Raw genomic sequence first — 49537 nt, 5'->3', positions numbered from 1 at the left:
AGCTTCGAGAACGGCGGCGAGGTCGGCACGATCTGCCGCGACTACTGCTTCAACGGCAACCTGGTGATGCGCGCGACGGGCGACCGGATGCTGCTGTCGCCGCCGCTCGTGATCTCGAAAGCGGAGATCGACGAGATCGTCGAGAAGGCGAAGCAAGCGATCGATGCGACCGCGCAGCAACTGGGTCTTTCCTAACGGCATTGCCAATCGGGCGGGCGGCGCTCGCGCGACGCTCTCCCACCTTCATCATCAGGGGAACAACATGAGTGTGAGCCATCTTCGTCATGCGATCGCGCGCGCTGCGTTCGTCGCGCTCGCCGGCGCCTCGGCACTGTCCGTTCCGGCTGCGCAGGCCATCGGCGCCGAGCTGAACGTCTACAACTGGTCCGACTACATCGCGAAGGACACGATCCCGAACTTCGAGAAGCAAACGGGCGTCCACGTCAAATACGACAACTACGACAGCGACGACACACTGCAGGCAAAGCTGCTCGCGGGCAGCTCCGGCTACGACATCGTCGTGCCGACGTCGAACTACATGGCCAAGCAGATTCAGGCGGGCGTCTATCAGAAGCTCGACAAGTCGAAGCTCCCGAATCTGTCGAATCTCGATCCGACGCTGATGAAGATGATCGCCGATGCGGATCCAGGCAACCAGTACGGCGTGCCGTGGGCGTTCGGCACCGACGGCATCGGCTACAACGTGCAGGCGGTGAAGAAGGCGCTCGGCGACAACGCGCCCGTCGACAGCTGGGCGCTCGTGCTCGATCCGGCGAACCTGTCGAAGCTGAAGGGCTGCGGCGTGTCGTTCCTCGATCAGGCGGTCGACGTGTTCGCCGCGACGCTGCAATACATGGGCAAGAATCCGAACAGCACGAACCCGGCCGATTACCAGGCTGCTTTCGATGTGCTGAAGAAAGTCCGCCCGTACATCACGCAATTCAATTCGTCCGGCTACATCAACGATCTCGCGAACAACGACGTGTGCGTCGCGCTCGGCTGGTCGGGCGACGTCGGCATCGCGCACCGCCGCTCGGCCGAAGCGAAGCGCTCGTACGACATCAAGTTCTCGAATCCGAAGGAAGGCGGCCTGCTGTGGTTCGACGTGATGGTGATCCCGAAGGACGCGCCGCACGCGGAAGCCGCGCTGAAGTGGATCAACTACATCGAGGATCCGAAGGTCAACGCGGCGATCACGAACGAAGTGTTCTATCCGACCGCGAACCGCGCGGCGCGCCAGTTCGTCGTGCCGGCCGTCGCGCAGGACCCGACCGTCTATCCGCCCGACGACGTGCTGAAGAAGATGACGCTGATGCGGCCGATGCCCGCCGACATCCTGCGTCTCGAAAACCGCCTGTGGGCGCAGTTGAAGACGGGACACTGATCACGAACGATAGCCGCGCGCAGCAGTCGCTCGATCGCTGCCCGCCCGAAGCACGCAGTCCGACGTCAGCGCGTTCGACCTGAAGCGCGCGACGCCTTGATTCCCGGTCGCAGTTCCTTCGCGATTCGCATCGTGCGCATCGCGTGGGAGCGCTCATGCCTGCGATCCCAACGAAGGATGGCTACCTCATGAAATCGACGCCTTCAATCGACACCGCGCAACTGGCGCGCCCCTCGGCCGGCAAGCCGGCCAGAATGGACGAGTTCGTCCGCATCGAGAACGTCGTGAAGAAATTCGGCGACAGCACCGCCGTCGACAACGTCAATCTGTCGATCGCGAAAAACGAACTGTTCGCGCTGCTCGGCAGCTCCGGCTGCGGCAAGTCCACGCTGCTGCGAATGCTTGCCGGACTCGAGACGGCCACGTCCGGCCGCATCTTCGTCGACGGCGAGGATCTCGCGACGCTGCCGCCGTACCGCCGGCCCGTCAACATGATGTTCCAGTCGTATGCGCTGTTCCCGCACATGACGGTGGAAGCGAACGTCGCGTTCGGCCTGAAACAGGAAGGCACGCCGAAGCACGAGATCCGCGAGCGCGTCGCCGATGCACTGAACCTCGTGCAAATGAGCCGCTACGCGCAGCGCAAGCCGCATCAGTTGTCGGGCGGCCAGCAGCAGCGCGTCGCGCTCGCGCGCTCGCTCGTCAAGCGGCCGAAGCTCCTGCTGCTCGACGAGCCGATGTCCGCGCTCGACAAGAAGATCCGCCAGAAGACGCAGCTCGAGCTCGTCAGCATCATCGAGAAGGTCGACGTGACCTGCGTGATGGTCACGCACGACCAGGAGGAAGCGATGACGATGGCGAGCCGCCTCGCGGTGATGAGCGAAGGACGGATCGTGCAGATCGGCACGCCGAGCGCGGTCTACGAATTTCCGAACAGCCGCTTCTCGGCCGAGTTCATCGGCTCGACGAATCTTTTCGAAGGCGTCGTCGTCGAGGACGAGCCCGATCACATCTTCGTCGAAAGCGAGGACCTGGAAGCGCGCATGTACGTGAGCCACGGCGTCACGGGGCCGCTCGGCATGCCGGTCGGCATCTCGGTTCGGCCGGAGCGCGTGCGCGTGTCGCGCGAGCGCCCGAGCGCACCGCACAACTGGGCGCGCGGCGTCGTCACCGACGTCGCGTACATGGGCAGCTATTCGCTGTACCACGTGCGCCTGCCGAGCGGCAAGACCGTCGTGTCGAATCTCTCGAGCTCGCACCTGATGCAGGAAGGTGCGCCCGCCTACAACGACGACGTGTTCGTCTCCTGGTCGCCCGCAAGCGGCGTGGTGCTGACGCAATGAGAACCTCTCCCACTTCCTCGCTCGCGGCGGCTTCGTCCGCCGTCCGAAGCGCGTCGCCCGTGCGCGCGCGCCTCGCCCGCATCGCGGCGGGCTTCACGCCGTCCGGCCGCAGCGTCGCGATCGGCGTGCCGTTCCTGTGGCTCATGCTGTTCTTCGCACTGCCGTTCGTGCTCGTGCTGAAGATCAGCTTCGCCGACCAGGTGATGGGCATCCCGCCGTACACGGCGCTGATGAGCATCAAGGACGGCGCGGTGCAGTTCGCGCTGCAGTTCGGCCATTACGCGTTCCTGCTTCAGGACAGCCTCTATGTCGCGACATACGTCAGCTCGCTGAAGATGGCCGCGGTATCGACGCTGCTGTGCCTGCTGATCGGCTATCCGATGGCGTACTACATCGCGCGTTCCGCGCCTGCGACGCGCAACCTGCTGATGATGGGCGTGATGCTGCCGTTCTGGACGTCGTTCCTGATCCGCGTCTACGCATGGATCGGCATCCTGAAAGACGACGGGCTCCTCAACCACGCGCTGATCGCACTCGGCCTGATCCATTCCCCGCTGCGCCTCTATCACACCGACGCGGGCGTCTACATCGGAATGGTCTATTCGTATCTGCCGTTCATGGTGATGCCGCTCTACGCGCACCTCGTGAAGATGGACCTGACGCTGCTCGAAGCCGCGTACGACCTCGGCGCGAAGCCGTGGGTCGCGTTCACGCGGATCACGCTGCCGCTGTCGAAGAACGGAATCATCGCGGGCAGCCTGCTCGTGTTCATTCCGGCCGTCGGCGAGTATGTGATTCCGGAGCTGCTCGGCGGCGCCGACACGCTGATGATCGGCCGCGTGATGTGGGATGAGTTCTTCAACAACATGGACTGGCCGATGGCCTCCGCGGTGACGGTCGCGATGGTGTTGCTGCTCCTCGTGCCGATGGCCGTGTTCCAGTACTACCAAGTGAAGGAGCTGGGGGACGCGAAATGATCAAGCCCAACAAGCCGCTTTCCGCCGGCGTGCTGACGCTCGGCTTCCTGTTTCTGTACATCCCGATCATCAGCCTCGTCGTCTATTCGTTCAACGAATCGAAGCTCGTCACCGTCTGGTCCGGCTTCTCGCTGAAGTGGTACGCGGCGCTCCTGCAGGACGACGAGTTGCTGACGAGCGCATGGCTGTCGCTGAAGATCGGTCTGCTGACCGCATGCGCGTCAGTGTTCATCGGCACGTGGGCGGGCTTCGTGCTCGCGCGCTTCGGCCGGTTCCGCGGCTTCACGCTATACACCGGAATGATCAACGCGCCGCTCGTGATTCCCGAGGTGATCCAGGGGATCTCGCTGCTGCTGCTGTTCGTCGCGCTCGAGCAGATGGTCGGCTGGCCGAAGGGCCGCGGGATGGTGACGATCTGGATCGGCCACGTGATGCTGTGCGTGTCGTACGTCGCGATCATCGTGCAGTCGCGCGTGAAGGAACTGAACAAGTCGCTCGAAGAAGCGGCGCTCGACCTCGGCGCGACGCCGCTCAAGGTGTTCTTCGTGATCACGCTGCCGCTGATCTCTCAGGCGCTGCTGTCCGGGTGGCTGCTGTCGTTCACGCTGTCGATCGACGATCTCGTGCTGTCCGCGTTCCTGTCCGGCCCCGGCTCGACGACGCTGCCGCTCGTCGTGTTCTCGCGCGTGCGCCTCGGCCTCAATCCCGAAATGAACGCGCTAGCGACGCTTTTCATCACCGCCGTCACGATCGGCGTGATCGTCGTCAACCAGATGATGCTGAGCCGCGAACGTCGGCGCGAACGCGACATGCGCCAGGCGTTCGCGCAACCCGCGCCGTCCGACGCGTTCGCATCCGACGCATCCGACGCATTCGGCAGCGTCTCGCGCACATCGCAGGCCGCGGCGACGAGAAAGTCGCTCGGCACGGCCTGACGACGCCCCGATCGCCCGAACGAGCCCCCAAGTCCTTCGCAATACGACCAACCAGGAGAATTTGCATGAGAAAGAAGTTAATCTGTCTGCTCGTGGCCGGGTCGCTGCCCGGCTTCGCCGGCGCCGCGTCGACAAGCGCGCAGATCAAGGCAATGCAGGCGCAGTTGAACGCGCTGCAGGCGCAGGTGAAGGAGCTGCAGTCCGCGCTCGCGTCGCAGCACGGCGCGGCGGGCAGCGGCGCCGCCGCGGCCAAAGGCGCGGCGACCGCGATGGCGGCCGCGCCCATCGACGAATCGTCTCCGGACTACGGCAAGGCGCCCGCCGTGCTGACGAACGACGACGTCACGCAGATGAAGCAGGAAATCGCGAACCAGCAATTGAAGGTCGATTCGCTGACCGACGCGGCGAACACCGGGCCGATCGCGGGCCTGTCGGTGACTGGCTATATCGATCCAACCTACGTGTTCAACCGCGCGGCGGGCACGTCGTCGTTCCTGTTCGCGAACCACGAGAGCAACTACAACTACTTCAACAGCACGTTCGGCGATCTTTATCTCGACATCAAGAAGACGTTCGGCGTCGGCCCGATGGCGCCGTCGGCCGAGATCACGCTGATGCCGAACCGCGGCAACGGCATCACGCTCTTGCAGAACTCGCGCGGCAACATCGGCAACAACATCCTCAACACAGCGGTCGTCAACGTGCCGCTCAGCGCGACGACGACGCTCGTCGCCGGCCTCGTGCCGAGCTTCGGCGGCTACGAAGTGCAGCAGTCGAACCAGATGCTCACGCTCACGCACAACCTGCTGTACGACTTCTCCGATCCGGGCAGCTACATCGGCATCGGCGCGAACTATACGAAGGGCAACTGGGCGTGGAAGTTCCTGCTCGGCAACGAACAATACCGGACGTACGGCTCGGTCACGCAGACTGGCACGAACGCGCTCGGCGATCCGATCACGACGAGCAACAAGGTGCCGACGTTCACCGCGCGCGTCGACTACACGTGGTCGAGCGCGCTCGATCTCGGCGGTTCGTTCAACATCGGGCGGCAGACGCTCGGCAGCGCGACAGCTCAATCGGGCGCGGTCGTCTACGGTCCGGGCGGCCAGTCGTCGAGCCCGTACGGCGCGTTCTTCTTCGCGGAAGCGGACGCCGCCTACACGCTCGCGGACATCCAGTACAACGCGGAAATCGACTACGGCCAGCAGCAGCACGCGGCGTTCAACGGCGGCCGCGCGCAGTGGTACGGCCTGTCGCTCCTCGCGCATCGCAAGTTCAACATGCCGGTGCTCGGCCGGATGGGCGCGACGCTGCGCTACGACTTCCTCGCGAACAGCAAGAACGGCGGCGGCGGCGGCGGGATCGCGCTCAACGGCAACGGGATGGATACCGCGAACGGCTTCGGCGTCGATTCGGACTGCCTCGCGACGTCGAAGGCGAACGGCGGTCTCGGGTTCGAGTGCAAGGGCGCGAACCGTCAGGACGTCGCGCTCGATCTGCTGTTCTATCCGACGCAGCAGATTACCGTGAAGGTCGAATACCGGCACGACTGGGCGAACAACAAGGTGTTCCTGCGAAACGACGGCTCGTACAGCAAGTCCAACGATCTGCTTGCGACGCAGTTCATCTACTCGTTCTGACGTCGACCGCGCATGACGTGCAGCTGCTTGCCGCACGTCATGCGCGCCGCTACCCGTTTTCCCGCATTGCGCATCGCGGCCGCATGGCATCGCGATGCAATGATGCCGCTCACCCCTTCACGATTTGCTTATGATCAACGCCTTCGCCCGCCGCGCCGACGAACTCGCACGCCGCTCGTATTACGAAGCCACCGCCACCCGCCCGGCCGACGACGACCCGGTGCTCGACGACGCGCTCGACGTCGACGTCTGCGTGATCGGCGCCGGGTTCGCCGGTCTGTCGGCCGCGCTCGACTGCCGCGCGCGCGGCTTGTCGGTCGCCGTGCTCGACGCGTATCGGCCGGGCTGGGGCGCATCGGGCAGGAACGGCGGACAGATGATCGCGGGCTTCGCCAAGGACGGCGAAATCGAGCGCCAGCTCCGCATCGAAGGCGCCCGCGAAGCATGGGCGCTGTCGCTCGACGCCGTCGCGCTCGTCGAAGAGCGCATCGCGCGCTACGGAATCGACTGCGACTTCACACGCGGCTACCTGACGGTCGCGACGCATCCGCGCCGCGTGCCAGAATTGCGGCGGTGGATGGACGATGCGGCATCGCACTGGGGGCATCCGTCGCTCGAATGGCTCGATGCCGATGAGATTCGCGCGCGCATCGCGTCGCCGCGTTATCTCGCGGGCGTTCACGATCCGCTGTCCGGTCATCTGCATCCGCTCAAGTACTGCATCGGCCTCGCCGATGCGGCGCGACGCGAAGGCGCGCGGCTGTTCGCGCACACCCCGGCGCTCGAAGTCGTACGCGGCGCGCGGCCCGTCGTGCGCACGCCAACGGGCGAAGTGCGCTACCGTCACGTCGTCGCGTGCTGCAACGCGGGCCCGGGCGGCGTGCTGCCCGCCGCGACGGCCGCGCGCATCGCGCCGATCGCGTCGTACATCATCGCGACCGAAGCGCTCGGCGCTGATCGCGCGAACGCACTGATTCCGCAGCGCGAAGCGGTCTGCGACAACAACTTCTTTCTCGATTACTTCCGGCTGTCCGCCGATCACCGGATGCTGTTCGGAGGCCGCGCAGACTCGGCGGGCGCATCGCCCGACGCGCTCGTCGATGCGATTCGCCGCCGGATGGTCGGGGCGTTCCCGCAGCTCGCCGATGTGTGCATCGAATTCGCATGGGGCGGCTTCGTCGACGTGACGCGCAATCGCGCGCCGGATTTCGGCGTGATCGATCCGAACTACTTCTACCTTCAGGGTTTCAGCGGCCACGGCGTCGCGCTGACCGGCATCGCGGGCCGCATCGTCGCGAACGCGATCGCGGGCGACACGCATGCATTCGATCTGTTTGCGCGCCTGCGGCATCGGCGCTTTCCCGGCGGCCCCGCATGGCGCCGGCCCGCACTCGAGATCGGGATGCTGTATCAACGCTTGCGCGAGCTGCTGTTCTGAACGCGCATTTCGCCTGTTTTCTCTCGATCCATTCGTCACTCGGTTGCCACAACCCCGCGGTCAACCAACTGCTCCGCATGGGAAAAAAACAGGGATGCGATCGACAGACAAACCATGCCCGCGGTACGCTGATTTGCCATCGCGTCAAGCGAGACATCGAGGATCGCGACCGCTGTACATCACGATATCCATCGTCAGATTTCGATCGCACTCGTTCGCGCACATCCCGCGTTCGACGACGATACACTTGCGACCGAAATCAGCTCGCACTTGGCGCCCCGCGAATTGGCCCCTCCGACGACCGTGACCAGGAGGCGAAACGTTCTCCATCACAAAGCGCCGCCTTTTGTCCGGACGCTTGTTGCGCCCAAGCATTCGATTTTTGCATGCTCGTTCTCTTTCACAGGTCGCCATCGAGAACGCCGCTCGAAGACGCCTTCTGTTTCGTCAAACGTGCCCGCCAAGCCCGATGGATCCGTGTTTCTCCAGCTGAACGCAAAGCATCGTTTGGGCATGTTCGATCCCTTCTCGAACGGTCCTTGCAAAATCCCCATGAAGACGAAGCGAATTCATGATGCTTTCGGCAATACCGCCTGGCGTCGCGCATTGATTTACATAATTCTCGATTTCATTTTTCTTTAAATTCACATGTCTAACCCGCCTCGCCCAATCGATAACCCCGCCCCACTCACCCAGCCCGTATTCTTCAGCACATTTCAATATTTCCCGGTCACTAACAGCCGCCCCTATAAAATCGCAATACATTAATATAAACGGAAGACAAGCACCGAGCACGGTAATCGGCTCAAAATGATTATCGGATTGCAGATTCAAAATGTGCGTCACCATGGATTCGAACAAATCCCTTGCGTTTTCATTCATGTCGCCGCAAGTTACACCGAGTGCCTGCCCGCTGGAAATCGTATCCGGTGCGCTTATAATCGCCCGAGCGATCGACCCCGATCCATGCACAACGCCTGACAATCTGGAAAGCGAAACACCGGCCAAAAACGAGATGATTATCTGTCCATCGCTCAATTTGTAATTGGATATCATCCCATAATCTATCGGTCGTACGGTATACAAAATCACATCGCAATTCTGCATGACCGCATCCACGTCTACAAGACGGTCTTCGACTCCCGATGTTGCACTCGTCGTATACGATTTTTGAGAACCGCGATGTCCGAGCCAAACATTTCCTCGGTCGAACCCAACATCGATCAAGCGCGACGCAAGAGCAACCCCCAGGTGCCCCGCCCCCACAATTCCGATTCTTTGACTCGTCATCCCATCACCTCCGATAGCCTTCGAAAGTTCGATTTGTTCTGCCATTGGACAAGCAGGTGAGCCTGAAAACGGCCGGCGTCGCCGTGCCGCAAAAGGGCCCATGAAGCCTCGCGCCCGATGATCAACACGAACCGCGATCACTCGACATTCGGCTCGAGCAAGCCGTTCACTGAGCCATGCGCCCCACGGCATCGCGACGTGACAGCGTCAGCATGAGTTGCTATCCTAGAGCATGACCGACCACCGGTCAATGGAATGCCGCTGCATGTGTCGGTACATCCTCAGGCAACCAGGAATGCAAATTTGGGCGCGTATTCAAACCCTTGTTCGATTACGCGCACACGCTCCACTGCAAGCGGTCTTCGATTTTCCGTTGCATCGAGCCAACGATATTAGGATTTGTCCAGATTCAAGGTGGAGCCCACCACCCGCATATTGAATTCAATCGAGGTTCACATGATCAACCATCAACGCTATGTTTTATTCGCACTCTTGCTATCCGGATTCGTAACGATTTTCGATTTATTTGTTGTCAATATCGCGATCGTCAACATTGAAAAGACACTGCACGCAAGCTATGTAGAGCTGACGATGATTATCGTAGCCTATGAATTATCGTTCGGCCTCTTGCTCATCACCGGAGGAAGGCTGGGCGATCTATGGGGGCGCCGTCGAGCCTATCAGATCGGCATGCTGTGCTTCACGGCGTCATCGGTTCTTTGCGGACTCGCGCCTCACGCGGTGGTACTGATCTTCGCGCGCTTTTTACAAGGGCTGTCTGCCGCCATACTCTTTCCGCAAATCTACGCAAGCATCCGGGCAGATTTTGATGAAACCGGCGCCCGGCGGGCTTTCGGATACTTGGGAATGACGCTCGGGCTCGCTGCGATCGCGGGGCAAGTTCTAGGCGGCCTGATCATCTCGATCAATCTGCTGGAGTTGCAGTGGCGAGCTATCTTTTTTATCAACCTCCCCATCGGGTTGGTGGCGCTGGCTTTTTCTCGTCATTTACGGAACACGTCTATCGAGCAAAAAAAAAGCCTGGATTGGGCCGGCGTCGCTCTTTCGAGTCTGGGAATCTCCGTTTCACTGCTGCCTCTGCTAATGAGCGCGGTCTGGGGATGGAGCTTCAAAAGCTATGTCCTGATGTTGATCGGTCTGGGCACCTTGTATCTATTCATGCGTCACGAGATCCGGTACGCACGCAATGGCCACGTCCCTCTCATCAATATGAAGCTTCTCCAGGAAAGACGATTCATCAAGGGCTCGTCGTTGGTCATGTGCATCTATGCGACTGCCGGTTCATTCACGTTGGTGTTTTCGATTTTTCTTCAGTCCGGTTTGAAGCTAAGTCCGTTTGAAGCGGGAATGACCTATGTTTCGACCAGCATCGGATTTGCAATTTCATCGCTATTGATGCCCCGGCTAATCAGCCGATCCGGCCCCCAAGTCGTTTCCATTGGCGCAGTCTCTTACGCGGCAAGCTTCATCGCGCTAATACTCGCCGTGCGATATTTCCCTATCCTCGAACGGCCGTGGCTCCTGATGCCGGTGCTGTGGACGCTGGGCTTTACTCAAGGCATGGTCATGACCCCTCTTTTGAATATCGTTTTGGCAAACGTCCAAGAAAATTTCGCGGGGATGGCCGCTGGAGTCGTTTCGACCTTGCAGCAGGTGGGCGCGGCATTTGGCGTAACGGCGGTCAGTACGATCCTGCAGATGACCTTAAAAAAAATGTCTCACCTGCAGGAATTCTCTCAACTGCAAAGCGCGTTCGTCTACAGCATGTTTTTCAACGTGGGGGCTGCTGTCGTCGCCAGCTATATCCTGCGGAAGATGTTGAATCAAGCGCAGCGCGTTTGAACGGAACCATTAGTTGCTGACCAAGCATGTCTTTGAACAATTACAAAGAATCCGCCTCAATAAAGTTCTTCAACTGAACACATCGCCTGACATTCTCCATCGATTGACGGAGAACACTTCCACACAGGTAACGGGTCGGATTCTTTACGTTTGCTCGATGTCGCCCTCGCACGCACATGCTGGTGACGCGTTTTCCTCAAAGAGTAGTACCCCGGAGTTTCGTCGGCGCTCGAAACATGAGCACGATGCAGATACATGGCGACGATCGGGAGGAGCCGGATTTCGTCTTCCCATATTGAATTGACCGACGGTCGGTTAACTCGAGAAAACGTCGGCGACATCGGGGACGTGGCCTAGACTTCTGACTTTTGTACGCAAGTTCTGAATCGCACGATGATGAGATACAAGACAAGCCAGCGGGAACAGGGAGCGCCCAAAACGCCCCGCACCAAGCCAGCCGAAGTACGTCTGGAAGAATTGATGGCGGCAGCCGAGAAGCTATTGTTGGTGCAAGGCGTTGAGGCCACCACGATCAATGAAATTGTTGAGTTGGCCGAAGTAGCCAAGGGCACCTTCTACCATTACTTCGCCTCGAAGAACGAACTCCTGGAGGCCATGGGGCAGCGCTACACCGCGCAATACCTCAGCCGCTTGAAAGAGGCCGTTGACGCTTGCGCGGCGGACGACTGGTTAGGTCAGCTACGTGCATGGATTCGGACGAGCATCGAAGCCTATGTAGAAACGTATCGCACGCACGACATCGTTTACATCAAGCATCACCATCACGAGCGAAACAATCGCGAGAAGAACGCCATTCTCGATCAGCTCCAGGGCATTCTCAGCGGCGGCGAACAAGCCGGCGTGTGGCAGTTGACGCAACCGCGCATTACGGCACTGTTGATCTATTCGGGCGTTCACGGCGCCACGGACGATGTTATCGCAGTGCAGGAAACAGATTATTCCGCATTCGCTCGAGCCGTCACCGCCGTTTGTCTGCGCGTGGTCGGCATTGCGGACGAGGTCGAAGCACCCAAGCCGCGCCGTCGGTCGCGATGATTGCGTTCGTGCGAACGGCATAGCAGCCATGACGCGCGTCGATGATGGTGCACGGACGGCACCTGATCGCGTGCCCCGGCGTATGGGCAGATTCAGTGCTGCGCGGCCTTGGGCTCAAACAGAGTCCCCGCTGGGAAGTCTGGCGGATGAACGATGCGTACCGGGAACTCAAAGCAGATCATCCCAGGATGCCCATCTGGTTCGAGTTCGGCAACATCGATGCGAGCGACCGGGGAACGTTCTACGGATTTCCTTCGTTGGATTTCTCGCCGGCCATGCACAACCTGGCGAAGATGAGCGCGAATTACACTACGACGTCTTCGACGAACCCTCGGCCATCCGATCCACCGTGAGCAATCGGCTGATGCGCGAGCTCACCGAACATCTCGGGCGGCTCATCGATCCCGATGTCATCGATGCCGGTCATTATCAACATGCAGGCACATGCCTCTACTCGATGAGTCCGGACGGCAAGCTCGTCATCGGCCGGATTCCGATGGAGCTGGGCGGCATGTCGCACCACGCCCGCGCCGCCATATGCGTCATGGAATCCGGCCGGGCCTTCAAGTACGCCCCGCTGTTCGGTCGCGTACTGGTCGAGCTGGCCGTCGACGGTCATTCCCGCTATCAAAGCGACCTGGAAATCTTCTCGCCCGCGCGCGATGGGCTGTTCGATTCGTTGAATCGCCAGAGCGATGCCCGTCTCGGAGCGCCTGCATGGAAGATCGGCTTCCTTGCGGGGCGGCGGCTCGGAGCCCGTGGTCGGAGCGCAAGACGTAATCCGTCGGCGCACCGCATTGAATCGGAATACGAAGAGAAACATGTCGTCGCGGCACGAAGCGGCACCGCCCTTTCTCACGGTACGCGCCGGCATCCGAACGCTCGGCTCGCCCCGCGCCGCCGGCATGGTCGAGTTCTCGGCGTGCAACTCGCCCGGCCGCCGCCGGCCCAACACAGCGTCGCCGCGTCCATCGATCTGCCCGTTGGTCGCCGGCCTGCGACGTATTTTGATATGGACTTTTTTGTGTACCATCATCGCGACGAGGTACCGCCCGACACTCACGTATCGTCCAACACGTCATGCTCCAGTTCATCAATCAACCGCACGCCGCGTCGTACTACGCGGCAACCGTCAACGACACCACCCGCCACCCGTCGCTGGAAGGCACGATCGACGCCGATGTCTGCGTGATCGGCGCAGGCCTCACCGGCGTATCGGCGGCGCTCAATCTCGCCGAGCGCGGCCATTCGGTCGCGATCATCGAGGCGTCGAAGGTCGGATGGGCGGCGAGCGGACGCAACGGCGGCCAGATGATCGGCGGCTTCGCGTGCGGCATCGACACGTTCGAGCCGTACCTGAACGCCGGCGAAGTCCGGCAGATCTGGGACATGGGGCTCGAAACGCTCGCGATCGTCAAGAAGCGCATCGTGAAGCACGCGATCGACTGCGCGCTGATGCCCGGCTATCTGACCGCCGCGAACAAGCCGCGCGACGTCGACGCGCTGCGCCGCTGGCGCGACGACGCGGCGCGCCGCTTCGGCTACGATCGCTTTCGCTACGTCGAGCGCGACGCGCTCGCACAATACGTGCAATCGACCCGCTATCTCGGCGGCCTCTTCGATCCGGACAGCGGCCATCTGCATCCGCTCAACTACACGCTCGGGCTCGCGCGCGCGGCCGTCGAGAGCGGCGCGCGCCTCTACGAAGACAGCGCCGCGACGCGCATTTCGAACGAAGCCGGCGGCCACGTCGTGTCGACCGCGCGCGGCGCGGTCCGCGCGAAATTCGTCGTGCTCGCGTGCAACACGTTTCTCGGCGCGCTCGCGCCCGCGCTATCGCGCAAGATCATGCCGGTCGGCACCTACGTGATCGCGACCGAGCCGCTCGGCGAAACGCGCGCGCAAGCGCTGATGCCCGCGCGGGCGGCGATCTGCGACAGCCGCTTCGCGCTCGACTACTTCCGTCCCGCGCCCGACACGCGCGTTCTGTGGGGCGGCAAGGTCAGCTATTCGACGCGCGAGCCGCGCAATCTCGCCGAAGCGATGCGCCGCGACATGCTGAAGACGTTCCCGCAGCTCGCCGACGTGAAGGTCGACTATGCGTGGGGCGGCTTCGTCGACATCACGATGAATCGCGCGCCGCATTTCGGCCGCGTGTCGCCGACCGTCTATTTCGCGCAGGGGTTCTCGGGGCACGGCGTCAACACGACGGGGCTCGCGGGCAAGCTGATCGCCGACGCGATCGACGGGCAGGCCGCGCGCTTCGACGTATTCGGCAAGATCCGGCACCGCGACTTCCCCGGCGGTACGGCGCTCAGGACACCTGCGCTCGTGCTTGCGATGGCGTGGTATCGGTTGCGGGATCTGCTGTGACGATGCTCGGCGTGCGCGCGTGCGGACGCACCGGCACGTCGCACGCTGCGATCCGGCGACATGCGCTCGCGACGTGCGGACGTCCGGCGTGAGGCGCCATGCACGCGGATGCCCGGTCGACATGAAGAGCGCATCGAACCGAGGGCGCAGCCCGAGCACGCCGCCCGCGCTTTCGATCTTGACCGCCGCTCACGCCTTCACCGGAGCACGCGACGCGAGCCGCCGCTCGAGCAGGAACGCGCAGCGAGTCAGGCCGAAGCACATCACGAAGTAGCTGAAGCCGAGCAGCAGATAGACCTGCGCGGACTGCGTGATCGCCTGCGTGCTGATCTGCCCGGCGACCCACGATACTTCGGGCAGGCTGATGATGTAGCCGAGCGACGTCTCCTTGATCGTCGACACGAGCTGACTGACGAGCGACGGCAGCATGTTGCGCAGCGCCTGCGGCAAGATCACGAGCGTCATCGCCTGCAGATACGACAAGCCCAGCGCCCGCGCGCTTTCCATCTGCCCGCGCGGCAGCCCCTGGATACCCGCGCGCACGATCTCGGCGAGATACGCGCCGTCGAAGATCACGAGCGCAGTGAGCATCGTGCCGAACTGGTCCGTACGGTGCCCCGTCACCGATGGCAGCAGGAAGTACGCCCAGAACACGACCATCAGGAGCGGCGTGCCGCGCACGACGTAGACGAGCACGGTCGCCGGCCAGCGAAGCGCGCGGAACGGACTGACGCGGCACAGCCCGAGCGCGATGCCGGCGGGCAGCGCGAACACGAGGCCCGACGACGCGAGCAGCAGCGTGAGCGCGAGCCCGCCGAGCGGTCCGTTCGGATATTGGCCGACGAGGTAGTAGAGGCCGTAGGTTTGCGGGATGTCGAGCATCGGCTACACGCTCCGCACCGGAAAGCGGCGCTGATACCACACGGAAAACACGGTGATCGCGATCGACACCGTCAGATACGCGGCCGTCGCGAACGCAAACGATTCGAAGCCCCGGAACGTCGCGCTCTCGACCTGCTGCGCCTGATACATCAGCTCGGCGACGCCGATCACCATCGCGATGCTCGAGTTCTTCCACAGATTGAGCGTCTGGTTGACGAGCGGCGGCACCGTCACGCGCAACGATTGCGGCAGGATCACGAGCCGCATCGACGCGACGAAGCCGAAGCCGAGCGCGCGGCTCGCCTCGAGCTGTCCTTTCGGAATCGAGCGGATGCCGCTGCGGATGTCCTCGGCCATGTACGCGACCGTATACAGCACGAGCGCGATCAGCGCGCTCGCCGCTTCGTAGTTGCGCTCGTAGAGCCACGTCTTCACCGCTTGCGGCAGCAGTTGCGGCGCGCCGAAATACCAGAACAGCATGTGCGCGAGCAGCGGCACGTTGCGGATGCTCTCGACGTAAACCTGGCCGAGCGCGCGCAGCGGCGCCGCAGGCGCGAGCCGCAACAGCGCGATGCCGATCGCGAGCGGCAGCGAGAACACGAACGCGAGCGCCGACAGCTCGAGCGACATCGCGAAGCCGCTGACGAGCCATGCGTGATACTGCCCGGACAGCAGCATCGACAAATTGAATTGGGTCATCGGACGCCGCTACCCGGCGCGCGGCCGGGTAGCGCCTCGAAGAAACGGATCGGCGCTCAATCGATCCGGTCGGTGGAGATCTTGAACGAGCGCGGCGGGAAATTCATCTTCGTGCCCGGCCCGAACCACTTGTCGAATTGCTTCTGCGCTTCGCCGCTCGCTTCCATCCCAAGCAGCACCTTGTTCACCTGCGCACGGAACGCGGGCTCGTTCTTGCGGATGCCGAGCGCGATGTGCTCGGTCGAAATGTTCTGCGGAACGAGTGTGTAGTCCTTGCCCGCCGGGCCGAGCTTCGCGAGATTGCCGACGAGCGTCGTCTCGTCGTTGACGTAAGCGGCTCCCTTGCCCTGCTGCAGCGCGAGCAGCGCCTGTGGGCTCGTGTCGAACGACACGACGTCCGCCCCCTTGATCGTCGCGGCGATGTTGGTTTCCATCGTCGAGCCCTTGACGGTCAGGATCTTCTTGCTCGATAGCTGCGCGAGCGTCGCGATGCCGCTGTCCTTGCGGACCATCGCCTTCTGCCCTGTGATGAATGTCGACATCGAGAAGTCGATTTGCGACTCGCGCTCCTTGTTGTGCGTGAGCGACGCGGCGAGCAGATCGACGCGGCCCTGCTGCAGCTCGGGAATCCGCGCGGCGACCGCGAGCTGCTTGAGCACCGGCTTCACGCCGAGGCTCTTCGCGACCGCGTTGCACATGTCGACGTCGTAGCCGACGATCTCGCGGCTCATCGGATCCTTCATGTAGCTGAACGGTTCGTCGGTGCCGAGCACGCCGCAGACGAGCTCGCCTTTCGCCTTGATGTCGGCGAGCTGGTCGGCCCGCGCGTGAAATGCAGCCGATGCAAGCGTGAACAGAACCGCTGCACGGACGAACCGGACAAGCACTTGCTGATGGGTGTTTGCTGGCATGCCGCTATCTCCTCCTTGTCGTTCCATCGCGTGAATCCGCACGTGAGTGTAGCGTGAAGACGCACGATTGCGGAGTGCAAAATAATTCGTCACGCCGGATCGCGCGCGACGCTGCGACGCAATGCAAGCGTCGATCGGAACACATGTTGAATGCGGATCGCCGCATCGCTCGCGATGCAACGGCGCCAGATCGCGCTTGCCATGACGTGGCACGAAGGCCGGCTCCAGCGGGCCAAGCGATGCGCATGCCGCGATTGCGTGAATGCGCCCCCTTCCCATGACGCGAGAATCGCTCGAATGTCGCGCGCGTGCGCGATTGCCGATGTCGACATTCGCCATTTCAATCGAGCTGCAACGTGGCGCGCCGCACGGCGACGCATTGCGCGCGGCGATGGCGCAACCTCATATCGCGCACGGGTAGCGCTTTATCCATCGGCGCGAATGCTGAATCCGCGTCGAGCCGATGCGCGATACACGTGCATGTATCGCAAGCCGCGTTGCTTGCGCGCGCAACGAATGAGCGATACGGTGCACAACGCGACGGCATGCCAGCCGCCGTGTGACTGCGGCAGCACGATGCCGCGGCGCGCAGCCGACCGCCCGCGCCGTCACCCGGCGATCAGAACGTTTCCCAGTCCGCGTTCGCGTCGGACACAGCTGCCGCACGCGCGACTGAAGCGGTTGCCACAGGCGCCACGGGCGCCGCAGCCGCGCGAACAGCCGGCTTCATGGTGTCGGCGGCGCGCGTCGCGTGCACGGCGCGCGGCGCCGATGTCGGCGACGCCTTCCGACGATGCTGCATCGCCGGCTCCATCGTCACACCCTCGACCCGGAAGAACGCGACCGCCTGCTTCAGCTCGCGCCCCTGGTCTTCGAGCGATTGCGACGCGGCCGCCGCTTCTTCGACCAATGCGGCATTCTGCTGCGTGACCTGATCCATCTGCGTGATCGCGAGATTGACTTGGTCGATGCCGCGGCTCTGTTCTGCCGACGCGGCCGCGATCTCGCCCATGATGTCGGTCACGCGCGCGACCGCTTGCGTGACCTCGGCCATCGTCTTGCCCGCTTCGTCGGCAAGCGCGGAGCCGTCGCGAATCTTCTGCACCGACGCGCTGATCAGTTCCTTGATCTCCTTCGCCGCGCTCGACGAGCGCTGCGCGAGGCCGCGCACCTCGCCCGCGACAACCGCGAACCCGCGCCCCTGCTCGCCCGCGCGCGCCGCCTCGACGGCCGCATTGAGCGCGAGGATGTTGGTCTGGAACGCGATTCCTTCGATGATGCCGATGATCTCCGCGATCTTCGACGAACGCTCACTGATGTCGGTCATCGTGTCGACGACCTGGCCAACGACCGTACTGCCGCGCAGCGCGACGTCCGACGCATTGGACGCGAGCCCGCTCGCCTGCTGCGCGTTCTCCGCGTTCTGCCGGACAGTCGACGTGAGCTCCTCCATGCTCGATGCGGTTTCCTGCAGCGATGCCGCCTGCTCCTCGGTGCGCGACGACAGGTCGAGGTTGCCGGACGCGATCTGCCCGGACGCGGTCGCAACCGCGTCGCTGCCCATGCGCACGCGCTCAACGATGCGCTTCAGGCTGTCGTTCATGTCGGCGAGCGCTTTCAGCAGTTGCCCCGTTTCGTCCTTCGACGTCGCATCGATGTGCGTCGTCAGGTCGCCGTCGGCGACGGTACGCGCGAACTTCACTGCGTCGCCCATCGGCTTCGTGATCGAACGCGAAATCAGCACGCCGAGCCACAACACGACCGCGAGCACGACGGCCGCCGCGGACGCCTCGAGCGTCACCGCGCGATCGATGATGTCCTTCGCCTCGTTCGAGCCGGCCTGCCCGAGATCGACGTTGAACGCGCGATGTGCCGCGAGCGCCGCATTCGTCTGCTGTGCGATCTCGGTCATCCGCGTGCCCATCAGGTCGCCCGCCTCCTGCTTCTTGCCGTCGCGCGACAGCGCGAGCACGTTGTCGCGCACCGCGTCGAGCTGGCTCATCAGCGCGCGATCGGTCGCGAGCATCGCCTTGTCCTTGTCGTTGGACAGCAGCGGCTCGTATTTCGCGAACTGGTTGTCGATCTCGCGCTGCTGCTGCGCGATCTTCTGTTCGAGATCCTTCGCCTGATCGGCGTTCGTCGAAAATACGTGCTGATTCACGAGCAGCAACATCGAATCGAATGCGAGTTGCGTATCGTCAAGGATGACGAAGCTCGGCACGGTGTTGACTGTCGAATAGCTGGCTGCGGTGTAGACGCGGCGGCTCTCGTAGATGCCGAATCCGGTGATGCCGCACAGGGCGACGAGCGCGGCGAGGATCAGCACGATCAGCCGAGCGCCGATCTTCAGGTCGGAAAAGAGTTTCATTTTGCAGACGCCAGTAACTATGGGGGGATAACGGTTCGAACGACTGCATGGCGGAGGCGCGCTCGATGACGAAGGCTCAATCGTATGAAAAAAATTGGTGCTTCTGTCATTCATTTGTATGGTTCGAACGCGAACTTCGTATTGCTATCCGATCCGTTAGCCCGGTATACGGCACGCACGCGCACAAGCTGAAGTGCTGTGCGATCGATTCGACGTCGATATGTGATCGACGACAACCTGCATGCCGCACACGCCGCTTTACGTCTGCATTTTCCGGGCGCTCAGATCGTGCCTGGCAGCGGGCTCGATGCGAGCATCGCGGCCGCGGCGAGCACGCCCAACAGCACGAGCGATTCCATTTGCAGCACGACGCCGAAGCGCCGCAATGGTCCGACGAATGCCCTCGTCTTCGGCGACGACTCCTTGAGCGCCGCCAGCGGCGCCGGCATCCCGAAGAAGCGATTGTGTCCGCCGAGCGCCGCGGCGGTCGCCACGAGCGCGAGCTTCAGCAGCAGCACCTGCCCGTACGTCGAGCCGAACAGGTTCGCCGACGTGCCGACGCCTCGCCAGCCGTTGTACGCACCCGAGCTGAACAGCACGACGAGCGCGAACGTCGCCGCATCGGACAGCGACTGCACGAACGCGGCGCCGTTTTTCCGCTCGCTGCCAGGCGCATCGGCGAGCTGCGGCACGACGACGTACGTCGCGATCGCCACGAGCCCGCCCCACGTGCCGATCGCGAGCAGATGCAGCCAGTCGACCCACACCGGCACGCTGAACAGCCCCGCGTCGACCGGATGGCCGCCGTTGCTGCGTGCGAGCGCGACGCCCGGAAGCGCAAGCCACAGCGCGAACGGAAAGCGAGCGTCGCCGCCGGACCGCAGCAGCGACAGCCCGACGACGGCGAACATCAGCACCGCGCCGATGAGCCATGCGTGACCGTAGCCGGTTCCCGCCAGCATCGAGCGGACGGCGGGCCACGCGTCCCACAGGGCCGATTCGCTCATCAGCGCGCAATGCCCCCAGAACGCGAGCACGCTCGACAGCAGCATGCCGAGCGCCGCGATTCACAGCGTGCGGATCGATCGCCGGCTCACTTGCGCCTGCCATGGCGACGCGGCGCGCGCAAGCCATTGATCGCCGAGCAGCGCGCCGACCGCGACCGCGAAGCCGACGTTCCGCAACGCGACGGCGGGCGCCGCGGCGAGGGCGGGCGATCGCAGCGAACCGGGTCCACTGCGCGTAAGCGAATCTCTTCATGATTTCCGATCCTGAATAATCGTGACGACGCAATGTGCGGTGCGAGCCGTCATTGCTTCTGCAGCTTCACGACGGTGAGCACGCCGTTCACTTCCTCGGCGACGAAGTCGATCTTGTCGCCTGTCGCCACCTGCGACGGCATCGCCGGATCCTTGACCCTGAAGACCATCGTCATCGCGTCCATTCCGAGGTTCTCGAGCGGGCCATGCTTGATCGTCGACTTGCCCACGGCCGCGTCGACCTTCCTGATTTCGCCGTGCGACATGCCCGCTTTCGCGCCGACCGCCTGCTGCAGATCGGTTTCCGCGAGCCAGTAGTCCTTCAGCGCGTCGATGTAGCCGTTCACGGTGCCGACCTGGCCGCGCGCGTCGGCGAGCAGCTCGAACACGCTGACGAGCATCCCGTTGTAGCGGAGCAGCATCTCATCGGAGATCGTCTTGCGCAGCGGCACGACCTCGTCGCGATAGTGCTTCGCGACGTCGTAGCGCGTCACGTAGGCCGCGTACGATTCGCGCACTTCGGAGCGCGCATCGATCGCGGTCTGCGCGAGCCGGTTAGCCGACTGCAGATAGCTCGCCTTCGCGCCGCCCCAGTCGAACAGCGGAATCTCGACGCTGATCTCGTAGCCGTGCTCGTGGCCCTTGTCGGTCTCGTAGTTGTCGAGATAGCCGACGTCGAGCGCGTTGACGAAGCGCATCGCCCGCGTGAGGCCGAGCGACGTCGCGACACCCTGCGTCCTCAGCTTCGCCGCCTGGATGTCGAGGCGGTTCTCCATCGCGAAGCGCTCGAGGCCGTCGAGTTGCGGCCGCTCGGCGGGCAGAGCGGGCAGGCGGTCGGGCAGTTCGTATGCGCTCGACGCTCCCCACAAGCCCATCATGCGCGTGAGCTTCTCGCGGGCCGCCACCGCGCGCTGCCGCGCGTTCGCGAACTGCGCGATCGCGTCCGCGTAGAACGCCTGCTCGTGCGCGTAGTCGAGCCGGCTGAAGCTGCTGGCCTGCCGCATCCGCCGCGCGAGCTCCGCGCCGGCGTCCGCCGAGTCCTTGACCTGCTCCGCATAGGTCGCCGCCTGCGCGGCCGCGACCGCTTCGACGTACGCGCGGCGCGCATCCGCCGCGACCTTCAGCACCGCGTCGGCGGTCTCGAGCTTCGTCTGCTCGAAACGCCGGCCTTCGACCTTCGTCGCGAGCAGCAGCGTCAGAATACTCAGGATGCCCATCGAAAATGTCCGGCCGATGCTCAGATCGTTGCTCGAACGCGTGCGGCTGAACGTGAAGCCCGGATTCGGCAGCCGACCGGCCTGCACGAGCTCGGCTTCGGACAAGCCGAGCTCCGCGTAGGAAGCCTGGAGCCCGCGATTGTTCAGGAGCGCGATCTGAACCGCGTCGTCGACGCTCAGCGGCTTCGACAGCAGTTCCTGCGTGCGGTGCGCGACCGTGTCGCGATCGGCATCGGTCTTCACGAGCACCGCGTCTTTTCCGAGCTGCTCGGAAGCCGCAGTCGACACGGCGCCGAAGCCGCCGTCCTTCGAGAACGTCGTGCAGCCCGCGGCGAATGCCAGTACGGCCGCCGCGGCGCAGATCCGGAGGGAAACGAAGCGCGGCGTCATTGGGCGGCTTCCCCGTGCATCGCACCGTGGCCGCCGTGTGCGGCGGTGCCGTCGTTGCTCGCCTTGGCGGACGGCGCTGCCGCGTTGCGCGGCGGCTCGGCCACCGCGCGGTTCAATTGCTGCCAGGCCGGCCCGTCGTCGTCGCGGTAGCGGCGGTAGCCGTCGAGCACGGACGGCGCCACGATGGCGGGCACCGATGCCGCGGCGTCCGCCGGATCGGCGAACGTCGTCGTCGCGTGCACGAGCGCCGGCCACGCCGCCGACGCGCCGAGCAGCGCTGCGGAAATCTTTCGCATGAATTTCTCTCGTCGTCAGCCGTCCCGGCGACGCGCATGTGCGCCGTCAGGACGAGTTTGCGTATCGCAGCGAGCGCGCTGCGACCCGAAGGATCAGACGAGAGCGGTTCGGGGCGGCCGTTCGATGCCGTCCGTCAGGAACGACACGGTGCCGGCGTCTTGAGGAAAGGGAGGAGTGATGCGCACGGCATCGAAGAACGCCGCCGAGACGGAGCCGGCCGGCAAGCCGGCGCCGACGCAGCACGACACGCACGACACGCAGGTCGCGCACGGGTGCGCATGATGTGCGTCGCCCTGGCCGGGATGCCGATGGTCGGCTGCGGTCACGGTCATATCGAGCACGCCGTGACCGCTTTCCGTTCCAGCTTGCAGCGGATGACGGGCAGACGCGACGTCGTCGACGTGCGCGACCTCGCAATTCATCGAGACGGCCGCCAGCGACTGAACCGGAAGGCTCAGTGCCAACAACACGATAACGAAGAGCTTGCGCCAATATGACATAGGGGCCGGAGTCCAACATGCAGCAACAACGACCGTAAGGCGCTTTCTGCACTTCGAAAGGAGCGCGGCGGAACGTCGAACCGGCGTCCGCCGCGTAGCGCGGATCGCTGTAGCACGCACCGAGCGTCACCAATGCGAGCTTCTCCTGCGCGGCGATCCGGTCGGTGTAGATCGACTTCGCCGACGTGCACGCCGCATTGACCGCGCTGCCGAACCGCGTGTCCGACGACGACGTGCGTCCGCTCAAGCCGCAGCGTGCCCGCGCTTCTTCGTGCGACGCGCGCCGCTCGTGCCGGCGCTTCGCGCCGTCGCCCGCTTGCTCGACGAACGTTTCGCCGAGTCGCCCGCGGCCGACGCGGCGCTCCCGCTCATCGTCCGCGCGAGCAGCGGCCGCAGTTGCGCGAGCGTGCGCGTATTGAGCACCTGCGCCTTCGTCAGCCAGCCGCGCCGCGCCTGATCGACGCCGATCCCGAGATAGTTCAGGTCTTCGCGGCGATGCGCGTCGGAATCGATCGACACGAGCACGCCAGCCTCGGCCGCCTGCCGGCACCAGATGTCGGCAAGATCCAGCCGCTGCGGCTGCGCATTCAGCTCGAGATGGCAGCCGCGCGCGCGCGCTTGCTCGATCACGCGGGCAAGGTCGATGTCGTACGCGTCGCGCTCGCCGAGCAGCCGCCCCGACGGATGCGCGAGGATCGTGAAAGACGGATGATCCATCGCGCGCAGCACCCGCTCGGTCTGCGCGGCGCGCGACAGATCGAAGCGACTGTGAACCGCGCCGACCACCAGATCGAGCCGCGCGAGTATATCGTCGGGCAGATCCAGGCTGCCGTCTTCGAGGATGTCGACTTCGATGCCTTTCAGCAGCACGATGCCTTCGAGCGTCTCGTTCAGGCGATCGATCTCGTCGATTTGTCTGGCGAGGCGCTCCGCGTCGAGGCCGTGCGCGACGCCGAGCCGGCGCGAATGATCGGTGATCGCGAGATACTCGAGGCCGCGCTTGCGCGCCGCGAGCGCCATGTCCTGCAGGCTGTCCTGACCGTCGGTCGCGTTCGTGTGCGCATGCAGGTCGCCGCGCAGGTCCTTGCGTTCGACGAGGGCCGGCAGGCGGCCTTCGCGCGCGGCCTCGATCTCGCCCTGGTTCTCACGAAGCTCGGGCGGCACCCAGTCGAGGCCGATCGACGCGTAGACCGATTCCTCGGTCGCACCGGCGACGCGCCGCTCGCCATGGAACACGCCATACTCGTTGATCTTCAGGTCGCGCGCCTGCGCGATCCGGCGCATGGCGATGTTGTGCGCCTTCGATCCCGTGAAGTACACGAGCGCCGCGCCGAGCGACGCCGGCGTGACGACGCGCAGATCGACCTGGATTCCGCAGCGAAGCACGACGCTCGAGCGCGTGTCGCCGTTCGCGAGCACGCGCTCGACTTCGTCGTATCCAACGAAGCGCGCCGCCACTTTCGCCGGATCGCTCGCCGTCACGAGAATGTCGAGATCGCCGACGGTTTCGCGCCGGCGCCGGAAGCTGCCGGCCACGAGCGCTTCGCTCACGCCCGGCGTCTCGCGCAGATACGTGAGGAGCGGCGTCAGATACTGCGTCGCGAACGACAGCAGGAAGCGCTGCGACTTGCGCCGCAGCCGCGCGCCGATCGCCTCCGCGATGTGCGTCTCAGTCTTCTCGCCGAAGCCCGGCAGTCCGCGGATCCTGCCGCTCTCGGCGACTTCCTTCAACTGCTCGAGCGTCTCGACGTGCAGCGCGTCGTGCAGCGCGCGCACGCGTTTCGCCCCCAGCCCCGGGACCCCGAGCAGCTCGACGATCGCGGGCGGCAGCGCTTGGCGAAGTTGCTGCTGCAGCCCGCACGTGCCGGTCGTCGCGATTTCGCGCAGCTTGCCGGCGAGATCGGGGCCGATCGTCGGAATATCGTCGAGGTTCTTCCCGTCGGCGACCATCGCCGCGATGTCGCGGCCTAGCCCGCCGACCGTGCGCGCCGCGTTGCGATACGCGCGCACGCGAAATGGATTGGCCCCCTGTATCTCGAGCAGATCGGCGATCTCGGCGAAGACCGCCGCAAAATCGGCATTGTGGATTGGCATGTTCGACCTCGCCTTCGCATGGACGGCGGTGCGCGACATGGCGCGTCGGCGCCGGGCGGCTCGACGCACCGTCGCGCGCATGTGTCGCGCGCTTTCATCTTAGGTCGCGACGAGCATCGGGGCCGTGCGCGAGCGCCGGCGGCGGTGCTGCCGGCGGCCGGCATCGCGATCCGTTCGCTCGACGCCCGGCACGACAGGCCCAGCATAGGCGGGGCGCGAGGCACGTCGTTGCGCTGGATCAATTCGATCGATGTCGCATATTTCGAGCGCGATTTCGCAGCCTAAACATGCGCGCGACGCCGGGCGAAACGTTACACGGATGCGCACAGCGCGATCGGGATCGATTCCAGATCAGGACAACGAGGCTCAGCCGGCATTTCGTATATTTTTCATGAAGCGGCGGACCCGGCCGGCATGTCGGCTTCCATTGCACCCCGCAATCCCCGAGGCGGTATCACACCGCACCCAAGCCACGCGTCGAGCGATCCGGTCGCGGCCAATCGACGATCGCGCCCGAAAAGGCGGAAGCCGCGAGGCGAATCACTTCTGCAGATATCTCGGCGAGAAGCGCACGGCGCCCCGCCTGAGCGCGTCGTTCAACGGCTCGGAATAGCACCTGAACACAAGCTCCGCGACGAGCGCCGACACACCCACGTAAAAGATCAGCCACAGCGGCTTTGCGCCGACGCCGATCGTCTCTCGCGTGACGAACTCGCGCAGAATGCCCAGCACGACGATATGAAACAGGTACAGCTCATAGCTCCGCTGTCCGAACCAACGGATCATGCGGAGCGCCGCATGCGGCGCGTTCGCCTCGTCATGCGATCCATCCCTGAAGCTGTACAGCAGGATCGCGGTGCAGAACGCGACGACCGACACGCCCCACACGACGTTTTGCATGATCGGCCCGCACAGGTAGACGACGGTGATCGCGGCGGCGGCGATCGCCCGGACCGCCCGGCTCCGGCCGCGCGAGATCCGGCGCAACGGAAGCAACGCCGCGCAGCCTCCCATCGCGATCGCATCGAAGCACGATCCGTAGTCGTACAGCGCGACGATTTCGTCGTGCGCGTGCAGGCTACGGTAGATCGGTCCGACGACGATCGGCACGCACAGGAACAGCACGATGTAGCGACGTCGCCGCAGCAGCAGGCAGAGGATCGGGAACGCAAGATAGAACACCTCCTCGACCGACAGCGACCACAGGATGTTCATCGCGTAATTGAAATAGCCGACCTTCGCCATCAGCACGTTGTGCCAGAAGGTCAGCACCGACAGCACCGCGACGAGCGTGCTCGCGGTGTCCGGCTTGTCGACGAACGAGCGCAGGCCGAGCGAACCGAGCGCCACGATCGCGAGCAGGACGAGCACGAGGCACGGCAGGATCCGCGACGCGCGATACCCGTAGAACGTCGCCGGCTCGATCGCGCCGAGCGAGCCGAAGCGCCGGACCGACGTCGACATGATCAGGAACCCGGACACGGCGAAGAACATCGTGACGCCGTAATTGCCGTTTCGCGCAACCGCCTCGAGCGCGTCCGACAGGAACGGCGAATCGATCGGCGTGACGTTCAGCTGGTACGTCAGATGGAAATGCAGGATCAGGACGAGCAGGATGGCGATCCCGCGCAACAAGTCGACGCCGTCGTTTCTTCTTTTCGATTCCATGGTTTTCGAATTTCACGCCGAAGCGGTGGCGGCTCGCCGCTTGCGCGCCGTGTTCGAATCAAGCACGGCCGCGCGCGGTTTTCATCAGCCTTCTTTCAAATGACAACGAACGGGACCGCCGTTTCCGTGCGGACGAGCGCATGCGCCGAGGCGACTGCGCGACAACGCGCATCGCCCGGATGCGATACGGCGCAATGGGCACCGCGCGTTCGTTCGGCCGAAAAAATCCTCATCCCGTAAAAATAAAAACGATCGTTTCAAATGAAATAATTTGGATGAGGAATATTTCCTATGTCATTGTAATTGCTAACGTAATGTCCCGTTACTATAATCATTCCAAAGCTCGAATCCAACAATTGGGGCGCAATGAAAGCGACACCGTTTTCCTCGTTGAAAGCGATGTGCGGAACCGTACTTCGTGTCTCGAAGTGGGCGGTGTTGCCGGTTGTCCTCGCCTCCGTACTCGCCGTTCCGTCGTTCGACGCGCAGGCGACATCCTCCGTGCCGAAACGGCATCCCGCGGCTTCCGCGTCCATCCGGAAAGCGAGTTTTCATCCGCAAGCGGGCCATGCATCGCTTGCGGGGCACGCTGTCGCCGCGCGCCATCTGAAAGCCGGCCGCTACAGGCTGGCAGGCGGCGTCCACCGGGTCACGTTCTCGCCGCGCGCGCCGCTGAGCGCCCGCGCGTTCGAGCCGCGCGATACGTCACGGCCGTACGGACTCCGTTCGAACATCGCCTACATGATCGACCAGCATACCGGCGAAACGCTGGTCGACCGGAATTCGCAATCGGTCGTGCCGATTGCGTCGGTGACGAAGCTGATGACCGCGATGGTCGTGCTCGATTCGAAGGCGCCGCTCGAAGAACTGATCGAAGTGACCGACGACGATCGCGATCAGGACAAGTTCACCGGCTCGCGCCTCGCGATCGGTTCGACGCTGAGCCGCGACGACATGCTTCACATCGCGCTGATGGCGTCCGAGAATCGCGCGGCGGCGGCGCTGTCGCGCTACTACCCGGGCGGCCGGCAAGCATTCGTCGACGCGATGAATCGGAAGGCGCGATCGCTCGGCATGATCGATACGCATTTCGAGAATCCAACCGGGTTATCGAAATACAACGTATCGACCGCGCGCGATCTCGCGAAGATGGTCGAGGCGGCTTACCAATATCCGCTGATCCGGCAGTATTCGACCGATCTGAAATACGAGGTCGACACGGGCCGCCGCACGCTCTACTACCACAGCACGAACATCCTGCTGCGCGACGAAGACTGGGACATCGGCGTGCAAAAGACGGGCTATATCAGGGAGTCCGGCATTTGCCTCGTGATGCAGACGACGATCGACGGGCGCGGGGTCGTGATGGTGCTGCTGGATTCGGCCGGGCGTCACGCCGATTTCTTCGACGCGGCGCGGCTGCGCGCGATGCTGACGTCGGGCGGCGCGCACGTGACGGAAGCGAATTCGGCGGCGGGCGGCAACTGAGCCGAAAGGGTTCGGACGACGGCGCACATTCGTTGTCGGCACGACACGCGCGGCGGCGACGTTCGACAAACTCGCGTCGCCACGCGCGCCGCACCGCGCGGCCGCACGACGCCGTGGCCGTACCGCCGTTTGTCGCCGCATGAACTTCGACGATGCTCGATCGTGCCAGGCAGTCGTTCGCGCAGCGCATTCTCATCGCCGCTCTGCAACCCTCATGATCGCTCCCGCGTTCGGCTTCGCGCGGCGGCCATCGGCCGCGCGCCGCTCGTGCGTCTCATGCGCTTGCGATAGGCTCGTCGAACATCGTCTTGAAATGCGCGGCGAACCGGTCGAGCTGATCGGCCGGCAGACGATTGACCCCGGCCGCGCGCTTGCGGCCGCCGCCCGTTTCGAAGCCTCGGCAGAAATCGTCGGCGCCGATCGTGCTGTTCGCCGGGACGCGCACGCTGACGACGTAGCCGCCGTCCGTCCTCGGACTCAGGATCGCCAGCGCACACGCCGGATGGCTTTGCACGACCTCGTTCGCGAGCACGCCGGTCACGCGGCGCGCCCAACTCTCCGACGGCAGCACGAGCATGATCGCGTGCGGCGTCGCCACTTCCGGGCGCACCGCGCGCGCCCGGCGCAGGTCGTCCCGGTATCCGTCGCTCAGCACGCGCAGCACGTCGGTACCGCCGATGAAGTCGAGCGGGTCCGCGAATGGCTGCATCGTTTCCGCCAAGGCAGCCGGATCGAAATGCAGGTCGGCGACGCGCTCGCCGTACGCGTTGTAGTTCAGGCACCGTCCGAGTTGCGCGAGCCGCTCGAGCGCCTCCGGCCCGACGCGATGCGCAAGCGCGAGCGCATGACCGAGCTGCGGCAGCGCATCGCCGAACGCCGCGACGATCGCCCAGCGCGCGTGGCGCCCTTGCAGGTATCGATCGACGATCGCGCTCGTGCAAACGTCCGCGGCGGTATCGATGTACGCATGGAAGTTCGGATGGCCGGGCAGCGCGCCCGCGAAGTGATGATCGAAGTAGCGCAGCCGCGCACCCGCCGCGAGCAGTCGCTCGACGTCCGCGCGGTTCTGGTCGTGCGACACGTCGAGGACCGTGACTTCGTCGCCGGCCGCGGCCGACACGCGAGCCAGCAATCGGATATCGCGCTTGACGCCCGTCACGAGCGTGCCTCCCGGTCCTTCGGCAAGACGCAGCTGCTGCAGTGCGCACAGGCCGTCGGCATCGCCGTTGAATGCGAAGATCCTCGTCGGCGGCGTGCGCCCGGCGCCGCCGGCGTTTTCGTGCATTGCCGCTTGCGGGCCGTGATTTCCGCGACTGGCGATACCGGAATTCAAAATGTGCCTCCACAAAGCAATCGATCGGCGCTCGACGCGTTTCGCCGGAACGAAACGCCGTGCGTGAAGAGCGAACGCCGGCTGTCGCCTCGCGCCGCATGACGCCGGTTGCGCGATGCGCGATGCGCGATGCGTGTTGCGTGTTGCGTGACGAATCGCAACGCCACGATTGTATCGTTTCGCCAGCCAACGATCGCATCGGCGACGCATTCGACATCTGACGAGCCAGGGCCGAAGCCAAGCGTTTCACTCCGCTTCGCGCGCCACGCTTCCTCCTTTTTGCCGTCACGCTCGCCGAACGTGAATGTGCCATCCCCGACCGTCACCCGATCCTGGCCAAGGCGGAACACGAACGCGCGCCGCGTGCCGCCGCCGGCACCCGCGGCACCCGGCGCCCGGCGCCCAGCGCCTGCTCGTTCACGCAGCCGCCGACGCTTCCGTCAGAAACGGCGCGACATGCGCCATCGCGCGCGACACGTAATCTTCCTTCTCGCCGACCGGCGCGACGTAATGCAGCGCGCGCTCCGCGGCTTCCCGCCCTTCGAGACGCGCGATGACCCACGCGGCAAGGTAGTGCGACGCAAGACAGCCGCCCGCGGTCGCGACGTTGCCGTTCGCGAAGAACGGCCGGTTCAGCACGTCGACGCCGGCTTCCTGCACCCATGGCTTCGTCGTGAGATCGGTGCACGCCGGCACGCCGTCGAGCAGTCCCAGCTTCGCGAGCACGAGCGTGCCTGAGCATTGCGCCCCCAGCAGTTGCCGCGACGGATCGAGCCGAAGCTGCGCGATCAGCGCGGCATCGGCGACGACTTCGCGCGTCCGCACCCCACTGCCGACGAGGATCGCATCGGCATCGCTCGCGTCGCGCAGCGACGCCTGCGCTTCGATCGCGACGCCGTTCATCGACCGGACGCGGGCGGTCGGACTCGCGATCGACACGCGCCAGCCCGGCTTCTTCACGCAGTTGAGGATGCCGAGCGCGATCAGCGAGTCGAGCTCGTTGAAGCCTTCGAAAGTCAGGATTGCGATATGCATGACGTCGTCTCCAGTGAGTGTCGATTGCGACGACGCATCGTATGTCCGAAAATCAATACAATCAAATAATTGTCATGGATACATCGGCACATGGCCCACGCCCGCTACAAACACCTCGTCGACACGCTTGCGGCCGACATCCGCTTGACGCGTATTCCCATTGAGACGGTCGTCGGATCGATTTGCGCCTTTTCCGACGGGGGTCGGAGCCGAGATCGCGTACTCGGCGTTGAATACAACCGGCATGACCGATTACGGCGATTTCGAATCCATGGCCTCCTACCAAAACTCATAGTCGACAAACGGTCGATGACGGACAAAAATTGAACCAGCGACCATAATCAACAATCCATTCCCAATTAGCCAGCACCACAAGATCGCATCGATCTCCGGAATTCCAAAAACATATCGAATATCACGCCTCGACCGATCAAATTTCACGCGTCCATCAAGCCAATCCGGAAAAAACGGGAAATATCACGAGTACAAACATCGTTTACACTGAGTCAAAAATAACGTCCAATCCAGCCGACTTCAATCCGAATTGCTCCTATGACTCCGACTGGGTGGAAGCAAACAATTCCATCAACCAAAACCTGATCTTCAAACATATCTTAAAATTCATTCCGTTCCCAATCTGCATCTTCTTTTCGCCCGATCAAGACGCGGTCTATCCTTTGATCTGGAGTTATTATGGCCCGACGAGCGGAAATCCTGCCACAATCAGAGTTGACCCGAGAAAGATCATCATTACGATTTACAATGGAATTCCTTTATTCGGCTACTTCGATCAACAGCTCTCGCACTAGGTTTATTTCAAGACCGGATTTTATAGAGTAACCATCCCCAACCAGGCATGCAGGAGCAGTTGACCGATACTGATTGATCGTTGAGCGCTTGTGACACGGTCAGGCTCGGAAATGCAAGACATGCCGATCACGCTCAAGCCCTGCTCAATCCGAGATCATCGCAACGCGCAATCAATCGCCGCCAAAGAAACGCGTACCGGCCGCAACGGAATGACTTCGCATTCGGCCGCCTGCCGGCGCGTCGCCCCCGACGCGCGACAGACAGCCGGAACGCGCAACTGCGCAGCGTTGCGCTTCATCCGAAGCTGCCATCAACCTGCTACCCGCTCCGACCAGCGTCGCCCCTTCCATGCCGCGCCACCGCAGGCCACGTCAGCGAGCCGCTTGATCGGCCGATCCGCCCCAGCGGCTCGATCGCCTTCAACCTTGCCTTTCTCCTCTCCGGGCTTCACCTCGACGTCCTTCCGGATCGCGCCTTCGTTCTCGTCCGGCTCCGTCCGCCACGCGCGCATCGCGATGAAATCTGCCGTGCCGACACTCGCACACCCTTTACCCGATATTGTGTCCATGCGTCGAATGGCTGACACGTCCGAACGCGCCACGACAAGTCGCTGGCCTCACCCCTCACCGGGACGCTTCGCGCACCTGTCGGTGACGGGAGCGCGTTCATCGCCGCCTGCACGGCGGCACATCGGCGACGACAGATTCGCGTCGACCTTCGTCTATGCGCAGCCCGGCTGTCCCGGCTGTCCCGGCTGTCCCGGCGTTCCGGCGCTCATCGGCGCGATCCGCGCATTGGCCTTAGTATTCCCGTCCGTCGACGTCGCCGCGCTCGAAGCGGCGCTCAGGCGTCTCGACGGCAAGTCCGCGATCGTCGTCGCGAACGCGGGCACCGTGAACACGGTCGACTACGACACGCTGCCGGCCATCGCCGCGCTCAAGGCGCGCTATCCGTTCTGGCTGCACGCCGACGCGGCGTTCGGTGCATTCGGTGCATTCGGTGCATTCGGTGCATTCGGTGCATTCGGTGCGTTCGGCGCGTTCGGTGCGTTCGGCGCGTTCGGTGCGTTCGGTGCGTTCGGTGCGTTCACCGCGCTGTCGCCGGAGCACGCGTCGCTCACGCGCGGCCTCGTCGACGCCGACTCGATCTGCATCGACCTCCACAAATGGCTGAACGTGCCCTACGACGCCGCGGTGCAGTTCAGCCGCCGTCGCGACCTGCAGGTGCGCGTGTTCCAGAACAGCGCCGCGTATCTCGGCGTCCCCGCCGGCGATCCGGACTTCGTCCATCTGATGCCGGAAAATTCGCGGCGGCTGCGCGCGCTGTCGACGTGGTTCGCACTCGCCGCGTGCGGCCGAGACGGGCACGCGGAGATCGTCCGCCGCAACATCGCGCTTGCGCGCCGGCTCGGCCGCCTGATCGACGCACAGCCCGGCCTGACGCTCCTTGCTCCGACGCGGCTCAACGTCGTGTGCTTCACGCTCGCAGAGCAGCCCGACGAGGCCCGCGTCAACGCGTACATGCGCGCGGTGCGCGACCTCGGCGACGCGTTCATCACGACGACGGTCTATGCGGGCACCTGGGGGCTGCGCGCGGCGTTCAGCAATTGGCGCACGGACGAGGACGACGTCGGCCGGGTGTTCCGGTCGCTGGTTAGCGCGCTGGGTTAAATCGCGAATGCAGCGCGCGGGCGCGGCGCACGATGCCGAGAACCCGACTGACGTGCCACATGTCTTCGCTGACGGCACCCGCAGCGGGCGGGCGCAGCCGTCAGGTCAGACGATCGGACGCAACGACATGCATGCCCGGCGCCGGATTCAGCGCCGCCTCGATCAGCGCGCGGGCAATCCGGGGCGCCGGATTGAGCCGCCAGCCGCGCGGCAGCAGCGGTCCGAACAGCGTCAGCGCGCACACCGCGGCGCGTTCGCCGAGGCGAAACTCGTCACGGTGCCCGCCGATCAGGCCCGGCCGCACCGCCGTCAGCGAAGCGAACCCGAGACCGGCCAGATCCCGCTCCAGTTCGCCCTTCACGCGGCTGTAGAAGAAGCGCGACGCTGCGTCCGCGCCGGCGGCCGAGTTGAGCACGTAAGTCGGCGTACCGTGGCGCCGGGCGATGCGCGCGACGGCAAACGGATAGTCGTGGTCGACCCGCCGGAACGCCGATTGGGAGCCGGCCACCCGCATCGTCGTGCCGAGCGTGCAGATCACTGCGTCCGCGCGCCACCACGGCGCGTCCTCGGGCAGGTGATCGAAGTCGGCGCGTGGAGCCTGTAGCTTCGGATGCGCAGGCAACGCGCGGCGAGCGAGCGCGACCACACTGTCGACGCGTGGCTCGGCAAGCGCCAGGTCGAGCACGTGGCGGCCGACGAGTCCGGTCGATCCGACGAGAAGCAGCTTCATCCTGATTTCCTCGGAGTGGGTGATGCTCCAGATACTCGAACGGCGCTATCGGAATGCGCTTTTCCGAGTCGCACTCGATTCACGCGCCGCGGTGGAGCGATGCGCGACGTGACAGGCTGAGGCGAGCCGGCCGACTCGCCGCCGGCTTGATAGGGCGATTCGAATTCTACAGCGTAGCCGGGCTGCGCCCGCGAATCCGCGGCAAGGCGGCTCGCCTCGCCGCCCTTGAGTCCGAACAGGTGCCGAAGGCCGAGTCGGCGAATGATCGATCGTCACGCCCGGCGTCACATGAGAAGCGCAGCGATGAAAACACAGCGGCGCGTCGAGCGACGGAAACGCCGCCCGCCTCGGCGGACCGCGGCTTGCATGGGGCCGCGCTTACGCAACGCCCCCCGAGCGCGTCGCAGAACGCAAGCCGCTCAGCCCTCGCCGGACTGCTGCAGCGCTTCCTGCTTCTCGAACACACCGCTCAGCCAGTCGATGAAGACGCGCACCTTGTGCGGCAGATTGCGATTTGGCAAATAGAGGATCGACACCGGCCTCGCGGGTTCGTCGAACCGGCTCAGCACGCGTTGGAGCGCGCCCGTCTTCAGATGCGGATCGACAAGATAGCGCGATGTCTTCCCCAATCCGAGACCCGCCAGTACGGATGCGACATAGGCGTCCGCATCATTGACCGATACGATGCCCTTCATCGCGACGGTCTTCGGCTTGCCGCCATCCATGAAGCACCACGGCCGGGTCTTTCCGGTATTCATCGACGTATAGTTCACGCCGACGTGCCGATCGAGCGCGTCGAGCGTCTCCGGCACGCCATATCGTTCGAGATACGCCGGCGTCGCGCACGTGCACGGCGCCATCGTGCCGATGCGGCGTGCGACGAGCCCCGAATCCTCCAGCGCGCCGACCCGCACCACGCAATCGACGGCTTCGCCGACGAGGTCGACCAGCCGGTCCGTCAGGCCGATCTCGACCAGGATCTCCGGATACTGCGCGGCGAATGCCGGCAGTGCCGGAATCACGATCGACTTGCCCATCGCGGGCGGCACGTTGACCTTGACGCGGCCCCGGGGCGTCACTTTCGCATGCGACAGCGACGCCTCGATGTCGTCGATCTCGTTCAGCACGTTGATGCAGCGCTCGTAGTACGTCCGGCCGTCGTCGGTCAGCGCGATGCGCCGCGTCGTGCGATTCAGCAGCCGGCAGCCGAGGCGGATTTCGAGCGTCTGGATCAGCCGCGACACCGTCGGCGTCCCGAGGCCGGTCAGATCGCCCGCCCGTGCGAAACCGCCCGCCTCGACGACGCGCGCAAACACTCTCATCGCCTGCAGCGTATCCATCCACTCTCCCGCTCTCATTCTCGTCGTTGCGGCCGCACGGCCGCGAAATCGCATGGCGGCGCCGCATCGGCGCGGCGGCGCGTCCGCGCGGGGGACTGGCTCGTCACGACTGTGAATCGAGCGCTGCGGCCAGAATCGTCTGATCGGCGTTGGCCGGAATGTTCCCGCGCGTGTACTTCGGCCGATAGATCGCGTCGCCCGATTCGATCGTCGAGCCGGACAACGCGCAGGTGCAGCGCCGGCGCGCGACGCCTTTCGTCCAAATCTGCTCGCCGTAGTTCGCGGAAGCCGGATCGCACCACGAGACCTCGATCGAGCTTCCCGTCCGCCGCTCCCAATGGCGGACCGCCGGCACGCGCGACGTCGGCGGCCGCGCGGCGCTCGTCGGCGGCGCGATCGGATCGGGCGGCTCCGTATCGCATCGGTTCGCACGCGCGAACGAATACGCCGCGCGCGCAGCGGACTCGCGATACCAGCAGGCGGCAAGCAACGTGGTCAGGACGCGTTGCCACCGATCGGCGTCAGTGGAATCCATCATCAAGACCTCCTTCAAAGCCGGCGCACGTGCGACGCCCACGCCAGCCGGACTCGCCGGCCCGCTCGCCGACTGCCTGCCCGCCCGGCGCGGGCGCGCGACCGCGCGGCGTCGCGCGCCGCCCGCGTCGCGTGAGCTCGCGCCCAGCTTCGCGACGACGCGTGCGCGGCGTCGAACCGCTGCGAATGCCGATATCGCCTTTACGATTCGAGAAACGCGAGCAGATCCGCGTTGACCTGATCCGCGTGCGTGACGCAGATGCCATGCGAGCCGCCGGGATACACCTTCAGCGTCGCGTGCTCGACGATCTTCGCGGACAGGCGCGCGGACGCGTCGATCGGCACCATCTGGTCGTCGTCGCCGTGCAGGATCAGCGTCGGCACGTCGATCTTCTTCAGGTCTTCCGTGTAATCCACTTCGGAGAACTCGCGGATGCATGCGTACTGGCCAAGAATCCCGCCCGTCATCCCTTGCGCCCAGAACGCGTCGATCGTGCCTTGCGACACCTTCGCTTCCGGCCGGTTGAAGCCGAAGAAAGGCAGCGCGACGTCGCGATAGAACTGCGAGCGGTTGTCGACGACGCCCTTGCGGATGCCGTCGAATACCTCCATCGGCAGGCCGCCCGGATTCGTAGCCGTCTTCAGCATGATCGGCGGCACCGCGCCGATCAGCACGGCCTTCGCGACGCGCTGCGTGCCGTGACGGCCGATGTAGTGCGCGACTTCGCCGCCGCCCGTCGAATGCCCGACGAGCGTCGCCTCGCGCAGGTCGAGCGCGTCGAGCAGTGCGGCGAGGTCGTCCGCGTAGGTATCCATGTCGTTGCCCGTGGCCGGCTGGCCGGAACGGCCGTGGCCGCGGCGATCGTGCGCGATGACGCGAAAGCCGTGCTGCGCGAGGAACAGCATCTGCGCGTCCCACGCATCCGCGTTCAGCGGCCAGCCGTGCGAGAACACGACCGGACGTCCCGTGCCCCAATCCTTGTAGAAGATTCGCGTACCGTCTTTCGTCGTGATCGTGTCCATCTGAGTGCGCTCCTGGTGAGTAGTGAGGTGACGGACGCACGATGCGATGCGCTCCGATCGAACAACAGGCCATTCAACGCGGCGACATGTGCCGCGGCACCTTCGCTCGACGCCGTGCGGCAGTGTCGAGCGCAATTCGTGCTGCAATCCGCAATGAACCGAAACCGCGGTCGCCGCGCGTTCGTACGCCGCAAGCAGCGTGCTTTGTGCGATGACGAGACGCATCGAGTGTCCGACGCGCCCCGACCGATGCTCGCTTCGCTTCGAACGGACATTCGCTCGAAGCGACACGCGGCATGGCGCGCGGCGCGGCCCGCCGCGCCCGGCGGCTTCGCCTCGATCGCTTTTACGCGGACGTCGCAACGTTCGCCGCGCAGATTAATGCGCGGCACGCGCGCCGGACTTAAGCAAACCTGAATTTTCATGATTCAGCGACCGGGCGAGTGCCGCATACGTGAACGCCGATGCTCGACATCGCATCGCCGACGCCGACGCCGACGCCGAACGACGCGATCACGTCGCCCGGAGTGAAGCATAGTTCGGCATTTCGAAATCTCAACGACCTCTTGTTCGCCCCGCATGATCGAGCAAGCTGATTTTCGTCGCGCCGGCCCGGCATGCAGTCAAGACAACGTGATGACTTTCGCGCGACGCCGCCGGCGCGGCTACCAGCCGAATTTCAACTCCGCGCCGACATAATCCGCATTGCGCCCGCCCGCCGCGCGAATCGCATCGCCCACCTGGAAGTGCACCATCTCGAGCGCCGCCGCCAGATTCGCCGTCACCGCCCAATCGGCGCGCAGCTGCGTGTAGAAGCCGGTCCACTTGCCGCCCCGGCCCGCCGTGCCGGGCACGGGCGACGCGCCTTGCGCGTAGACCGCGTCCGCCGTCGTCGCGCGCCACTGCAACCCGACCGCCGCGAGCAGCGTGAGCGTGTTGCTCGGCTTGAACGTAAGCGACGGCTTCACGTGAATCAGGTTCGTGTAGCCGGTATAGCCGGCGAGCGCGAAGTAGTAGCCGTTCGGAAACAGCGGATTGAACGTCTCGATCCGGCCGTCGTGCGGATGCCGGTCGCCCGACGCCGCGTCGACATGCAAGCCGACTCGCGGCGTCCAGCGCATGTCGGCGAACGTATAGCCGGCGAGCGAGCCTGCCGCCCATGCTTCGATGCGCTGCGCGCCGACGTGCCCCGACTGATACATGCCCTCGACATCCCAGTCGACGTTCTGCTTCTTGCCCGCGTACCGGAGATCGAACACGTCCCGGTGCTCGGCGCCCGCGCCGTCGAGAAACTGCGCCTGCGTCCGGTTGTACCGCGAGTAATACGCGGACAGGTCGCCCGGCCCCACGCCCTGACGCTCGACGCGCACGCCGCTGAACGTGAGGTTGCGGTTCGACACATCGTCGAACGCTTCGTCGTCGCGGTACTGAACGGGCTGCGTCGCATAGCCGATGAAGCGCCACGGCCCCGCTTCCCAGTCTGCCCATATGCCGTCGAACGCCTGGCGCACGTTCGGGCCGTCGCGCACCGACACGAAGCGCTGCAAATCGAACGCCATCTCCTGACGGCCGATCCGCGCCTTGAACACGCCGGGCCCGATCGCGTCGGAATAGGTCACGAACGCTTGACGCAGATCCAGGCGATTGCGATCGACGGGGCCGACGCTGTCCTTGTCGAACGTGCGCGCGTCCTCGATCTGCACGAACACCTGGATGTGTCCGGCGAGGCGCAAATCGGCATGCACCTGCGCGCGTTGCAGCACGTAGGTGTCGCCGCGCGCCCGACCGATGCCGAAGAGCGGCGCGTCGTTCACTTCGAGCCGCTCGCGCAGCACCGCGCCGAGCGACAGATACGAATCGCTGCGGCCGAAGAGCGGCACGTACTTCAGCGAGTCGAGCGGCCGGCGCGGCACGCATGGATCCGCGAGCGCCGACCAGTCTTCCTGCCAGCGGTTGAACAGGATCGCCGGACGCGTCTTCGTGCACGACGCGTCCGACGACGCCGGCGCCGCTGCGGGCGCATCCGCCGCGTGCGCGCGGGCCGCGGCGAGCAGCGACATCAACGCCCAGCAGCAAAGCGAGGAAGCACGGCGCATCGTCATTTGGCGTCGTGCACTTCGGCGATGTAGCCGCCGGGAAACGCGAGCATCGCGGTGCGTCCGGCTTGCTGCGTGCGATACGGCCGGACCAGCACCTTGACGCCCGCCGCCTGCGCCTTCTCGAGCGTCGCATCGAGATCGTCGACCGCATAGCCCGTGGTTTCGCGGCCGTACGGGAACGCCAGCTTGCCGTCGGTCACGAACGCGGCGACCCGGCCGAACGCCGATTCGATCACGATCTTGCGCATCTCCGTGCCCGGCCGGCCGATCGCGCCGCCGTCTTCATGGCGGTTGTCAGAGACGACCTTGCCGTGCGAGAACCGAACCCAGCGCTTGACGAAATGATCGGCTTCGTCTGGCGACAGATAGACCCGATTGTCGGGAACCGTCGCGAGCACCGCGTAAGACGGCGCCTTCCGATGCCAGTAGAGCTGCATCATTACGCCGCCCGGCCAGCGGATCACCGCGTCCCGGCCGATCGGATCGTCGAACGAGTCGACGACGATGTCCGCGCCGGCCGAGCGCGCCGCCTTCACGGCGTCGTCCATATCCGTCACCAGATAGCCCGTCCGCTCGTCGCCGAACGGATAGGGAATCGGCGTCTTGAACCCGAACACCGACAGCATGCCCACCGGCGTCTGCACGTACTGCGACAGCGTCTCGCTCGGCGCCGGCGTGACCGTGAGCGTCACGCGCGGCGACGCTTTCCCGCCGAACGTCGCGACGATGCTGTTGACGAACGCGTCCAGATCGGACACCGCGACGTAGACGTGCGTTGTGTCGTACTGCGGCCCGACGGCAACCGACGGCGCCGACGCGGTCGCGCGAGTGGATTCGGCCGCGGCGCTCGCATCCGCATCCGCGAAAGCCGCGGGCATCTGCGCCATGCCGAGCATCAAGGCGGCCAGCAAGGCCGAACGTACTCCGAAGCGTCGTGTTTGCATGCTTGATCCCGTGAGTGGTGAAGTGATCGAAGTGCCGCGTCGACGCGCGCTGCGCGTCCGCGCGGCGTTCAGTCCGGCCAGTCGGAGCCGAGGACGAGTCCGCAGAAGTTCAGCCGGCGATAGTTCGGGTCCCAGCGATCGAGCACGTCCGCGTTGACCGTGCCGAATGTCGTGTGCGGCCGGTGCGCCATCCCGAGCACATACGCTTCGAGGATGCTTTCCTTGAAGCCCGGATCGCGCGGGTACGCGCGAACGATCGCATCGCGCGCGCCCGGATCGAAGGTCGCGTAGCCGAGGCCGCGCACGTCCATCTGCACGCCGGCGTGCATCAGCGCGACGAGCGGCGACTTGTGCTCCGCGATGCTCGGCGTCGTTGCAATGCGATCGCGTCCCACACGTCGGCGGCGTCGGCTTCGTTCGCGCCGTGCCGACGCAGGAAATCGCGTGCGGCGTCGGCGCCGTCGATCTCGAACCGGCGCGCCGAATGCCGATGCTCGACTTGCAATCCGGCGTTATGGAACAGCGCGGCGACATAGAGCAGGTCCGCGTTGCACGCGATCCGGTCGCGCCGCCCGACACCCGACACCCGACACCCGACACCCGACACCCGACACCCGACATCTGACACCCGACATCTGACGCACGCCGCCACGCTTGCCATCGTTTTCGACGTTGCCCGCGACGCCTCCCGAATGACTTCGCGCCAATGAAGCCGGCAAGCCGGCTGACCAACGACATGGTCAAAGCGTAGCGACGCGGCCGTTAAAAGGCATGGTCGAAAGCTTAAAAAAGCTGAAGATAGGCAGCGAGCGCGGTGCGAAATGCCGTTGACGACGGTGGCGGCGATCTTGCGGCATCGATTGCCCGTGCAGGCCGACCAGCTCCTTTTTCGTGCCTCTGCCTCCTGCTTCGGCTTCGGCTTCGACTCCGGCTTCGCGGACGCGACGCGGCGCCGCCCGCGCATCACCGCCGAGGACCACGGCCAAGAACTGCGCCGAAATTAGCAACGATTCAGCACCGCTTCAGGACGCACGCGGTTTGCTTCACTAACCTGTACGGCAATACCGGCAATACCCATCGCTCGATCGGCGCGGGCGGCGCACGCGCGCCATGCACGGTCCGCGCAAACGGCGCATGCTGAAACCCGCTTTGCGAAGAACCCGCTCGCGTCACCGTTGCCGCGATGCGGCGGCGACGCTCGCCAGGAGATAGACCTTGCTTCCACCTTCCACTCGCGACATGGCCCCTGCCGCCGTCCGGACGGGCGCTCCGCGGACGGCCTCGCCGCACGCCGAGCGTCTTCGCGCGCAGATGCCGCGATGCGTCGTCGGCCATGCGATCGGGCGCGCGCGCGCGACGCGCCGCGGCGGCCGCGCCGATGCGACTGGCCGGCACACGCGCGGCCGCCTCGCGCAACGCCGGCAGAATCGATGATGCGCCGGCCCCTGATCCGCGTTTGCGCGGGCATCGCGGTCGTCGGCGCGCTGGCGGCCGGTTACCTGATGTGGCAGCCCGCGATCGCACCAGTCGAGCGCCCCGCCGCATCGGCATTCGACCCCGCGCTCCGGCAGGAAGGCGCGCGCGTCGTCGCGCTCGGCGATTGCGTCGTCTGCCACACCGCGAACGACGGCCGGCCGTTCGCGGGCGGCCGCCCGCTCGCGACGCCGTTCGGCACGATCTTCGCGACCAACATCACCCCCGATCCCGAAACCGGCATCGGCGCGTGGTCGATCGATGCATTCGCGCGCGCAATGCGTCACGGCGTTTCGCGCGACGGACATCTGCTCTATCCGGCGTTTCCGTACGTCCATTTCACGCGGATGACGGACCGCGAGATCCTCGCCGCCTATGCGTACCTGATGAACCGCGAGCCGGTGAAGGCAACCGCGCCGGCGAACCGGCTGATGTTCCCGTTGAATTTCCGTCCGCTCGTCGCGTTCTGGAACGTGCTCTTTCCGCGTCCCGGCACGCTCGCGGCGGACGCGTCGAAGACCGTCGAATGGAATCGCGGCCGTCATCTCGTCGATGGCCTCGGGCACTGCGCCGCGTGCCATTCGCCGCTCGATGCGATCGGCGGCGAGCAGTCCGGCCGCGCATTCGACGGCGGCCTCGTCGACGGCTGGGACGCGCCCGCGCTCAACCGGCTGACGGGCGCGGCGCGCCCGTGGACGCGGGACACGCTCGTGACCTATCTCGGTACCGGGCGTTCGAGCGAGCACGGCGCCGCGGCGGGTCCGATGCTGCCCGTCACGCGCGAGCTGGCGACGTTGCCGCGCGAGGACGTCGACGCGATCGCGACCTACCTGCTGTCGCTGCAAAAAGCGCAGACCGGCGACGCGCCGCACGCGATTCCGGTCGAGGCCCGGTCGATGACGGAGCCGGCGCGGCGCGGCGCGACGATCTTCGCCGCGTCGTGCGCGCAGTGTCACGGCCCGAACGCGCCGATGCAATCGATCGGCGAACGCCCGAGCCTCGCGCTCAGCACCGCGGTCAACGCGGACACGCCCCGCAACCTCGCGCAGATGATCATCGGCGGCATCACGTGGGAAGGCGAACGGGCCGTCAACTACATGCCGCCGTTCGGCGACGTCTACAGCGACGAGCAGATCGCCGATCTCGCGCAGTACGTGCGCGCCGCCTATTCGAGCCGCGGGCCGTGGACGGGCGTCGACGCGACGGTCTCGACGCTCAGGAAGGAGAACGCATCCCGATGATTCAATTAACCGTGAACGGCGTCACGCACGCGCTCGACATCGATCCGTCGACGCCGCTGCTCTACGCGCTGCGCGACGACCTGAACCTGCACGGCGCGAAGTTCGGCTGCGGCCTCGGACAATGCGGCGCGTGCACGGTCATCGTCGGCGACCGGCCCGTCTTCTCGTGCCTGCTGCCCGTCGCGTCGATCGGCGCGCGGCCGGTCAGAACGATCGAAAGTCTCGGCAGCGCCGAGCGGCCCGGACCTTTGCAGAAGGCCTTCATCGACCATCAGGCCGCGCAGTGCGGCTACTGCATCGCAGGCATGATCATGCGCGCGCAGGCGCTGCTCGAACGCCATCCGAAGCCGACCGAGCGCGAGTTGCGCGCGCACATGGAGCCGAACCTCTGCCGCTGCGGCACGCACACGCGGATCCTCGCCGCGATCCGCCAGGCGGCCGGCATCGCGCCGCCCTCCGGCACCGCCGCCGCGAACGCGGCCACGAACGCGGCCACGAACGGCAAAGGAGCCGCGCATGAAGCATGACGACGCCGATTTCGATCCGCGCCGCCGCCAGTTCCTGCTGTCCGGCTCGCTGTTCGTCACGTTCAGCCTCACGCCCGCCGCGCCCGCGCTCGCGCAGATGGTGATCGCGGACGAAGGCGCGGCGGTCCGCATCTCGAAGGCGACGCAGGCGCTCGCCGGCAGCCTGAAGACGAACCCGTTCCTCGACGCGTGGATCAAGATCGATCCGAGCGGCAAGGTGACCGTCTTCACCGGCAAGGTCGAGCTCGGCACCGGGGTGCGCACCGCGCTGCTCCAGGTCGCCGCCGAGGAGCTGAACATGGCGCCCGCGCTGATCACGTTCCTGACCGCCGACACCGGCGCGTCGCCGGACGAAGGGCTCACGGCGGGCAGCCACACGATGGCGGACAGCGGCAGCGCACTGCTGAACGCGGCCGCGCAGGTGCGCGGCCTGCTCGTCGATGCGGTGGCGCGCCGCCTCGGCGTCGCGAGCGACACGCTCACGACGCGCGACGGCGTCATCGCCGCCCGCGACGGCCGTCGGATGACCTTCGGCGAGGCGGTCGGATTCGTCGACCTGCATCGCACCGCATCGGCCGCGTCGCCGCTGAAGAACCCCGGCACGTTCCGCGTGATCGGCACGTCGCTGCCGCGTGTCGACATTCCGGCGAAGGTGTCGGGCGGCGCGAGCTACGTGCAGGACATGTGCCTGCCCGGCATGCTGCATGCGCGCGTCGTGCTGCCGCCCGTCTACGGCGCGCGGTTGGAGGGTTTCGACGAAGCGAACATGTCGCGGCTGCCGGGCGTCGTCAGGATCGCGCGCGACGGCAGCCTGCTCGCCGTCGTCGCACGCGGCGAGTGGCAGGCGGTCAGCGCGCAGCGCGCGCTCGCCGCGACGTGCCGCTGGAGCGCCGGCCGCGCGCTGCCCGATCGCGCGACCGTGCATCGGGATCTCGAGCGGATCGCGACGCAGCGGATCGACATCGCGACCGTGCGCGCGCCGGCCGGCGCGACCGTGAAGACGCTGAACGCACGCTATACGAAGCCGTATCTGATGCACGGCTCGATCGGTCCGTCATGCGCGATCGCGCAATTCGACGCGGGCAAGTTGACGGTCTGGACGCATTCGCAGGGCATCTATCCGCTGCGCGATGCGCTCGCGGAACTGCTGTCGCTGCCGAAGCGGCAGGTTCGCTGCATCCATGCGGAAGGCTCCGGCTGCTACGGCCACAATGGCGCCGACGACGTCGCCGCGCACGCGGCGCTGATCGCCCGCGCGATGCCCGGCCATCCGATCCGCGTGCAATGGATGCGCGAACAGGAACACACGTGGGATCACTTCACGCCGGCGATGGTCACCGAAGTCAGCGCGTCGCTCGACGCGAGCGGCAAGATCGTCGACTGGCGCTATGCGCTGTGGAGCAGCTCGCACAACGAACGGATCGTCAATGCGGGCCGGCTCGTGCCGGCGACGATGCTCGAGCATCCGTTCATGCCCGCGCCGTCGGTGCCGATGGTGCAGCCGGAAGGCGGCGGCGACCGCAATGCGATTCCGCTGTACACATTCCCGAACCTGCGCGTGACGAACCACTTCTCGCCGACGATGCCGCTCAACACGTCGGCGATGCGCTCGCTCGGCGCGCACATGAACGTCTTCTCGATCGAGAGCTTCATCGACGAGCTCGCACAGGCGGCGCAAGAAGATCCCGTCGCGTTCCGCCTGAAGCACATGCAGGATCCGCGCGCGCGCGACGTCATCGCACTCGCCGCGCAGCGCTTCGGCTGGCCGCGCCCGCGGCGGCGGCCGGGCCGCGGCGTGGGCTTCGCGTTCGGCCAGTACAAGAATCTGATGGCTTATGTCGCGATGGCCGTCGAGATCTCGGTCGTGCGCGAGACGGGACAGGTCATGCTCGAACATGCGGAAGTCGCCGTCGATTCCGGCCAGATCGTCAATCCCGATGGCGTGCGCAATCAGATCGAAGGCGGGATCATTCAATCCGCGAGCTGGACGCTGTACGAATCGCTGCAATACGACACCGCGCGCATCCGCAGCTTCGACTGGAGCAGCTATCCGATCCTGCGATTCTCGGCCGCGCCGAGCCGGTTGAACGTGCATCTGATCGATCGCCCCGGCATGCCGTTTCTCGGCGTCGCCGAAGCGGCGATGGGGCCGACCGCGGGCGCGATCGCGAATGCGCTGTTCGATGCGACCGGCAAGCGTCTGCGCGATATGCCGCTCGGCGGCGACAAGCTTCGCGAGCTGATCGAAGCGTGACGCCGCGCGGGTGCTTGCCGGTTGGCTCGGCTGGCTCGGCTGGCTCGGCTTACGCGGCGCGTTCGGTTCGTGCGATTGGCCCGGCGGACGGCATTGGGTCGATCGACGCAGCGCGCTCATCGCGCCGCGACGCGCGGCGTGCGCGTCGCGGCGTCGAAGCGGCGCGCATAGCCGATGCCGCGGCGAGCGTATCCGCCCGCCGCGGCGATCACGGATCGGCCGGCAGCGTCGCGACGAGATCGAACAGCCGGCGGACATCCCGCGCGCGCAAAGCCGGATCGAAGTGCACGGCCAACGCCCGCAGCGTGTCGGCGGCTTCGTGCGCACGTCCGTCGGCCAGCAGCAGCCGCGCCTGCGCGATCGTCGCGCGCAGCGTCCGCGTCGCCGCGCCCTGCGCGCGCGCCAGATCGTTCGCCTCCCCAAAGCAAGCATGCGCCGCGTCGAAGCGGCTCGCGTCGACGCCGTCCGGCCCATCTCGCGCCTGTGCCCGCGCATACGCGACCGCGCCGAGCGCACGCCGCACTTCCGGCAGAAACGGCGCCTCGCCGCTGCTGCGGCAATGCGCGAGCGCGTCGTCGCGCTTACCGCACTCGTCAATCGTCCCGCCGTCGAGCAGCGCGCCGACGAGGCTCGCCGCGAGCTCGATGCCGAGACGCGGATTGCCGTCCGGCGAGAACGCCCAGTCGAATGCGCTGCGCGCGTCGTCGAGCGTCTGGCGCAGCGCCGACGCGTCATCGATCCGCGCCCGCACGCTGCCGGCCGCGCCCGCGTCGAAGCAGGCAGTCAGATAACGCGCATAGCGGGCGGCGATCTGCTGCCGCTCTCCTTCGGCCATCAGCTTTTCGAGTGCGTACGCGCGCGTCGACTCGGGCAGCCGGTATTTGGCGACCGGCCCGTCGAATTCCACGGCGACGAGCGATTTGGCGACGAGCTCGTCGATCGCGGCGATCACGCCTCCGATCGTCAGATCCGCATCGCAAACGACCGCACACATCGCATCGAACGTGAACAGCCCGCCGAACATCGCGAGCCGCCGGAACACGGCGCGCGCGTGCCGGTCGAGGAGCGCGAAGCTCCAGTCGAACGTCGCGCGCAGCGTCTGGTGGCGCGGCAACGCGGTCCGATGGCCGCCGCAGAGCAACGCGAGTCGATCGTCGAGGCGGCGGTACACGCCGTCGAGACCGAGCGTCGCCGCGCGCGCGGCCGCGAGTTCGATCGCGAGCGGAATGCCGTCGAGCCGGCGGCATATTTCGCCGGCGACACGAATTTCGGCGGACCGCGTGCCGAGCGTGCGCCGCAGCGCGTTCGCGCGCGAGAAGAACAGCCGGACGGCCGAATGCGCGAGGATGTCGGCGTCGTCCGCGTCCGCGGCGGGCACGTCGAGCGGATCGACCTGAAACACCGCCTCGGGCACGATCCGCAGCGGCTCGCGGCTCGTCACGAGCACACGCAGCGCATCGTTCGTCGCGATCAGCGTCTCGACGATCGCGGCCACGTCGGCGATCACCTGCTCGGCGTTGTCCAGAACGAGCAATCGGCGCGGCCCCGCGAGCGCGCTCGCGATTCGTGCCGCGTCGCCCCCGGAGCCGGCCGACGACACGCCACAGGACTCCGCGAGCGCCGCGAGCACCGTCGCCCTGTCAGTCGACGCGGCGAGCTCGACGAAGCACACGTCCGCCGCGCCGGCCGCCGCATAGCCGCGCGCGACCTCGATGCCGAGGCTCGTCTTGCCGATGCCGCCCGCACCCGTCAGCGTCAGCACGCGGGTGCGATCGAGCATCTCGCGCGCTTGCTTCACGTCGTCGTCGCGGCCGATCAGACGGATCTTCTGCATCGGCAGCCCGCGCATCGCCGATGCCGGCGTGCACGGCGCGTCCGCGACGGCCGCTTCCCGCCGCCGCTGCACCAGTTGATAGCCGCGGCCGGGAATGGTGATGATGAGATCGCGATCCCGTCCGAGCGCCTTGCGCACCGCGGACAGATGCACCTGGATGTTGTTTTCCTCGACGACCGTATCCGGCCAGACGACCTGCATCAGCTCGTCCTTCGTCACGAGCCGCCCGTCGGCCGACGCGAGCGCCGCGAGGATGTCGAACGCGCGCGAGCCGATGTGGACGATGTCGCCGTCGTCCGTGAGGACCCGCCTGTCCATATCGAGTTCGAAGCGACCGAGCGCGATCGTGGCTTCTGCAGACATGTCTATCAGCGCGAGCAGTGAATGAATCGATACGAAATGAGCACTTCCGGACCGAGCGCGAACGCATGCGAGGAGCCCGCTCGAATCGGTTGAGCGGCGCGCCGCCCGCCCTCCGGGTCGATGCTTGGCCGCACGCGACGCATGCAGGATCGGGCAAGCCGGCGCGCGCGATCCTCTATGGCGGCGCATGAACGGGCGGCCAGCGCGTTCCCATTCGTCATCGGGCGCGATGCCCGCGCCCTCGGCATCGCGCTGTCATCCGTTCGAACCCGCTCGCGCTCGGCATGCGCGTCATCGAATCGATCGGGCCGATGCTCCGCCGCGGGCGACGCAACCAGGCGCGTCGATCGAGCGCTGCGAAGCGGCGACGCGCGACGCGACCGTCACGTCACGCGCCGCACGCGGTCATACCGCCCAGCACGAGCAGCCGAGCGCGCCCCAGAAGCTCTTCAGATCGGCGACCGGCAGCTTGCTGCTCCACGCGGTCGCATGCCGATGCGCGTGAATGCCGCAATTGTTCGCGCATGCGCATGCCTGCGCCGCATGCCGGACGACCTGCTGCAGCGACGCGCCGCCTGCTTTGTCCGCCCATCCCGCATAGCCGCCGAACATGCGCGCGGGCGACCAGTCCGGCATCGCGGGCGGCGGCGCGCCTTCGTCGACATCGGCGAACGGCCCCGCGCCGTACACGACCTTGCCGCCGACGACGGTCAGCAGCGACGTCGTATCCGCGATATCGGATTCCGCGCACGCGAAGAAGTCGCGATCGGGCACGATCAGATCGGCGAGCTGCCCGACCTGAATCCGGCCTTTCTTGCCGACCTCGTTCGAGAACCACGTGACGTTCTCGGTCCACATCCGCAGCGCGGTCTCGCGATCGAGACAATTCGCACGCGGGTAGAGCGACATGCCGCCGACCGTCTTGCCGGTGATCAGCCATGCCAACGAAACCCACGGGTTGTACGACGCGACGCGCGTTGCGTCGGTGCCGGCCGACACCTTGACGCCCTTGTCGAGCATCCGCCTGACTGGCGGCGTCGCTTCCGCGGCGCCCGGGCCGTAGCGCTCGACGAAGTACTCGCCCTGATACGCCATCCGGTGCTGCACCGCGATCCCGCCGCCCAGCGCCGCGATCCGGTCGATCGATTCCTCGGAAATCGTCTCCGCATGATCGAAGAACCAGTTGAGGCCTTCGAGCGGAATGTCCCGATTCACGCGCTCGAACACGTCGAGCGCGCGGCTGATCGTCTCGTCATAGGTCGCATGCAGACGCCACGGCCAGCGATTCTGCGCGAGCACGCGCACGACCGCTTCGAGCTCGCCTTCCATTTCGGCCGGCAGATCGGGACGCGGCTCGCGGAAGTCCTCGAAATCGGCCGCCGAGAACACCAGCATCTCGCCCGCGCCGTTGTGGCGGAAATAATCGGTGCCGTCGTGGTACTTCGACGTCTCGGTCCAATTCAGGAAGTCCTGCTTCTCGTCCTTCGGCTTCTGCGTGAACAGGTTGTACGCGAGGCGGATCGTCAGTTGTCCGTCCTGCGCGAGCTGCTGGATGACCGCGTAGTCGTCCGGATAGTTCTGGAAGCCGCCGCCCGCATCGATCGCGCCCGTCACGCCGAGCCGGTTCAGCTCGCGCATGAAGTGCCGCGTCGAGTTCAACTGGTATTCGAACGGCAGCTTCGGCCCCTTCGCGAGCGTCGCGTACAGGATCGCGGCATTCGGCTTGGCGAGCAGCAGCCCGGTCGGGTTGCCGGCCGCATCGCGCATGATCTGGCCGCCCGGCGGCTCCGGCGTGTCCTTCGTATACCCCACCGCGCGCAGTGCCGCGCCGTTCAGCAGCGCGCGATCGTACAGATGCAGGATGAAGACCGGCGTGTCGGGCGCGACCGCATTCAGTTCGTCGATCGTCGGCAGGCGCTTCTCGGCGAACTGATGCTCGGTGAAGCCGCCGACCACGCGCACCCATTGCGGCGCGGGCGTGACGGCCACCTGGCGGCGCAGCATGGCCATCGCGTCGGCCAAGCTGCGCACGCCGTCCCAGCGCAGCTCCATGTTGAAGTTCAGGCCGCCGCGGATGATGTGCAGATGGTTGTCGATCAGGCCCGGCAGCACGCCGTTGCCTTGCAGATCGACGAGCCGGGTGTTCGGCCCCGCTGACGCGAGCACTTCGTCGCCGCCGACGGCGACGAATCGGCCGTCCTTGATCGCGACCGCGCTCGCGGTCGGATTCGCGCGGTCGAGTGTCGTGAAGC

General features: G+C 65.5%; 40 protein-coding genes and 4 pseudogenes (1 of these 44 only partly in view). 19 read left to right on the top strand and 25 right to left on the bottom strand.

Annotated features, from left to right (window positions below):
• The 7 genes and pseudogenes from WS69_RS00470 to WS69_RS00440 all read left to right on the top strand — a co-directional run.
• Positions 1–195, top strand: a pseudogene (locus tag WS69_RS00470) (aspartate aminotransferase family protein); the annotation flags it as partial.
• 67 nt (positions 196–262) lie between these two features.
• Positions 263–1384, top strand: a complete 1122-nt coding sequence (locus tag WS69_RS00465; protein ID WP_059468879.1) for a polyamine ABC transporter substrate-binding protein — start codon at positions 263–265, stop codon at positions 1382–1384.
• Positions 1385–1572: 188 nt separating this feature from the next.
• Entirely contained in the window at positions 1573–2727 is a 1155-nt protein-coding gene (locus tag WS69_RS00460) for an ABC transporter ATP-binding protein (protein ID WP_059468887.1), read from the top strand.
• The gene (locus WS69_RS00455; protein ID WP_059468878.1) at positions 2724–3704 is read left to right on the top strand and encodes an ABC transporter permease subunit; all 981 of its coding nucleotides are present in this window, start codon (positions 2724–2726) and stop codon (positions 3702–3704) included. The genes WS69_RS00460 and WS69_RS00455 overlap by 4 nt, the downstream gene beginning before the upstream one ends.
• A complete protein-coding gene (locus WS69_RS00450) occupies positions 3701–4639 on the top strand; it encodes an ABC transporter permease subunit (RefSeq protein ID WP_059468877.1) in 939 nt (312 codons plus the stop codon). The genes WS69_RS00455 and WS69_RS00450 overlap by 4 nt, the downstream gene beginning before the upstream one ends.
• A gap of 65 nt (positions 4640–4704) precedes the next feature.
• Positions 4705–6282 (top strand): DUF3138 family protein, encoded by a 1578-nt coding sequence (locus tag WS69_RS00445; RefSeq protein ID WP_059468876.1) that lies wholly within the window; start codon positions 4705–4707, stop codon positions 6280–6282.
• Between the two features lie 130 nt (positions 6283–6412).
• On the top strand, positions 6413–7720 hold the full coding sequence (locus WS69_RS00440) for an NAD(P)/FAD-dependent oxidoreductase (RefSeq protein WP_059468875.1): 1308 nt from the start codon (positions 6413–6415) through the stop codon (positions 7718–7720).
• A gap of 447 nt (positions 7721–8167) precedes the next feature.
• Here the strand turns inward: WS69_RS00440 and WS69_RS29715 are convergent, their stop codons facing one another.
• The gene (locus WS69_RS29715) at positions 8168–9055 is read right to left on the bottom strand and encodes a pyrroline-5-carboxylate reductase family protein (protein ID WP_082715846.1); all 888 of its coding nucleotides are present in this window, start codon (positions 9053–9055) and stop codon (positions 8168–8170) included.
• Positions 9056–9466: 411 nt separating this feature from the next.
• On the opposite strand from WS69_RS29715, the gene WS69_RS00435 reads away from it, so the two are divergent.
• From WS69_RS00435 to WS69_RS00420, 5 genes are all read left to right on the top strand, one after another.
• Entirely contained in the window at positions 9467–10873 is a 1407-nt protein-coding gene (locus tag WS69_RS00435) for an MFS transporter (RefSeq protein WP_059468886.1), read from the top strand.
• A 396-nt stretch (positions 10874–11269) separates the two neighbouring features.
• Positions 11270–11929: a TetR/AcrR family transcriptional regulator gene (locus WS69_RS00430; RefSeq protein WP_059468885.1), complete on the top strand. Its 660-nt coding sequence runs from the start codon at positions 11270–11272 to the stop codon at positions 11927–11929.
• Between the two features lie 41 nt (positions 11930–11970).
• Complete coding sequence (locus tag WS69_RS34405) at positions 11971–12282, top strand: hypothetical protein (protein ID WP_231747043.1); 312 nt, start codon at positions 11971–11973, stop codon at positions 12280–12282.
• Positions 12279–13121 carry a hypothetical protein gene (locus WS69_RS34400; RefSeq protein WP_231747042.1) on the top strand — a complete coding sequence of 281 codons (843 nt, stop codon included), beginning with the start codon at positions 12279–12281 and terminating at the stop codon, positions 13119–13121. The genes WS69_RS34405 and WS69_RS34400 overlap by 4 nt, the downstream gene beginning before the upstream one ends.
• The gene (locus WS69_RS00420) at positions 13010–14302 is read left to right on the top strand and encodes an NAD(P)/FAD-dependent oxidoreductase (protein ID WP_059468873.1); all 1293 of its coding nucleotides are present in this window, start codon (positions 13010–13012) and stop codon (positions 14300–14302) included. Before WS69_RS34400 ends, WS69_RS00420 begins: the two co-directional genes overlap by 112 nt.
• A gap of 189 nt (positions 14303–14491) precedes the next feature.
• On the opposite strand, the gene WS69_RS00415 is transcribed toward WS69_RS00420, so the two are convergent.
• The 10 genes and pseudogenes from WS69_RS00415 to WS69_RS00360 all read right to left on the bottom strand — a co-directional run bounded on the left by WS69_RS00415 (position 14492) and on the right by WS69_RS00360 (position 26587).
• The gene (locus tag WS69_RS00415; protein ID WP_059468872.1) at positions 14492–15184 is read right to left on the bottom strand and encodes an amino acid ABC transporter permease; all 693 of its coding nucleotides are present in this window, start codon (positions 15182–15184) and stop codon (positions 14492–14494) included.
• 3 nt (positions 15185–15187) lie between these two features.
• Positions 15188–15883, bottom strand: a complete 696-nt coding sequence (locus tag WS69_RS00410; RefSeq protein WP_059468871.1) for an amino acid ABC transporter permease — start codon at positions 15881–15883, stop codon at positions 15188–15190.
• A gap of 56 nt (positions 15884–15939) precedes the next feature.
• Positions 15940–16794 carry an ABC transporter substrate-binding protein gene (locus WS69_RS00405; protein ID WP_059468870.1) on the bottom strand — a complete coding sequence of 285 codons (855 nt, stop codon included), beginning with the start codon at positions 16792–16794 and terminating at the stop codon, positions 15940–15942.
• A gap of 619 nt (positions 16795–17413) precedes the next feature.
• The gene (locus WS69_RS00395) at positions 17414–19162 is read right to left on the bottom strand and encodes a methyl-accepting chemotaxis protein (RefSeq protein WP_059468868.1); all 1749 of its coding nucleotides are present in this window, start codon (positions 19160–19162) and stop codon (positions 17414–17416) included.
• A gap of 281 nt (positions 19163–19443) precedes the next feature.
• A pseudogene (locus tag WS69_RS00390) lies at positions 19444–20385 on the bottom strand (CopD family protein).
• A gap of 86 nt (positions 20386–20471) precedes the next feature.
• Positions 20472–22028: a TolC family protein gene (locus tag WS69_RS00385; protein ID WP_082715845.1), complete on the bottom strand. Its 1557-nt coding sequence runs from the start codon at positions 22026–22028 to the stop codon at positions 20472–20474.
• Positions 22025–22324, bottom strand: coding sequence for a hypothetical protein (locus WS69_RS00380; RefSeq protein ID WP_059468867.1), 300 nt, complete (start codon positions 22322–22324; stop codon positions 22025–22027). Before WS69_RS00380 ends, WS69_RS00385 begins: the two co-directional genes overlap by 4 nt.
• A gap of 93 nt (positions 22325–22417) precedes the next feature.
• Positions 22418–22825 (bottom strand): hypothetical protein, encoded by a 408-nt coding sequence (locus WS69_RS00375; RefSeq protein WP_059468866.1) that lies wholly within the window; start codon positions 22823–22825, stop codon positions 22418–22420.
• 243 nt (positions 22826–23068) lie between these two features.
• Positions 23069–24919, bottom strand: coding sequence for a DNA polymerase/3'-5' exonuclease PolX (polX, locus tag WS69_RS00370; protein WP_059468884.1), 1851 nt, complete (start codon positions 24917–24919; stop codon positions 23069–23071).
• Positions 24920–25459: 540 nt separating this feature from the next.
• Entirely contained in the window at positions 25460–26587 is a 1128-nt protein-coding gene (locus WS69_RS00360) for an acyltransferase family protein (RefSeq protein WP_059468864.1), read from the bottom strand.
• Between the two features lie 366 nt (positions 26588–26953).
• Between WS69_RS00360 and WS69_RS00355 the strand changes: the two genes are divergently transcribed.
• The gene (locus WS69_RS00355) at positions 26954–28075 is read left to right on the top strand and encodes a serine hydrolase (RefSeq protein ID WP_197419185.1); all 1122 of its coding nucleotides are present in this window, start codon (positions 26954–26956) and stop codon (positions 28073–28075) included.
• A gap of 274 nt (positions 28076–28349) precedes the next feature.
• On the opposite strand, the gene WS69_RS00350 is transcribed toward WS69_RS00355, so the two are convergent.
• The 3 genes from WS69_RS00350 to WS69_RS00340 form a co-directional block, all read right to left on the bottom strand.
• Positions 28350–29360: a hypothetical protein gene (locus tag WS69_RS00350; RefSeq protein WP_059468863.1), complete on the bottom strand. Its 1011-nt coding sequence runs from the start codon at positions 29358–29360 to the stop codon at positions 28350–28352.
• Positions 29361–29404: 44 nt separating this feature from the next.
• Positions 29405–29758 (bottom strand): hypothetical protein, encoded by a 354-nt coding sequence (locus WS69_RS00345; protein ID WP_156437878.1) that lies wholly within the window; start codon positions 29756–29758, stop codon positions 29405–29407.
• A 67-nt stretch (positions 29759–29825) separates the two neighbouring features.
• Positions 29826–30443 carry a DJ-1/PfpI family protein gene (locus tag WS69_RS00340; RefSeq protein WP_059468861.1) on the bottom strand — a complete coding sequence of 206 codons (618 nt, stop codon included), beginning with the start codon at positions 30441–30443 and terminating at the stop codon, positions 29826–29828.
• Here WS69_RS00340 and WS69_RS35410 point away from each other — a divergent pair.
• Positions 30340–30602, top strand: a pseudogene (locus WS69_RS35410) (PLP-dependent aminotransferase family protein); the annotation flags it as partial. The gene WS69_RS00340 and the pseudogene WS69_RS35410 overlap by 104 nt on opposite strands.
• A 961-nt stretch (positions 30603–31563) precedes the next feature.
• Here WS69_RS35410 and WS69_RS00330 read toward each other — a convergent pair.
• On the bottom strand, positions 31564–31821 hold the full coding sequence (locus WS69_RS00330) for a hypothetical protein (RefSeq protein WP_059468859.1): 258 nt from the start codon (positions 31819–31821) through the stop codon (positions 31564–31566).
• Positions 31822–32047: 226 nt separating this feature from the next.
• Between WS69_RS00330 and WS69_RS00325 the strand changes: the two genes are divergently transcribed.
• Positions 32048–32923 (top strand): pyridoxal phosphate-dependent decarboxylase family protein, encoded by an 876-nt coding sequence (locus WS69_RS00325; protein WP_231747041.1) that lies wholly within the window; start codon positions 32048–32050, stop codon positions 32921–32923.
• A 100-nt stretch (positions 32924–33023) separates the two neighbouring features.
• On the opposite strand, the gene WS69_RS00320 is transcribed toward WS69_RS00325, so the two are convergent.
• The 4 genes from WS69_RS00320 to WS69_RS00305 form a co-directional block, all read right to left on the bottom strand.
• Positions 33024–33653, bottom strand: coding sequence for an NAD-dependent dehydratase (locus WS69_RS00320; RefSeq protein ID WP_059468858.1), 630 nt, complete (start codon positions 33651–33653; stop codon positions 33024–33026).
• Positions 33654–34072: 419 nt separating this feature from the next.
• On the bottom strand, positions 34073–34993 hold the full coding sequence (locus WS69_RS00315; RefSeq protein ID WP_059468857.1) for a LysR family transcriptional regulator: 921 nt from the start codon (positions 34991–34993) through the stop codon (positions 34073–34075).
• Positions 34994–35096: 103 nt separating this feature from the next.
• Positions 35097–35531, bottom strand: coding sequence for a DUF3331 domain-containing protein (locus WS69_RS00310; protein ID WP_082715843.1), 435 nt, complete (start codon positions 35529–35531; stop codon positions 35097–35099).
• A gap of 197 nt (positions 35532–35728) precedes the next feature.
• Positions 35729–36550 carry an alpha/beta fold hydrolase gene (locus WS69_RS00305; protein WP_059468855.1) on the bottom strand — a complete coding sequence of 274 codons (822 nt, stop codon included), beginning with the start codon at positions 36548–36550 and terminating at the stop codon, positions 35729–35731.
• A gap of 464 nt (positions 36551–37014) precedes the next feature.
• Here WS69_RS00305 and WS69_RS35215 point away from each other — a divergent pair, with 464 nt between their 5' ends.
• On the top strand, positions 37015–37146 hold the full coding sequence (locus WS69_RS35215; RefSeq protein ID WP_269434725.1) for a hypothetical protein: 132 nt from the start codon (positions 37015–37017) through the stop codon (positions 37144–37146).
• A 69-nt stretch (positions 37147–37215) separates the two neighbouring features.
• Here the strand turns inward: WS69_RS35215 and WS69_RS00300 are convergent, their stop codons facing one another.
• The 4 genes and pseudogenes from WS69_RS00300 to WS69_RS32800 form a co-directional block, all read right to left on the bottom strand.
• Entirely contained in the window at positions 37216–38652 is a 1437-nt protein-coding gene (locus WS69_RS00300) for an alginate export family protein (protein WP_059468854.1), read from the bottom strand.
• Entirely contained in the window at positions 38649–39545 is an 897-nt protein-coding gene (locus WS69_RS00295; RefSeq protein WP_059468853.1) for a VOC family protein, read from the bottom strand. Before WS69_RS00295 ends, WS69_RS00300 begins: the two co-directional genes overlap by 4 nt.
• A gap of 116 nt (positions 39546–39661) precedes the next feature.
• Positions 39662–40167: pseudogene (locus tag WS69_RS35605) on the bottom strand (phosphohydrolase); the annotation flags it as partial.
• A gap of 166 nt (positions 40168–40333) precedes the next feature.
• On the bottom strand, positions 40334–40579 hold the full coding sequence (locus WS69_RS32800; protein ID WP_156437877.1) for a hypothetical protein: 246 nt from the start codon (positions 40577–40579) through the stop codon (positions 40334–40336).
• A 444-nt stretch (positions 40580–41023) separates the two neighbouring features.
• Here WS69_RS32800 and WS69_RS00280 point away from each other — a divergent pair, with 444 nt between their 5' ends.
• The 3 genes from WS69_RS00280 to WS69_RS00270 are packed head-to-tail and all read left to right on the top strand — an operon-like array spanning position 41024 to position 45088.
• Positions 41024–42307: a c-type cytochrome gene (locus tag WS69_RS00280; RefSeq protein ID WP_059468851.1), complete on the top strand. Its 1284-nt coding sequence runs from the start codon at positions 41024–41026 to the stop codon at positions 42305–42307.
• Positions 42304–42834, top strand: coding sequence for a (2Fe-2S)-binding protein (locus WS69_RS00275; protein WP_059468850.1), 531 nt, complete (start codon positions 42304–42306; stop codon positions 42832–42834). Before WS69_RS00280 ends, WS69_RS00275 begins: the two co-directional genes overlap by 4 nt.
• Positions 42824–45088: a xanthine dehydrogenase family protein molybdopterin-binding subunit gene (locus tag WS69_RS00270; RefSeq protein ID WP_059468849.1), complete on the top strand. Its 2265-nt coding sequence runs from the start codon at positions 42824–42826 to the stop codon at positions 45086–45088. The genes WS69_RS00275 and WS69_RS00270 overlap by 11 nt, the downstream gene beginning before the upstream one ends.
• Before the next feature lie 208 nt (positions 45089–45296).
• Here the strand turns inward: WS69_RS00270 and WS69_RS00265 are convergent, their stop codons facing one another.
• The gene (locus WS69_RS00265) at positions 45297–47285 is read right to left on the bottom strand and encodes an ATP-binding protein (RefSeq protein WP_059468848.1); all 1989 of its coding nucleotides are present in this window, start codon (positions 47283–47285) and stop codon (positions 45297–45299) included.
• 405 nt (positions 47286–47690) lie between these two features.
• A protein-coding gene (locus tag WS69_RS00260) for an amidohydrolase (RefSeq protein WP_059468847.1) crosses the window boundary here: on the bottom strand, positions 47691–49537 show its 3' portion. It continues 52 nt past the right edge of the window; 1847 of the gene's 1899 nt are visible here — the last part of the coding sequence; its start codon lies beyond the right edge, outside the window; the stop codon is at positions 47691–47693.

The organism is Burkholderia sp. BDU5 (genome assembly GCF_001522845.1).
Lineage (GTDB): Bacteria > Pseudomonadota > Gammaproteobacteria > Burkholderiales > Burkholderiaceae > Burkholderia > Burkholderia mayonis.
Note: the sequence above shows the minus strand (reverse complement) of the source record. Positions and strands in the feature narration are given on the sequence as shown.

Coding starts and splice junctions, on each gene's coding strand:
- WS69_RS00410 (WP_059468871.1), bottom strand. CDS start 15,883: ATGACCCAATTCAATTTGTCGATGCTGCTGTCCGGGCAGTATCACGCA.
- WS69_RS00310 (WP_082715843.1), bottom strand. CDS start 35,531: ATGATGGATTCCACTGACGCCGATCGGTGGCAACGCGTCCTGACCACG.
- WS69_RS00450 (WP_059468877.1), top strand. CDS start 3,701: ATGATCAAGCCCAACAAGCCGCTTTCCGCCGGCGTGCTGACGCTCGGC.
- WS69_RS00460 (WP_059468887.1), top strand. CDS start 1,573: ATGAAATCGACGCCTTCAATCGACACCGCGCAACTGGCGCGCCCCTCG.
- polX (WP_059468884.1), bottom strand. CDS start 24,919: ATGCCAATCCACAATGCCGATTTTGCGGCGGTCTTCGCCGAGATCGCC.
- WS69_RS00360 (WP_059468864.1), bottom strand. CDS start 26,587: ATGGAATCGAAAAGAAGAAACGACGGCGTCGACTTGTTGCGCGGGATC.
- WS69_RS00320 (WP_059468858.1), bottom strand. CDS start 33,653: ATGAAGCTGCTTCTCGTCGGATCGACCGGACTCGTCGGCCGCCACGTG.
- WS69_RS00420 (WP_059468873.1), top strand. CDS start 13,010: ATGCTCCAGTTCATCAATCAACCGCACGCCGCGTCGTACTACGCGGCA.
- WS69_RS00300 (WP_059468854.1), bottom strand. CDS start 38,652: ATGACGATGCGCCGTGCTTCCTCGCTTTGCTGCTGGGCGTTGATGTCG.
- WS69_RS00275 (WP_059468850.1), top strand. CDS start 42,304: ATGATTCAATTAACCGTGAACGGCGTCACGCACGCGCTCGACATCGAT.
- WS69_RS00355 (WP_197419185.1), top strand. CDS start 26,954: ATGAAAGCGACACCGTTTTCCTCGTTGAAAGCGATGTGCGGAACCGTA.
- WS69_RS00295 (WP_059468853.1), bottom strand. CDS start 39,545: ATGCTCGGCATGGCGCAGATGCCCGCGGCTTTCGCGGATGCGGATGCG.
- WS69_RS00265 (WP_059468848.1), bottom strand. CDS start 47,285: ATGTCTGCAGAAGCCACGATCGCGCTCGGTCGCTTCGAACTCGATATG.
- WS69_RS00305 (WP_059468855.1), bottom strand. CDS start 36,550: ATGGACACGATCACGACGAAAGACGGTACGCGAATCTTCTACAAGGAT.
- WS69_RS00465 (WP_059468879.1), top strand. CDS start 263: ATGAGTGTGAGCCATCTTCGTCATGCGATCGCGCGCGCTGCGTTCGTC.
- WS69_RS00445 (WP_059468876.1), top strand. CDS start 4,705: ATGAGAAAGAAGTTAATCTGTCTGCTCGTGGCCGGGTCGCTGCCCGGC.
- WS69_RS00405 (WP_059468870.1), bottom strand. CDS start 16,794: ATGCCAGCAAACACCCATCAGCAAGTGCTTGTCCGGTTCGTCCGTGCA.
- WS69_RS00440 (WP_059468875.1), top strand. CDS start 6,413: ATGATCAACGCCTTCGCCCGCCGCGCCGACGAACTCGCACGCCGCTCG.
- WS69_RS00340 (WP_059468861.1), bottom strand. CDS start 30,443: ATGCATATCGCAATCCTGACTTTCGAAGGCTTCAACGAGCTCGACTCG.
- WS69_RS00280 (WP_059468851.1), top strand. CDS start 41,024: ATGATGCGCCGGCCCCTGATCCGCGTTTGCGCGGGCATCGCGGTCGTC.
- WS69_RS00315 (WP_059468857.1), bottom strand. CDS start 34,993: ATGGATACGCTGCAGGCGATGAGAGTGTTTGCGCGCGTCGTCGAGGCG.
- WS69_RS34405 (WP_231747043.1), top strand. CDS start 11,971: ATGATGGTGCACGGACGGCACCTGATCGCGTGCCCCGGCGTATGGGCA.
- WS69_RS00415 (WP_059468872.1), bottom strand. CDS start 15,184: ATGCTCGACATCCCGCAAACCTACGGCCTCTACTACCTCGTCGGCCAA.
- WS69_RS00270 (WP_059468849.1), top strand. CDS start 42,824: ATGAAGCATGACGACGCCGATTTCGATCCGCGCCGCCGCCAGTTCCTG.
- WS69_RS00385 (WP_082715845.1), bottom strand. CDS start 22,028: ATGACGCCGCGCTTCGTTTCCCTCCGGATCTGCGCCGCGGCGGCCGTA.
- WS69_RS00380 (WP_059468867.1), bottom strand. CDS start 22,324: ATGCGAAAGATTTCCGCAGCGCTGCTCGGCGCGTCGGCGGCGTGGCCG.
- WS69_RS00375 (WP_059468866.1), bottom strand. CDS start 22,825: ATGTCATATTGGCGCAAGCTCTTCGTTATCGTGTTGTTGGCACTGAGC.
- WS69_RS35215 (WP_269434725.1), top strand. CDS start 37,015: ATGCTCGACATCGCATCGCCGACGCCGACGCCGACGCCGAACGACGCG.
- WS69_RS00350 (WP_059468863.1), bottom strand. CDS start 29,360: ATGCACGAAAACGCCGGCGGCGCCGGGCGCACGCCGCCGACGAGGATC.
- WS69_RS29715 (WP_082715846.1), bottom strand. CDS start 9,055: ATGGCAGAACAAATCGAACTTTCGAAGGCTATCGGAGGTGATGGGATG.
- WS69_RS00330 (WP_059468859.1), bottom strand. CDS start 31,821: ATGGACACAATATCGGGTAAAGGGTGTGCGAGTGTCGGCACGGCAGAT.
- WS69_RS00435 (WP_059468886.1), top strand. CDS start 9,467: ATGATCAACCATCAACGCTATGTTTTATTCGCACTCTTGCTATCCGGA.
- WS69_RS00430 (WP_059468885.1), top strand. CDS start 11,270: ATGAGATACAAGACAAGCCAGCGGGAACAGGGAGCGCCCAAAACGCCC.
- WS69_RS00455 (WP_059468878.1), top strand. CDS start 2,724: ATGAGAACCTCTCCCACTTCCTCGCTCGCGGCGGCTTCGTCCGCCGTC.
- WS69_RS00395 (WP_059468868.1), bottom strand. CDS start 19,162: ATGAAACTCTTTTCCGACCTGAAGATCGGCGCTCGGCTGATCGTGCTG.